The sequence below is a fragment of the Nocardioides bizhenqiangii genome (assembly GCF_034661235.1).
Classification (GTDB): Bacteria; Actinomycetota; Actinomycetes; order Propionibacteriales; family Nocardioidaceae; genus Nocardioides; species Nocardioides bizhenqiangii.
Map to the genome: position 1 here is coordinate 3,496,502 of NZ_CP141059.1, position 56,686 is coordinate 3,553,187.

The 56,686-nt window shown below is 70.6% G+C and carries 54 protein-coding genes and 1 riboswitch (2 of these 55 cut by a window edge); of the genes, 22 read left to right on the forward strand and 32 right to left on the reverse strand.

The window, feature by feature from the left end; translation table 11 throughout:
* The 7 genes from SHK19_RS16975 to SHK19_RS17005 form a co-directional block, all read right to left on the reverse strand.
* Positions 1-558, reverse strand: partial view of an ELWxxDGT repeat protein gene (locus SHK19_RS16975; RefSeq protein WP_322936943.1) — the beginning only. 1,302 nt of this gene lie to the left of the window's left edge; the window shows 558 of its 1,860 coding nt (coding positions 1-558); its start codon is at positions 556-558; its stop codon lies beyond the left edge, outside the window.
* 125 nt (positions 559-683) lie between these two features.
* Positions 684-1,766, reverse strand: coding sequence for a YihY/virulence factor BrkB family protein (locus tag SHK19_RS16980; RefSeq protein WP_322936944.1), 1,083 nt, complete (start codon positions 1,764-1,766; stop codon positions 684-686).
* A gap of 24 nt (positions 1,767-1,790) precedes the next feature.
* A complete protein-coding gene (locus SHK19_RS16985; RefSeq protein WP_322456389.1) occupies positions 1,791-2,303 on the reverse strand; it encodes a 2'-5' RNA ligase family protein in 513 nt (170 codons plus the stop codon).
* Positions 2,304-2,307: 4 nt separating this feature from the next.
* Positions 2,308-3,390 carry a tryptophan--tRNA ligase gene (gene trpS / locus SHK19_RS16990; RefSeq protein ID WP_322456388.1) on the reverse strand — a complete coding sequence of 361 codons (1,083 nt, stop codon included), beginning with the start codon at positions 3,388-3,390 and terminating at the stop codon, positions 2,308-2,310.
* A 48-nt stretch (positions 3,391-3,438) separates the two neighbouring features.
* Positions 3,439-4,668: an MFS transporter gene (locus tag SHK19_RS16995; RefSeq protein WP_322936945.1), complete on the reverse strand. Its 1,230-nt coding sequence runs from the start codon at positions 4,666-4,668 to the stop codon at positions 3,439-3,441.
* Between the two features lie 116 nt (positions 4,669-4,784).
* Complete coding sequence (locus SHK19_RS17000) at positions 4,785-5,636, reverse strand: hypothetical protein (RefSeq protein WP_322936946.1); 852 nt, start codon at positions 5,634-5,636, stop codon at positions 4,785-4,787.
* Between the two features lie 32 nt (positions 5,637-5,668).
* A complete protein-coding gene (locus SHK19_RS17005) occupies positions 5,669-6,487 on the reverse strand; it encodes a L,D-transpeptidase (RefSeq protein WP_322936947.1) in 819 nt (272 codons plus the stop codon).
* A 213-nt stretch (positions 6,488-6,700) separates the two neighbouring features.
* On the opposite strand from SHK19_RS17005, the gene SHK19_RS17010 reads away from it, so the two are divergent.
* Positions 6,701-7,498: an inositol monophosphatase family protein gene (locus SHK19_RS17010; protein WP_322456384.1), complete on the forward strand. Its 798-nt coding sequence runs from the start codon at positions 6,701-6,703 to the stop codon at positions 7,496-7,498.
* A 27-nt stretch (positions 7,499-7,525) separates the two neighbouring features.
* On the opposite strand, the gene SHK19_RS17015 is transcribed toward SHK19_RS17010, so the two are convergent.
* Entirely contained in the window at positions 7,526-8,311 is a 786-nt protein-coding gene (locus tag SHK19_RS17015; protein WP_322456383.1) for a class I SAM-dependent methyltransferase, read from the reverse strand.
* 129 nt (positions 8,312-8,440) lie between these two features.
* Positions 8,441-8,959, reverse strand: coding sequence for an AAA family ATPase (locus SHK19_RS17020; protein WP_322456382.1), 519 nt, complete (start codon positions 8,957-8,959; stop codon positions 8,441-8,443).
* Positions 8,960-9,278: 319 nt separating this feature from the next.
* Here SHK19_RS17020 and SHK19_RS17025 point away from each other — a divergent pair, with 319 nt between their 5' ends.
* Complete coding sequence (locus SHK19_RS17025; RefSeq protein WP_322936948.1) at positions 9,279-9,482, forward strand: hypothetical protein; 204 nt, start codon at positions 9,279-9,281, stop codon at positions 9,480-9,482.
* Between the two features lie 53 nt (positions 9,483-9,535).
* Here the strand turns inward: SHK19_RS17025 and SHK19_RS17030 are convergent, their stop codons facing one another.
* The 3 genes from SHK19_RS17030 to SHK19_RS17040 form a co-directional block, all read right to left on the reverse strand.
* On the reverse strand, positions 9,536-10,180 hold the full coding sequence (locus SHK19_RS17030; protein WP_322936949.1) for an HNH endonuclease signature motif containing protein: 645 nt from the start codon (positions 10,178-10,180) through the stop codon (positions 9,536-9,538).
* Positions 10,177-10,782, reverse strand: a complete 606-nt coding sequence (locus SHK19_RS17035) for a DUF222 domain-containing protein (protein ID WP_322936950.1) — start codon at positions 10,780-10,782, stop codon at positions 10,177-10,179. Before SHK19_RS17035 ends, SHK19_RS17030 begins: the two co-directional genes overlap by 4 nt.
* Positions 10,783-11,184: 402 nt before the next feature.
* Positions 11,185-11,784 (reverse strand): TetR/AcrR family transcriptional regulator, encoded by a 600-nt coding sequence (locus SHK19_RS17040; protein ID WP_322936951.1) that lies wholly within the window; start codon positions 11,782-11,784, stop codon positions 11,185-11,187.
* A 65-nt stretch (positions 11,785-11,849) separates the two neighbouring features.
* On the opposite strand from SHK19_RS17040, the gene SHK19_RS17045 reads away from it, so the two are divergent.
* On the forward strand, positions 11,850-12,701 hold the full coding sequence (locus SHK19_RS17045; RefSeq protein ID WP_322456379.1) for an alpha/beta fold hydrolase: 852 nt from the start codon (positions 11,850-11,852) through the stop codon (positions 12,699-12,701).
* A 14-nt stretch (positions 12,702-12,715) separates the two neighbouring features.
* Here SHK19_RS17045 and SHK19_RS17050 read toward each other — a convergent pair whose 3' ends face one another.
* A complete protein-coding gene (locus SHK19_RS17050) occupies positions 12,716-14,902 on the reverse strand; it encodes an NADP-dependent isocitrate dehydrogenase (RefSeq protein ID WP_322936952.1) in 2,187 nt (728 codons plus the stop codon).
* A 176-nt stretch (positions 14,903-15,078) separates the two neighbouring features.
* Here SHK19_RS17050 and SHK19_RS17055 point away from each other — a divergent pair, with 176 nt between their 5' ends.
* Positions 15,079-16,104, forward strand: coding sequence for an MIP/aquaporin family protein (locus SHK19_RS17055; protein WP_322936953.1), 1,026 nt, complete (start codon positions 15,079-15,081; stop codon positions 16,102-16,104).
* 6 nt (positions 16,105-16,110) lie between these two features.
* Here SHK19_RS17055 and SHK19_RS17060 read toward each other — a convergent pair whose 3' ends face one another.
* The gene (locus tag SHK19_RS17060) at positions 16,111-16,809 is read right to left on the reverse strand and encodes a hypothetical protein (protein WP_322936954.1); all 699 of its coding nucleotides are present in this window, start codon (positions 16,807-16,809) and stop codon (positions 16,111-16,113) included.
* 118 nt (positions 16,810-16,927) lie between these two features.
* Here SHK19_RS17060 and SHK19_RS17065 point away from each other — a divergent pair, with 118 nt between their 5' ends.
* Positions 16,928-17,914 (forward strand): malate dehydrogenase, encoded by a 987-nt coding sequence (locus tag SHK19_RS17065; RefSeq protein WP_322456375.1) that lies wholly within the window; start codon positions 16,928-16,930, stop codon positions 17,912-17,914.
* A 45-nt stretch (positions 17,915-17,959) separates the two neighbouring features.
* Here the strand turns inward: SHK19_RS17065 and SHK19_RS17070 are convergent, their stop codons facing one another.
* From SHK19_RS17070 to purN, 4 genes are all read right to left on the reverse strand, one after another.
* Entirely contained in the window at positions 17,960-18,295 is a 336-nt protein-coding gene (locus tag SHK19_RS17070) for a DUF3017 domain-containing protein (RefSeq protein WP_322456374.1), read from the reverse strand.
* Positions 18,296-18,306: 11 nt separating this feature from the next.
* Positions 18,307-19,161, reverse strand: coding sequence for a bifunctional methylenetetrahydrofolate dehydrogenase/methenyltetrahydrofolate cyclohydrolase (locus SHK19_RS17075; RefSeq protein WP_322456373.1), 855 nt, complete (start codon positions 19,159-19,161; stop codon positions 18,307-18,309).
* A gap of 143 nt (positions 19,162-19,304) precedes the next feature.
* Positions 19,305-20,885, reverse strand: a complete 1,581-nt coding sequence (gene purH, locus SHK19_RS17080; RefSeq protein ID WP_405030436.1) for a bifunctional phosphoribosylaminoimidazolecarboxamide formyltransferase/IMP cyclohydrolase — start codon at positions 20,883-20,885, stop codon at positions 19,305-19,307.
* A gap of 33 nt (positions 20,886-20,918) precedes the next feature.
* A riboswitch (ZMP/ZTP riboswitch) is annotated at positions 20,919-20,993 on the reverse strand.
* A 12-nt stretch (positions 20,994-21,005) separates the two neighbouring features.
* Entirely contained in the window at positions 21,006-21,644 is a 639-nt protein-coding gene (gene purN, locus SHK19_RS17085; protein WP_322936955.1) for a phosphoribosylglycinamide formyltransferase, read from the reverse strand.
* A 50-nt stretch (positions 21,645-21,694) separates the two neighbouring features.
* Between purN and SHK19_RS17090 the strand changes: the two genes are divergently transcribed.
* Positions 21,695-22,117, forward strand: a complete 423-nt coding sequence (locus tag SHK19_RS17090) for a hypothetical protein (protein WP_322936956.1) — start codon at positions 21,695-21,697, stop codon at positions 22,115-22,117.
* Positions 22,118-22,168: 51 nt separating this feature from the next.
* Here SHK19_RS17090 and SHK19_RS17095 read toward each other — a convergent pair whose 3' ends face one another.
* Positions 22,169-23,470: a cell division protein PerM gene (locus SHK19_RS17095; protein ID WP_322456370.1), complete on the reverse strand. Its 1,302-nt coding sequence runs from the start codon at positions 23,468-23,470 to the stop codon at positions 22,169-22,171.
* A gap of 107 nt (positions 23,471-23,577) precedes the next feature.
* Between SHK19_RS17095 and SHK19_RS17100 the strand changes: the two genes are divergently transcribed.
* The 3 genes from SHK19_RS17100 (at position 23,578) to SHK19_RS17110 (ending at position 28,159) form a co-directional block, all read left to right on the forward strand.
* On the forward strand, positions 23,578-25,476 hold the full coding sequence (locus SHK19_RS17100) for a SigE family RNA polymerase sigma factor (RefSeq protein ID WP_322456369.1): 1,899 nt from the start codon (positions 23,578-23,580) through the stop codon (positions 25,474-25,476).
* Positions 25,477-25,608: 132 nt separating this feature from the next.
* Positions 25,609-26,121: a SigE family RNA polymerase sigma factor gene (locus SHK19_RS17105; protein ID WP_322936957.1), complete on the forward strand. Its 513-nt coding sequence runs from the start codon at positions 25,609-25,611 to the stop codon at positions 26,119-26,121.
* Entirely contained in the window at positions 26,114-28,159 is a 2,046-nt protein-coding gene (locus SHK19_RS17110; RefSeq protein ID WP_322936958.1) for a hypothetical protein, read from the forward strand. Before SHK19_RS17105 ends, SHK19_RS17110 begins: the two co-directional genes overlap by 8 nt.
* 58 nt (positions 28,160-28,217) lie before the next feature.
* Here the strand turns inward: SHK19_RS17110 and sucD are convergent, their stop codons facing one another.
* Together sucD and sucC are read right to left on the reverse strand one after the other, a co-directional pair.
* Positions 28,218-29,114, reverse strand: a complete 897-nt coding sequence (gene sucD, locus SHK19_RS17115) for a succinate--CoA ligase subunit alpha (protein WP_322456366.1) — start codon at positions 29,112-29,114, stop codon at positions 28,218-28,220.
* A 12-nt stretch (positions 29,115-29,126) separates the two neighbouring features.
* Positions 29,127-30,302, reverse strand: coding sequence for an ADP-forming succinate--CoA ligase subunit beta (gene sucC, locus SHK19_RS17120; protein ID WP_322936959.1), 1,176 nt, complete (start codon positions 30,300-30,302; stop codon positions 29,127-29,129).
* Positions 30,303-30,615: 313 nt separating this feature from the next.
* On the opposite strand from sucC, the gene SHK19_RS17125 reads away from it, so the two are divergent.
* Positions 30,616-31,623, forward strand: a complete 1,008-nt coding sequence (locus SHK19_RS17125; RefSeq protein WP_322936960.1) for a peptidoglycan DD-metalloendopeptidase family protein — start codon at positions 30,616-30,618, stop codon at positions 31,621-31,623.
* On the opposite strand, the gene pcrA is transcribed toward SHK19_RS17125, so the two are convergent.
* The 6 genes from pcrA to SHK19_RS17155 all read right to left on the reverse strand — a co-directional run bounded on the left by pcrA (position 31,624) and on the right by SHK19_RS17155 (position 38,690).
* Positions 31,624-34,125, reverse strand: a complete 2,502-nt coding sequence (gene pcrA / locus SHK19_RS17130; protein WP_322936961.1) for a DNA helicase PcrA — start codon at positions 34,123-34,125, stop codon at positions 31,624-31,626.
* 62 nt (positions 34,126-34,187) lie between these two features.
* Positions 34,188-35,381, reverse strand: coding sequence for a hypothetical protein (locus tag SHK19_RS17135; RefSeq protein WP_322936962.1), 1,194 nt, complete (start codon positions 35,379-35,381; stop codon positions 34,188-34,190).
* Between the two features lie 78 nt (positions 35,382-35,459).
* Complete coding sequence (locus tag SHK19_RS17140) at positions 35,460-35,816, reverse strand: hypothetical protein (RefSeq protein ID WP_322936963.1); 357 nt, start codon at positions 35,814-35,816, stop codon at positions 35,460-35,462.
* A 30-nt stretch (positions 35,817-35,846) separates the two neighbouring features.
* Positions 35,847-36,743 carry a M15 family metallopeptidase gene (locus tag SHK19_RS17145; RefSeq protein WP_322936964.1) on the reverse strand — a complete coding sequence of 299 codons (897 nt, stop codon included), beginning with the start codon at positions 36,741-36,743 and terminating at the stop codon, positions 35,847-35,849.
* A gap of 2 nt (positions 36,744-36,745) precedes the next feature.
* Positions 36,746-37,402 carry a response regulator transcription factor gene (locus tag SHK19_RS17150; protein ID WP_322456359.1) on the reverse strand — a complete coding sequence of 219 codons (657 nt, stop codon included), beginning with the start codon at positions 37,400-37,402 and terminating at the stop codon, positions 36,746-36,748.
* Position 37,403: 1 nt separating this feature from the next.
* Positions 37,404-38,690 (reverse strand): ATP-binding protein, encoded by a 1,287-nt coding sequence (locus SHK19_RS17155; protein WP_322456358.1) that lies wholly within the window; start codon positions 38,688-38,690, stop codon positions 37,404-37,406.
* A gap of 144 nt (positions 38,691-38,834) precedes the next feature.
* On the opposite strand from SHK19_RS17155, the gene SHK19_RS17160 reads away from it, so the two are divergent.
* The 7 genes from SHK19_RS17160 to SHK19_RS17190 all read left to right on the forward strand — a co-directional run bounded on the left by SHK19_RS17160 (position 38,835) and on the right by SHK19_RS17190 (position 43,468).
* A complete protein-coding gene (locus SHK19_RS17160) occupies positions 38,835-40,046 on the forward strand; it encodes a PspC domain-containing protein (RefSeq protein ID WP_322936965.1) in 1,212 nt (403 codons plus the stop codon).
* Entirely contained in the window at positions 40,046-40,318 is a 273-nt protein-coding gene (locus SHK19_RS17165) for a hypothetical protein (protein ID WP_322456356.1), read from the forward strand. Before SHK19_RS17160 ends, SHK19_RS17165 begins: the two co-directional genes overlap by 1 nt.
* Positions 40,318-40,851, forward strand: a complete 534-nt coding sequence (locus SHK19_RS17170) for a YbaK/EbsC family protein (RefSeq protein ID WP_405030510.1) — start codon at positions 40,318-40,320, stop codon at positions 40,849-40,851. Before SHK19_RS17165 ends, SHK19_RS17170 begins: the two co-directional genes overlap by 1 nt.
* A complete protein-coding gene (locus tag SHK19_RS17175; RefSeq protein WP_322936966.1) occupies positions 40,851-41,756 on the forward strand; it encodes a lipoprotein in 906 nt (301 codons plus the stop codon). Before SHK19_RS17170 ends, SHK19_RS17175 begins: the two co-directional genes overlap by 1 nt.
* Before the next feature lie 41 nt (positions 41,757-41,797).
* Positions 41,798-42,190 carry a hypothetical protein gene (locus SHK19_RS17180; protein ID WP_322936967.1) on the forward strand — a complete coding sequence of 131 codons (393 nt, stop codon included), beginning with the start codon at positions 41,798-41,800 and terminating at the stop codon, positions 42,188-42,190.
* A gap of 82 nt (positions 42,191-42,272) precedes the next feature.
* Positions 42,273-42,818, forward strand: a complete 546-nt coding sequence (locus tag SHK19_RS17185; RefSeq protein ID WP_322936968.1) for a SigE family RNA polymerase sigma factor — start codon at positions 42,273-42,275, stop codon at positions 42,816-42,818.
* Entirely contained in the window at positions 42,815-43,468 is a 654-nt protein-coding gene (locus SHK19_RS17190; RefSeq protein ID WP_322936969.1) for a hypothetical protein, read from the forward strand. The genes SHK19_RS17185 and SHK19_RS17190 overlap by 4 nt, the downstream gene beginning before the upstream one ends.
* A gap of 38 nt (positions 43,469-43,506) precedes the next feature.
* Here the strand turns inward: SHK19_RS17190 and npdG are convergent, their stop codons facing one another.
* Positions 43,507-44,205: an NADPH-dependent F420 reductase gene (gene npdG, locus SHK19_RS17195; RefSeq protein ID WP_322936970.1), complete on the reverse strand. Its 699-nt coding sequence runs from the start codon at positions 44,203-44,205 to the stop codon at positions 43,507-43,509.
* 93 nt (positions 44,206-44,298) lie between these two features.
* Between npdG and SHK19_RS17200 the strand changes: the two genes are divergently transcribed.
* The 4 genes from SHK19_RS17200 (at position 44,299) to SHK19_RS17215 (ending at position 52,647) form a co-directional block, all read left to right on the forward strand.
* Positions 44,299-45,342 carry an LLM class F420-dependent oxidoreductase gene (locus SHK19_RS17200; protein WP_322936971.1) on the forward strand — a complete coding sequence of 348 codons (1,044 nt, stop codon included), beginning with the start codon at positions 44,299-44,301 and terminating at the stop codon, positions 45,340-45,342.
* Between the two features lie 160 nt (positions 45,343-45,502).
* The gene (locus SHK19_RS17205) at positions 45,503-47,650 is read left to right on the forward strand and encodes an MMPL family transporter (RefSeq protein ID WP_322936972.1); all 2,148 of its coding nucleotides are present in this window, start codon (positions 45,503-45,505) and stop codon (positions 47,648-47,650) included.
* A 215-nt stretch (positions 47,651-47,865) separates the two neighbouring features.
* Positions 47,866-50,013, forward strand: coding sequence for an MMPL family transporter (locus SHK19_RS17210; RefSeq protein ID WP_322456347.1), 2,148 nt, complete (start codon positions 47,866-47,868; stop codon positions 50,011-50,013).
* A gap of 72 nt (positions 50,014-50,085) precedes the next feature.
* Positions 50,086-52,647, forward strand: coding sequence for a bifunctional FO biosynthesis protein CofGH (locus SHK19_RS17215; protein ID WP_322936973.1), 2,562 nt, complete (start codon positions 50,086-50,088; stop codon positions 52,645-52,647).
* On the opposite strand, the gene SHK19_RS17220 is transcribed toward SHK19_RS17215, so the two are convergent.
* The 4 genes from SHK19_RS17220 to SHK19_RS17235 form a co-directional block, all read right to left on the reverse strand.
* The gene (locus tag SHK19_RS17220; RefSeq protein WP_322456345.1) at positions 52,644-53,219 is read right to left on the reverse strand and encodes a GNAT family N-acetyltransferase; all 576 of its coding nucleotides are present in this window, start codon (positions 53,217-53,219) and stop codon (positions 52,644-52,646) included. The two genes, SHK19_RS17215 and SHK19_RS17220, sit on opposite strands and share 4 nt — an antisense overlap.
* A gap of 109 nt (positions 53,220-53,328) precedes the next feature.
* Positions 53,329-54,597, reverse strand: coding sequence for a sugar ABC transporter permease (locus tag SHK19_RS17225; RefSeq protein WP_322456344.1), 1,269 nt, complete (start codon positions 54,595-54,597; stop codon positions 53,329-53,331).
* Entirely contained in the window at positions 54,594-55,415 is an 822-nt protein-coding gene (locus tag SHK19_RS17230; RefSeq protein ID WP_322936974.1) for an ATP-binding cassette domain-containing protein, read from the reverse strand. The genes SHK19_RS17225 and SHK19_RS17230 overlap by 4 nt, the downstream gene beginning before the upstream one ends.
* Positions 55,412-56,506: a substrate-binding domain-containing protein gene (locus SHK19_RS17235; protein ID WP_322456342.1), complete on the reverse strand. Its 1,095-nt coding sequence runs from the start codon at positions 56,504-56,506 to the stop codon at positions 55,412-55,414. Before SHK19_RS17235 ends, SHK19_RS17230 begins: the two co-directional genes overlap by 4 nt.
* A gap of 162 nt (positions 56,507-56,668) precedes the next feature.
* Here SHK19_RS17235 and SHK19_RS17240 point away from each other — a divergent pair, with 162 nt between their 5' ends.
* On the forward strand, positions 56,669-56,686 hold the 5' portion of the coding sequence (locus tag SHK19_RS17240; RefSeq protein ID WP_322456341.1) for an ROK family transcriptional regulator. 1,170 nt of this gene lie beyond the right edge of the window; only the first 18 of its 1,188 coding nucleotides appear in the window; the start codon lies at positions 56,669-56,671; the stop codon falls past the right edge of the window.

The window sequence follows — 56,686 nt, forward strand, 5'->3', positions numbered from 1 at the left end:
GGTGTCCCCAACCGCCGTCAGGTTCTCGGGACCGCCACCGCCGTACTCCCCGCCGCCCGCGGAGAACCGCTTGACCAGCACGGTGCCGGCCCTGGTCCCGTCGGATCGCCACAGCTCGGAGTTGTCGTCGTCGCCCCCGACGGTGAAGAACAAGGTCCCGTCGACGCCGACCATGTTGCTGCCGTAGTCGTAGTCGTAGCCGTCCGACTCGAGCCTCTTGAGCAGGACGGTGCCGCCCGCGCTCCCGTTGGAGCGCCAGAGCGCGGTGCCCCTGGCGTCGGAGGCGGTGAAGAACATCGTCCCGTCGACGTCGGTGAGATTTCCCGGCGAGCTGCCGGGGGTCGTTGCCCCGCTGCAGTCCAGCAGTGCGGCAGTCGCCGGAACGCCGGTCGAGGCCGCCGCAGGGCTCGCCGCGGCGGACCCGGCGCCGGCGAGTGTCACCGCGGCCGCGGCCGCGGTCGCCGCCCGTCGCGTGCGAGCACGACGCCGCAGCGTCTTCTCCCGCGCCACCCGTGCCCGCTTTGTCTGCTCCTGTGCGGAACGCTGACGTCGGCTCATCTCGCGACCTTCCTGGTCATCCCGGTGGAGCCTGGCGGGCTCGAGTATGCCCGTTCACCCCGGTCCGGTTGGCGATTGGCCGACGCGCGTGGCGCGGCCATCGACGTAATGACGCCCCGCGGACCTCATCGGTTGCGTTCTTGCGGATTCTTGTTGCCCGTCCGTCTGAGCAGTGCGACCAGGGCGAGCGTCGCTGCGCTGCCGGCGGCGAACGGGACCGCCCAGCGCGTCGCGACCGACTCGGTCTCACGGTCGGCGGCGAGCCGCTCCCGCCACGGGAGCGGTGGTGACGGCGGTCCCTCGACGGTGGCCACGCCCTCCGGCCGGAGGGCACGCGACGCGGGGTGCACGTAGGCCCATGACGCGGCGTACATCACGACCCGGGAGAAGTAGTAGATCCAGACCACGAGGATCAGCGCGATGCCGAAGGCCTGGAAGGCGGGCGAGCTCGCGGTCGACTGCAGCAGCAGCTGCGAGATCTGCTTGAGCACCTCGAACCCGACGGCACCGAGGATCGCGCCCGACCAGAGCGCCCGGGGAGGCAGGTCGGGATGGGCGAGGATCCGGAACAGGGCGAAGAAGAGCAGGGCGTTGGCGGCCAGGCCGATCACCACCGCGAGGAGGCCGAGCAGCCAGCCCAGGTCCGATCCCAGCCCCATCCAGTCGAGGATCTGCTCGGAGAGTCCGCGTACGACGCCGGAGATGCCGACGCTCACGATCAGCACGACTCCCAGCAGGGTGAGGGCGATCAGGTCGCGGACCTTGCCGATGAAGAAGTTGGGGTGCTCGCGCTGCGGGAGCTCGAACATCACGATCAACGCGTCGCGCATGCTCGACAGCCAGCCCAGGCCGGAGTACAGGACGACGACGATGCCGACCGACAGGATGCCGGGTGCCGAGTCGCGGATGTCGTGCAGCGAGATCTGTCCTTCGCCCTCGCCGACCAGCCCCGGGAGCACCGAGTTGACGGCGTCGATGAGATCGCTCTCGGCGCCGTCGTAGACCCGCGCGACGAAGCCGATGACCGCGAACGCCAGCGCCAGGATCGGGAAGAACGAGATGAACGCGAAGTAGGTGACCGCGCCGGCCTGGATGTTGCCCTTGACCCGGGTGTAGTGCTCGACCGTGCGCACCGCGTGGTCGAGCAGCGGCCGCCGTTCGCGCGTGGCAGCGATCCGCTGCTTGACCCTGTCGACGATCGAAGGCACCGAGGACTCCTCTGCCTGCGTAAGCTACCCGCGGCTCAGTGGGAACGACCGGCTCGACTGCCAGCCCAGCTCACCTTCATGAACGTACAGGTGGAAGTCCGCGACCTCGAACGAGCACTCGAAGTCGCTCAGGTCGTCGAAGGCCCGGTCCAGCTCGTCGTCGCCCAGGTGGTGAGCCACCGTCACGTGCGGGTGGTAGGGGAACTTGAGGGCCGTGTCGAGCGGGCCGGCCCGTACGTCGTCGGCGAGCAGCTCGCACTGGGAGATCCCCTCCACGAGCGTGATGAAGACGACCGGCGACACCGGGCGGAAGGTACCCGTCCCCCGTAGGTGCACGCGGAAGCCGGAGTGCCGTCCGGCGGCCCGCTCGAGGTGCTCCTCGATCTCAGCAAGACTCCCGTCCAGCTCGAGCGGCGGGATGAGGGTGATGTGGCTCGGGACGCCGGAAGCGGTGGGATCTCCGATCCGGAGCCGGTAGTTCTGGAGATCCGTCGCCCACGGCTCCGGGATGGCGATCGCGACGCCGATCGTCGGCACGCCGTCAGGCCCCGGCCGGTCCGCGACGTGGTGCCACGAAGCCGACCCGCTGGTAGACGTCGCGCAGGGTCGCCTCGGCGACGGCGCCGGCGGTGTCGGCCCCCTGCTGCAGGACGGCGGTCAGGTAGGCCTGGTCGTCCAACAGCTCGAGGGTGCGCTCGCGGAACGGCGTCACGAACGTGACGACGAGGTCGGCAAGGTCGCCCTTGAGCGCGCCGTACCCCTTGCCGGCGTACTGCTCCTCGAGCGTGGCGATGGACTCGCCGCTCAGCGCCGAGTAGATCGTCAGCAGGTTGCTGATGCCCGGCTTCTCCTCCGCGTCGTACCGGATCTCTGAGCCCGAGTCGGTCACCGCGGACCGGATCTTCTTCGCGCTGGCCGACGGCTCGTCGAGCAGCCACACGCAGCCGCTCCCGCCGATGCTCTTCGACATCTGCTTGTCGACCAGCTGCAGGTCGTAGATCTTGGCGGTCGACTTCAGGATGTAGGGCTCGGGCAGTCGGAACGTCTTCTTGTAGCGGCTGTTGAAGCGCTGTGCCAGGTCGCGGGTGAGCTCGAGGTGCTGCCGCTGGTCCTCGCCCACCGGCACGAAGTGCGGGCGGTAGAGCAGGATGTCGGCGGCCTGGAGGATCGGGTAGGTGAACAGCCCGACCGAGGCCGCGCCCTCCCCCTGCTTGGCCGACTTGTCCTTGAACTGCGTCATCCGGCGGGCCTCACCGAAGCCCGTGAGGCAGTTGAGGACCCACGCCAGCTGGGCGTGCTCGGGGATCTGGCTCTGCACGAAGATGGAGGCCCGGTTCGGGTCGATGCCCATCGCGAGCAGCTGCGCGGCCGCGCGCAGGGTGCGCTCGCGGAGCAGCTTGGGGTCGTGCTCGACCGTGATCGCGTGCAGGTCGGCGATGAAGAAGAACGGCTGGTGGTCGCGCTGCAGGTCGACCCACTGGCGGAGCGCGCCGAGGTAGTTGCCGAAGTGGAAGGAGTCCGCGGTCGGCTGGATGCCCGAGAGGACGCGGGGACGCGCCCCACCCTCGGGCACCGTCGGCTGCGCAGTCTCCGGCAGCGGCTGTTGCTCGGTCGTCGCGGACATGGCTGGGATTCTCTCAGGAGTCCCGGCCCGGGGTGCACCCGCCTCGCGTCAGGACGCTGGTAGCGCGCGCCCCCGGCGATGTGCGACCGCCGACCACAGCAGGATCACCACGCCCAGCGCACTGAGGCCGGCGCCGAGAACCGCCGGCGCCCGGTAGCCCCAGCCCGCGGCGATCACGAGACCACCGAGCCAAGCGCCCAGGGCGTTGGCGATGTTGAGCGCGGCGTGGTTCATTGCCGCGCCCAGTGTCACGGCGCCACCGGCGACGTCCATCAACCGCAGCTGCAGGTTGACGACCAGCACCGACCCGGAGGCGGTGACCAGGAACGCGACCGGCAGCAACGCCCAGCCCCCCGGCGCGGCGACGTAGTAGGCGAGCAGGATGAGGGAGCCGAACCCGGCGGAGAGCAGCAGGCTGCGGAAGACCGACCACGCCGCCAGCTCGCCCGCCACCCAGGTGCCGACCACCATGCCGAGCCCGAGCGCGAGCACGAAGAACGGGACCGTACCCCGCTCGAGACCGCCGACGACGGTGACCGTCTTGGCGATGTAGGAGTAGACGGCGAACATGCCGCCGAACCCGATGGCACCGGCGGCCATGGTCAGCCACACCTGCATGCTCCCGAAGAACTCCCGCGCCTCCTTGCGACCGCTCGTCCCCGCGTCGCCGGGCACCGAGGGCACCGCGGCCAGCACGCCGGCGGCAGTGATCAGGGCGAGCACGGCGGCCAGGAGGTACGTCGACCGCCACCCGGCCTGCTGCCCGAGCCAGGTCGCCAGCGGCACACCGACCACGTTGGCGACGGACAGGCCGAGCATCACGCTGGCCACCGCCCGGCCCCGCCGGGCCGGGACGACCAGGCTCGCGGCGACCAGGCTGGCCACTCCGAAGAAGGCCCCGTGCGGCAGCCCGTCGAGGAACCGCGCGGCCGTCAGCACGCGGTAGTCGGGTGCGATCGCGCTGATCAGGTTGAAGACGCCGTACGCCGCCATCAGGCCGACGAGCATCGCGCGCCGCGGCAGCGCTGCGCCGAAGAAGGCCAGCACCGGCACGCCGACGACGACCCCCAGGGCGTACGCCGAGATCACGTGACCCGCAGTCGGCACCGAGACGTCGACACCGTCGGCGATCTCGGGCAGCACGCCCATGGTCATGAACTCGGTGGTCCCGATCGTGAAACCGCCGACCGCGAGCGCCAGGATCGCCAGCGCAGGTCGGGCGGTAGCGACCACGGGCCCGTCGGCCTGATCAGCACCGGCGACCTCGGCCGCCGTCATCGGGCAGGAGTCATCGGCGTGGGAGTCACGTGGGGGCACAACCCCGGAAGGCCCCCGGGCATTCCGCTCGGCCAGGATCAGTGGGCCTCTCGGGGGCCCCGGCCGCCCGTCGTCGGTCAGCCGGTCACCGGGACGTTGCGGTCGACCGGGGTCGGGGTCGGCGCGGGCGGGAGCGGCTCGGGATTGCGATCGTGGGCGATCGGACCGCCGCAGGTGGTCGACGCCAGGACGGCGACTTCCTGGCCACCGAGCTCGAGCACGAGACCGTCGACGGTGAAGTCCTCACCCTCCGTGGTCTGCCGGTTGAGCGTGATCTTGATCAGCGGCTCGAGCTCCGCGGGCAGCACAGAGGTGTTCGCGGCCACGTTGTCGGTGTCGTTGATCGGTACTGTGCTTCCGAAGATGCGAACGTCCGAGACAGCCACACTGCCTGTCCTGTCGTCGCACTCCACGTGAAGCGTGTCGACGGACGCCAGTTCGGCGAACGTCCCACCGCCGATGACCAGGCAGAGGTCGCGAAGGTTGCCGGGCGTGGCGATGAGCTCCTGGAGGTTCCCGGGCAACTGGTCGAAGATCTGCTCGTCGACGTCGGGCGCGGGTTCCGGGGGGAGCTGGTCGCACGCACCCTTGATCTGCTGCAATGCGGTTCGCAGCTCCTCAGGGAGCTGGTCAAGGCCACTGCCAAGGGTGAGGTCGGTGACCTCTGCCGTGGCCCGGTCGTCCTCCGCGGTCACCGTCAAGACGCCGCCGGCAGCCAGTTGTTCGAGCTCGGCAGGCAGCTCACCGCCGGCGCTGCGAGGACCCTCTGGGAACTTGGCAGCCGGCTCCCCGGGCGACCCGCCCAGCGAGAAACCGTATGCCGACGAGCGCGACTGATGGTCGCCGCTGGCGCTTGGGACGCCCAGCATCATCGTGGCGGCAGTGGCCAGCGCGACGCAGGCGATACCAGCCTTGGCGTGGATCTTCATTTTCTTCCTCCGGTGCAGGTGCAGTTGCCCCGCTAGTTGTCATCGATGAGCACCAAGGTGCCGAGCGGCACTTGGGCGAGCTGTTCCAATGCGTCGTCAGGCACGCGGATGCAGCCGTGACTGACTGCGTTGCCGAAGACGGAGTCGTCGGGCCACCCGTGGATTGCGACCGTGCCCGGCCCCCCGCCGTAGCTGTCGAGCGTGTCGCTGTGCGACCCCAGCGGCAGGATCACCGGTGAGTACGACTGTTCGGCGTCCACGATGGAGCCGAGCAGGAAGGTGCGGCCCGTGGGCGTCGGTGTTTCCGCGGTGCCGACCGCGACCGGCCAATGACCCAGGAGTTCGCCATCCCTGAAGAGCTCCAGCTCGCGGGAGCCCACGTGGACGCGGATCAGGTACGGCGTGCGCGCCTGCTCCACGGAGCTGGTCTTGAGCCACCCCGTCGAGCCGTTGGGCCGCGAGGGTAGGAGTACCTGCACCCAGCCCGGTCGGCGGTCGATCACCGGCAGCCAGGTCTCGCCCATCTGGTTCGGTGTCACCTTGGCGAAGGGACGACCGTCCAGCTCGGCGTACACGGGAAGCGTGCGCTTCGGATGTACGACGTCACCCGCCGTGGTCGCCCGCGGCTCGGTGTCCCGCGGTGCACGGGGGAGCCTCGCCTTGGTCGTCGAGGCGACCAGCTTCGTGACGTCCACCTCGGCGGCACCCGATCGTGGAGAGCCGGGTCGATCGGAGTCGGGAGACAGCAGGAAAGCAGCGGCGATCGCGCCCACGGAGGCGACCGCGACGAGCGTGGCCAGGCGTGAGCCCCAGCCGCTCACGACGCTGCCAGGCGAACTGCCGGACTCCACTGCATTGCTTTTCGGCACGAGCTTCCCACTCCCTACCGATACAACGACCCAATGCCGAATGGGTCATGTTGTCGTTCCCGGATCGGAGACTCCGCCCGCTGGCGGCTCGGGGGATCCGACTCCGGAACCATTCGCCCGAAGCGGCCCCTGGCCCGGCACGTGGGGCTCGACCCCCGAAGACCGCCGGGCATTCCGCTCGGCGAGGATGGAACCGTGAGCGCTGCCGCATCCGACATCGACGTCGCCCTGACCGCCGCCGACGCCGGCGCGGCGGTCGTCAGAGCCGCGTACGGCACCCGGCCCGTCCGGCACGCCAAGTCCGATCGTGACTTCGCGACCGACGCCGACCTCGATGCCGAGCGCGCGATCCTCGACGTCCTGACGAAGGAGCGCCCCGGTGACCGCGTCCTGGGCGAGGAGACCGGCGAGTCGGGCGGCTCGGGAGCGCGCCGGTGGCTGGTCGACCCGTTGTGCGGCACCCTCAACTTTGCTGCGCAGACCCCCCTCTTCGCAGTCAACGTGGCGCTTGCCGACGACTCTGGTGTGATCGCGGCCGTCTCGGCCGACCCGATCACGGGCGAGCGGTTCTGGACCGACGGCGCTCGGGCCTTCGTCCGCCGCGGAAGCGTCGATGAGCCCATGACGCCGTCGGCCGATTCGCACCTGGTGAACGTCAACTGCGATGGTCCGGCGGACCTACCGTTCGTCGGACCACAGCTCGTCGGCGACCCGGTGTTCGTGGCCGCGTTCGGCCCCCGCGTCCTGTCGACGACCCTGGCGCTGGCGTGGGTCGCCGCCGGCCGCCAGGCGGGATACGTGACGGACGGGGCGCTCGTGGACAACGTGCACTTCGCGGCAGGGATCGCCCTCTGCCGGGGAGCAGGGTGCATCGTCACGGATCTCGCGGGCGAGTCGCTCGTCGAGGGTCGAGGGCTGATCGCCGCCGCCGACGCCGCGACTCATCAGCGCCTGGTCGAGATCGTCCGACCCCACCTCACGGCGGCCCAGTAGGGATCGGTGGCGGCCGGGTCGCCGCCATCAGGGCGCCGGTGTGGCCGTTGCGAGGAGGTGTGGGCTGAGACCGAGCAGCTCGGGAACCCGTTCGATCGCTCGTGCGGCATCGAGGAGCACGTTCCAGGCGGCCTGGTCGACGATCCGGGACTGCATGTCGGTTGCAGCTAGCGGCAGACCTTCCACACCGACGAGGTCATCGAGCTGCAAGTCGGCGTCGGACACCTCCTCAACCAGGTCACCGGGACGGTGGGTGTACCCGACGAATCCGTTCGGCACGACGGGTGGGAGCTGCCCAGTGCGTTCGACTTGGGGCAGAAGTTGCAGGAAGTCGGGGTTCTGCTCGTAGAGCCGTTCCTGGAGGACTCCGTCGAGGCGTGGCGCCCATCTCGAGATTGCTGCGATGAAGATCGGACCGCCGGCGCGGACGATCCGGCCGGCTTCCTTCAATGCTTCGATCCGATCCTCACGTTCGGGCAGGTGGTAGAGCGGGCCTAAGAGCAGCACCGCATCAACCGAGGAGTCGGGGAGGTCGACATGGCGAGCATCGCCGACTGCGGTCTGGATGGTGGGGCGACCCAATGCTTGGAGCTGCTCGACATGGAGCTGCATCAGGTCACGGTGATGGACGGCGTATCCCAGCTCGGCGAGCCAGAACGCGTAGCGTCCGGGTCCACCGCCGATGTCGGCGATGGCCGCTGGAGCCGGCGGCATGCGCCGTTGAAGAATCTCGATGGTCCGCTGGAACTCCAGGGCTCCCTTCGACCCTGCGAGACGGTCTCGCTCCTTGCCCTGCTCGTAGTAGGCCCTCATCTGGGCATCTTCACTAGCCACGAGACCGAGCATGCCCTGTCCGCCGGTGGAATCTGGAGTGGAGTCCCCTGCGCATACGAGGCTGCGGAGACGGAAGCACAAGGGCTCCCGCGAGCACGCAGGGCGGCATTAGCGGACTCCTGCGACTTGCGGCGGATCAGGGCGCATCGTGATCAACTCTGCGATGACGTCGGCGAGTTCCGAGGGAGATCGTTGCCCGTCGACCTCGAGGGTGGCGCGCCGTCGCAGAAGTGGTTCGACGGTCTCGACGTAGCGAGCGATCTCGACGCGGTGCTGGTGCGTGCTGCCGTAGGGATTGGTGGTCCGGCTCGTTACGCGCTCGATCAGCACGTGGAGTGGCGCGCTGATCAGGACAACGTGTTCGAAGCGGTCGTAGAAGAGGCTCTGGTTCTCCACCGTTCCTGACACGACCACGTCGGTGTAGCTGGCGATCAGGTCGTCCATTCGTCGTTCGTCCCACGTACCGTCGGGCAGGGTCCAGTCGTCGTAATCGGTGTCGACGGCGCGGTGCCCTCGGCGTCGCAGCTCCGTCAGCACTGTCGACTTGCCCGTGCCAGACATCCCTGTCACCAACACGCGGGCCACGACAGCAATGTAGTCGGCGTCATCCGCTTCGCTCGCGCGCACGCCGACGGCAGTAGCGGACGGTGCAACCAGTTAGCGCGAACCGGTCATCACCTGGAGGCGCGTACTGGCTGCGGCGATCGCCCTGGTCCACTGGTCGCGGTCATGGTCGTGGCCATCAACGTCTGGTGGTCCGTGTGGGCGCACGACGTCGCCCGCTCGTTCCCGGTCGCCGACTCGCCAGCCTGTCGCACCATGAATCGAACGCTATCCGACGCGACCGTGCACGGCATGGAATCGGCCCGCCCGCGCACGTCGGGCGGCAGTAGCGGGCGGTGAACTTCGGTGGCGCGCCGAGGATTCCTGAACGAGCATTGCACGAGTGAACGAGGAACCGGTGCACGATCTAACCGACTGGGTCGTCATCCTTGGCCCCGGCCCGCTCGCAGTCGTCAGGACGCAACTACAGGCGTGGCGTGCAGGTGAAGGTCGCAACGTCCCCGATGACGACATTCGGGTCGACACCATTCGCGCGGATGGCGGCGATGAGATGCGAGTGCGCCGCCGGGTAGTGAGCGACATGTGAGCGTGAGCGCTTCTCGGCAAATGCGGGCGCATCAGACCGAGTGAGACATTGATCTATGCCCGCCGGTGGTAGCGGATGTCGCCGTTGGGGAGTCGTTCGGCGGTGCAGTGGGGGTCGTGGGCGAGGTGGTGGTGGTAGCTGCAGTGGAGGATGCCGTCGTCGAGGTCGGTGTTCCCGCCGGTGGCCCAGGGTTTCAAATGGTGGGCTTCGGTCCAGGCGGCGGGGATCGTGCAGCCCTCGGCCCGGCAGCGTTGGTCGCGCAGCCGCATCGCTTTGCGCTGGGCCGGTGAGAACAACCGCCGGCTGCGGCCGAGGTCGAGGATCTCGCCCCGCCCGCCGAGGACCACCGGGATGATGTCCGCGTTACACGCGAGCCGCCGGACCGCGGTGGCGGAGAGGGGTTCGCCGCCGACAATGCTGCCGACGCCCAGCTCGGCCCGGAGCGACTCCAGTCCGATGGTGACCATCACCGTGGTCGCATCCCCACCATGCTGGGGCAGCTTGGTCGGGTCGAGGTGCTCCAGGAGTGCGCAGAAGGCTTGGCCGAGGCGGCGGGGGTAGGGGATCCGGTCCTCCTCCCCACTCAGAGCGTGATCGGCCTTGCGGGGTGAGGTGAAGGCTTCGAGGTAGGTCAGCAGCCGGTCGCGGTCCAGGACGGGGTGGACGATGGTGGTCCGGGCCAGGCCGTCACCGATCACACCCGGGACCGGAGGCTGGTCTTCTGCCGTGCTCGTTGTTCCTCGTCCTCGAGCCGTTTGGCGAGTTCGGCTTCGGCGATCTCGGGAGCGACGACCTCGAGCAGGTGGCGGCCGAGGCGGCGTAGCTCGCTGGGCCGGAACTCCTCGCAGTAGCCCACCATCCGTGCCTCGGCGTCCGACACCAGAGCCGGGTCGAGGTGGTCGGGCAAAGCATCGAGTGCATCAACCACCACCTGCGCCTGCGGCAATGACACCGTTCCGTCGGCCATCGCGGCCGCGACCCGCTGCCAGCGCCGGTCCAGGGCGTCGGCCAACCGGGCCTGGGCGCGGCTGACGGGGAAGTCGGCCTTGGTCACCGACGCCAGCCAGGCGCCGGTGTCGCGGGCCAGGGCCAGGCACGCGGCGTCCTCCGCCGTCGCGACGACCCGGAGCTTGAGCTCGGCGGTCATCGCCTCCAGTCGGGCCAGCGTCGTGACCGCCGCCTTCTTCTCCGCCGGACTCAGGTACACCGGCTGGGCGTCTCGAACCTCCTCGATCACGGCCGCCGCCTGCTCGGCGCAGGCCAGGATCGGGTGCGGCTGGGGCATCAGCTGCGCGACCACGATGGAGACCTCCCGAGAACCTCTCTTGTGCGTCCCAGTCAACCCCCGAGGTCCGACACAACGAAACGCTCAGAACCCGCCTGTGGACAGGGGAAACGCAATATCAGGGCTGTGGACGACAAGGGGTCCGCAAGGGTGGTTTCGAGGCTCCTCGCTGCGCTCGTCGCACCTCAACCACCGACCGCGTCGCACCTCAACCCCCAGCGCCGACCTACCACCGCGAGCCGGCCGCGGCGCGCACCCAACAGTCCTCCCGCTCTCGTCCAAAGCCCTTTCGGTCGCAACCACGCAGGGCCTGCAGCGAGCGCTCAGAGGCCCGGGGAGTCTCGAGACGGTCGCAGCGCGACCTCCTCGACCAACGAGCGAAACCGGCGCGAGTCCCACAGCCCGGAGGCTTTCAGCTCACGGTTCCGTCAGCGCCTCCAGCGTCCGCTCGATGACGAGGGTCATGTCGCGCCGGGCCGTGACACGATCCTCGGCGGAGGCGACGTACATCGCTGCCTCGTCGGCCACGGCGACCAGGGCATGCGCGAGCGGACGCGTCGGCAGGTCGGCGACGGTGCCGTCGGCGACCCCTTGGACCAGCGCCGTCTCGATGAGCGACAGCGCGTAGGGCTGGAGGATCTCGCGCCACCGCGCCCACCCGAGCACGGACGGGCCGTCGGTCAGCAGGATCCGCTGGACCTCCGGGGCCTCGCAGGCGTCGAGCCAGGTGTCGAAGGCGCGCTTCATCACAGCCGGGAACGACAGGTCCTCGCCGGCCAGCGCGGATTCGGCGATCCGGTGGGCCACCTCGGCCTCGACCGCCTCGAGCACACCGGCGAACAGCTCGGTCTTGTCCGCGAAGTGGTGGTAGAGCGCCCCACGGCTGACCGCCGCCTCCGCGACGATCGCCTCGGTGCCGACGCCGGCGAACCCGTGCTCGGCGAACAGCCGACGCCCCGCCGCGACCAGCGCGGAGCGGGTCGCGGCGGACCTGTCTGCTTGCGTTCGTCTCGCCATTTACCTACAGTCTGTCCGTAACTTACCTACAGTCTGTCGGTAAGTCTCGCACGAAGGCGGAGGCCATGCCCACCATCGAACTGCCCCACGCGACCTTGAACTACCACGTCGCCGGTCCGGCCGACTCCACCGAGCCGCCTGTCGTCTTCGTCCACCCGATCCTCACCGATGGCTCGCTCTGGCTGCCGGTGGCCGACCGGCTCGCGGCGCGGGGCATCCGCTCCTACGCCCCCGACTGGCCGCTCGGCTCGCACCGGATCCCGCTCCCGGACGACGCCGACCAGTCGCCGCGGGGCGTTGCCCGACTGGTGCTCGACTTCCTGGCCGAGCTCGACCTGACGAACGTGACGCTCGTCGGCAACGACACCGGCGGCGCGATCTGTCAGTTCCTCGTCGACCCCGGCTTCGACGCCGACACCTCCCGGGTCGGCCGGGTCGTGCTTGCGAACTGCGACGCGTTCGACCAGTTCCCGCCGGCCCCGTTCACCCTGCTCTTCCCGCTCCTGCGTAACGAGTGGCGGGCGAAGGTGCTCGCCGGCCAGATGCGGCTGCGGCCGCTGCGCCAGTCCTGGCTCGGCTTCGGGCTCCTCGCCAAGCACCTGCCCGCCGACCTGACCCGCGCCTGGATCGAGCCCGCGCGCACCAACGCCGGAGTACGCCGCGACGCCGTCCGGCTGCTGCGCAACATCCGGCCGGAGGAGCTGCTCGACGTGTCCACAAGGCTCGGGGACGTGAAGATCCCGGTCACGGTCATCTGGGGCATGGCCGACCGGGCGTTCCGGCCGGCGCTCGGTCGCCGGCTCCACGCGGCGTTCACCGACGCGGAGCTCATCCCGGTCGAGGGCGCGCGCACGCTGCTCGCCCTCGACGCCCCGGACGAGATCACCGACGCGATCGTCGCCATCGCCGACCGCTGAGGCCGACCGCAGCGTCAGAAGGCGGCGAGGGCCTCGTTGAAGGTCTTGCTCGGACGCATGACGGCGGACGTCTTCTCGTCATCCACCGCGTAGTAGCCGCCGATGTCGACCGGCTTGCCCTGCACCGCGATCAGCTCCTCGGCGATGACGGACTCGTTCTCGCGCAGCGTCTCGGCGAGCGGCGCGAACGCCTCGGCGAGCGCCGCGTCGTCGGTCTGCTTCGCCAGCTCCTCGGCCCAGTAGAGGGCGAGGTAGAAGTGCGAGCCGCGGTTGTCGATCGTGCCGAGCTTGCGGCCGGGCGAGCGGTTCTCGTTGAGGAAGGTCCCCGTCGCACGGTCGAGGGCGTCGGCCAGCACCGTCGCGGCGGGCGCGTCGGCCTGGTCGGCGTACTTCTCGAGCGACGGCACCAGGGCGAAGAACTCACCGAGGCTGTCCCAGCGCAGGTAGTTCTCCTCGACCAGCTGCTGCACGTGCTTCGGCGCCGATCCGCCGGCGCCGGTCTCGAAGAGGCCGCCGCCCGCGATCAGGGGCACCACCGACAGCATCTTGGCCGAGGTGCCGAGCTCGAGGATCGGGAACAGGTCGGTGTTGTAGTCACGCAGCACGTTCCCGGTCACCGAGATGGTGTCCTCGCCCTTGCGCATCCGCTCCACCGAGAACGCCGCCGCCTCGGCCGGCGCCATGATCCGGATGTCGAGGCCGTCGGTGTCGTGCTCGGGCAGGTAGGCGTTGACCTTCGCGATGATCTCGCGGTCGTGCGCGCGCTCCGCGTTCAGCCAGAAGATGGCCGGGGACCCGGTCGCCCGGGCGCGGCCCACGGCGAGCTTGACCCAGTCCTGCACCGGGACGTCCTTGGTCTGGCAGGCGCGCCAGATGTCACCAGCGCCGACCTCGTGCTCGATCAGGGTCTCCCCCGCGCTGTTGAGCACCTTGACGGTGCCGTCGGCGGGGATCTCGAACGTCTTGTCGTGCGAGCCGTACTCCTCGGCGGCCTGCGCCATCAGGCCGACGTTGGGGACGGTGCCGATGGTCGCCGGGTCCAGCGGGCCGTGCGCCTTCACGTCGTCGATGACGGCCTGGAAGACACCGGCGTACGACGAGTCCGGGATCACCGCGAGGGTGTCGTCCTCTCCGCCGTCGGCACCCCACAGCTTGCCGCCGTTGCGGATCATCGCCGGCATCGAGGCGTCGATGATGACGTCGGAGGGCACGTGCAGGTTGGTGATGCCCTTGTCGGAGTTCACGTAGGAGAGCCGCGGCCCGTTCGCCAGCGCCTCCTCGAACGCGGCCTTGATCTCCGCGCCGTTCGGCACGGCGTCGAGACCCGACAGGATCCCGCCGAGACCGTCGTTCGGGGAGAGCTCGGCGGCGGCGAGGTCGGCGCCGTACTTCTCGAAGACGTCGGCGAAGTAGACCTTCACCACGTGCCCGAAGATGATCGGGTCGGAGACCTTCATCATGGTGGCCTTGAGGTGCACCGAGTAGAGCACGTCGTCGGCCCGGGCCTGCTCGATCGTCTTCGCGAGGAAGGCGTTGAGGGCCGCGGCGTCCATGTGGGTGGCGTCGACGATCTCGCCGGCGAGGACCGCGAGGCCGTCCTTCAGGGTGGTCGTGCCGTCCGGGGTCTCGAGCACGATCGACAAGGTGTCGTCGGCGGGCATGGTGACCGACTTCTCGTTGCTCGCGAAGTCGTGGTCGCCCATGGTCGCGACGCTGGTCTTCGAGCCGTCGGCGAACGGCTTGTTGGTGTGCGGGTGCGTCTTGGCGTAGTTCTTCACCGACGCCGGCGCCCGCCGGTCGGAGTTGCCCTCGCGCAGCACCGGGTTGACGGCCGAGCCCTTGACCTTGTCGTACTTGGCCCGCGCCTCCCGCTCGGCGTCGTTGTCCGGCGACTCCGGGTAGCTCGGGATGTCGAAGCCCTTCTCCTGCAGCTCCTTGATCGCGGCCTTGAGCTGCGATACCGACGCGGAGACGTTGGGGAGCTTGACGATGTTCGCCTCCGGCGTCTTCGCCAGGGCGCCGAGCTCGGCGAGCGCGTCGTCGGCGAGGCCGAACTGCGCGAGGATCCGCGCGGCGACCGAGATGTCGCGGGTCTCGACGTCGACGCCGGCCTTGGCGGCGTACGCCTCGACGATGGGCAGGAAGGAGAACGTCGCCAGCAGCGGCGCCTCGTCGGTGTGGGTGTAGATGATGCTCGGCATGTTCGGGCGGCACTCCTGTGACGGGGAAGATTGCTTGACATCAAGATATCGGACGCGGGCCGGTACGGCACGGGCGGCCCGGGCCAGCCTCGCATCCCCCGCGTGACGCGGCAATGTCGCTACTCTTCTGGCGAACGTCGCGGGTTTCGGGAGCCGACTGAAGGAGAGTGCCCATCATGACCGAGCAGATAGCCAGCCCAGCGGAGACCGCTCCGCCCACCCAGGTCCAGAAGCTCGCTGCCGAGGCCCTCGGCACGATGGTCCTGGTCTTCATCGGCTGTGGCGCTGCCTACATGACCGGGGCGGACATCGTCGCCACCGGCTTCGCCTTCGGAATCGCGATCGTGATGATGGCCTACGCCTTCGGCCGGATCTCGGGCGGGCACTTCAACCCGGCGGTCTCGGTCGGGGCGGCCATCGCGGGCCGGCTCTCGTGGCGCGACACCGCGCTCTACTCCGCGGCGCAGGTCGTCGGGGCCCTGGTCGGTGGCCTGGTGCTCGCCATCACCCTGCTCGCCAGCGACATCGGCTTCGACTTCGGCGAGCCGATGGGCAGCAACGGCTTCGGCGACCACGGCGGGGTCGAGCTGCTCGGCGCGCTCCTCATCGAGATCGTGCTGACGTTCATCTTCCTGCTGGTCATCCTCAGCGTCACCGACGAGCGCAACGACACGGTGGCGTTCGCGCCTCTCGTGATCGGCCTCGCGCTGGCCGCGATCCACTTCGTCGCCATCCCCGCCACCGGCACGTCGGTCAACCCCGCCCGGTCGATCGGTGTCGCGTTCGAGTCGGGCGGCGACGCGATCGTCCAGCTCTGGGTGTTCATCATCGCGCCGCTCGTCGGCGGCGCGGTCGCCGGTCTGCTCTACCCGCTGATCTTCGGACGCGGCACCGCACCGGTCCCCGGCTCCGGGTTCGCTAGCGGTGGCGCGACCGGGACCGTGCCGGGCTTCGGCGCACCGGACGCCTTCCAGCAGCAGTGGGCCGAGCAGCAGGCCCCCGTGGTCGGCGGGTACGACGCACCGGTGGCAGCCCCCGCCGAGCAGCCGATCATCCAGGACGGCTGGCAGTGGGACCCCGCGTCCCAGCAGTGGATCCCTGCCCAGCAGCAGCAGCAGCCTCCTGCGCCGCAGGCCGGCCAGCAGGGTGGCTGGGCTCCTCCGTCCGGCGAGCACACGCAGGTCCGCCCGCCGGACGCCTGACCCGGATCAGCCTTCCCGGAAGGCGACGAGCTCGACGAGCTCGTCGCCTCCGGAGACGGTCTGCGCGCGCACGAGCCCGATGCCCCGCGCATAGAGCCTGCGCTCGACGACCCCGGGCTCGAGCGGGCTGCTGTCCTCGGTCTCCAGGAGGTCGATGAGGTCGCCGTACGGGACCGAGGCGGAGCCGTCGAGACCCACCACCTGCGCCCGGTCCTCGGCCACGCCCTCGGCGTGCTCCCTGCGGTAGCCATCGCCGACCCGCGGCTGCGCCGGCATCGCCAGCCCGGCCTCTGCGCCGTCGACTCCCGCTTCCCACACGCCGTCCTCACCGACGTGCCAGACGTTGCCGTCGGTGTCCTGGGCGAACCAGTCGGTGGTCTCCTCGACCGGCCGCCCGCGGGTGACGACGGCCTCGCGGACCGCCGTCGCCGTCACCCCCTGGACCTCGCGGGTGTCGTCGAGCACGGTGACGGTGATCGTGGCCACCTCGCCCGAGGACGTCGCTCGGTACTCCCACTCGCTCGCGGGCGTCAGCGGCAACCACGGGTTGTCGACGACCTCGACGAAGTCGGCGGGGTCGAGCGACGGCGTCGGGATCACCAGCTCGTCGACCCCCGTCGGCGGGCTCGGCTCCGACGCGCTGCCGCAGCCCACCAGCAAGAGGGAGGACGTCACGGCGATCGCGACCCGCGCGGAGAGTGACATGCGGGCATCGTCTCGTACGGAAACCCCCGTACTGCGACCGGCCCAGCCGCTGCTAGCGTCCATCGCACCGAGTCTCGGTTGTTGTCGGCCGAGCCGCACTCATTCCTAAGGAGTCCTCGTGAGCGACACGCCTCTGAAGGTCGCCGTCACCGGCGCCGCCGGCCAGATCGGCTACAGCCTGCTCTTCCGCATCGCCAGCGGCGCCATCGCCGGCGACCGCCCGATCGAGCTCCGGCTGCTCGAGATCGAGCCGGCGCTGAAGGCGCTCGAGGGCGTCGTGATGGAGCTCGACGACTGCGCGTTCCCGAACCTGGCCGGTGTCGAGATCGGCGCGGATCCGGAGAAGATCTTCGACGGCGTGAACCTCGCACTCCTCGTCGGCGCCCGCCCGCGGGGCCCGGGCATGGAGCGCGGCGACCTGCTCGAGGCGAACGGCGCGATCTTCACCGCCCAGGGCAAGGCGCTCAACAAGGTGGCGGCGTCCGACGTACGGATCGGCGTCACCGGCAACCCGGCCAACACCAACGCCCTGATCGCGCTGAAGAACGCTCCGGACATCGCGCCCGAGCGGTTCTCGGCGCTGACGCGACTCGACCACAACCGCGCGATCTCGCAGCTGGCCACCAAGACCGGCGCCGCCGTCACCGACATCAAGAAGATGACGATCTGGGGCAACCACTCGGCGACCCAGTACCCCGACATCTTCCACGCCGAGATCGGCGGCAAGAACGCCGCTGAGGTCGTCGACGACCAGGCGTGGGTCGAGGACTACTTCATCCCGACCGTCGCCAAGCGCGGAGCGGCGATCATCGACGCCCGCGGCGCGTCGTCGGCGGCGTCCGCCGCTTCGGCCACGTGCGACGCCGCCCGCGACTGGCTGAACGGCACCCCCGAGGGCGACTGGGTCTCCATGGCCGTCGTCTCCGACGGCTCCTACGGCGTGCCCGAGGGCCTGGTGTCGTCCTTCCCGGTCACCACCAGCGACGGCAACTGGTCGATCGTCCAGGGTCTCGAGATCGACGACTTCTCGCGCGCCCGCATCGACGCCTCGGCCGCGGAGCTCGCCGACGAGCGGGACGCGGTCACCGAGCTCGGCCTCATCTGATCAATTGCGCGAGCGTGTCGCATTCGGAGCGACACCGCCCGCAGGTTAGACGGGCTGGTCCGGGGTGATCTCGGCGAGGACGAACAGGGCGACGGCGAGCGAACCGACGACGACGACGTCGACCAGCCGCGGTCGTACGGCGAGCATGCCCGCGTCGCGCTGGGGCAGCACGAGGCGCAGCGCCGATGCCGCGGCGAGGGCGCCGGCGACGACCTGGATCCCGAGCCGCCAGTCGTGCGTCAGCCAGGTGATGCCGATCCCGACCGCCATCGCGATCAGGACCAGGATGTAGAGCACGCCGCCGATCGTCGACGGGAACCGCCGCCGCGAGGGGGGCGGCGGTTGCGGCTCCGGCTCCGGCTGCGGGTTCGCTGGCGGCACCGACTCGTCGTTCAGCGTGACACCTGCTTCTCAGCCATCGCGACGACGTTCGCGAGCAGCATCGCGCGGGTCATCGGCCCCACCCCGCCGGGGTTGGGCGAGACCCACCCCGCCACGTCCCAGACGTCGGCGGCGACGTCGCCGGCGAGCTTGCCGTCGACCCGGGAGACGCCCACGTCGAGGACAGCCGCTCCCGGCTTGACCATGTCACCGGTGACGATGCCGGGGACGCCGGCGGCCGCGACGACGATGTCGGCCTTCCGCACGTGCGCGGCGAGATCGACGGTGCCGGTGTGGCACAGCGTGACGGTGGCGTTCTCCGACCGGCGGGTCAGCAGCAGGCCGAGCGGCCTGCCGACGGTGATGCCGCGGCCGACGACGACCACCTCGGCGCCGGCGATCGTCACGTCGTGGCGCCGCAGCAGCTCGACGATGCCGTATGGCGTGCACGGCAGCGGCGCCTCGTTGCCGAGGACCAGCCACCCGAGGTTGGTCGGGTGCAGCCCGTCGGCGTCCTTGGCGGGATCGATGAGCCCGAGCACCCTGTTCTCGTCACGGCCGCGCGGCAGCGGCAGCTGGACGATGTAGCCGGTGCAGGCAGGGTCGGCGTTGAGCTCCGCCACCGCCGCCTCGATCTCCTCCTGGGTCGCGACCTCCGGCAGGTCGACGCGGAGGGAGGAGATGCCGACCTCGGCGCAGTCCTTGTGCTTGCCGTTGACGTACCAGCGTGAGCCGGGGTCGTCGCCCACGAGCACGGTGCCGAGACCGGGGGTGATCCCCTGCTCCCCCAGCTTGGCGATGCGCTCGCGGAGCTCACCCTTGATCGCCGCCGCGGTGGCGGTGCCGTCGAGCTTCTGTGCGGTCACGTCTTCATCCTGTCATTGGGAATGTGGTGGCGGCGGGCAGGCACGTCACCGGGTCTCGATACGCGCCATCGCGACTTCGCAAGCTCAGTCGCGGCGCTACTCGACCTGCCCACTGGACGCGTCCGCTCGTTCCTCGCGGCCGCTCAGTGGGCAAAGTGCCTGGTGCCGGTGAAGTACATGGTGACTCCCGCAGCCTGGCAGGCCGCGACGGTCTCCTCGTCCCGCATCGACCCTCCGGGCTGGACGATCGCGCGCACTCCAGCGTCCAGGAGCAGCTGGGGCCCGTCGGCGAACGGGAAGAACGCGTCGGACGCGGCGACCGAGCCGGCCGCCCGCTCCCCCGCCCGGGTCACCGCGAGCCGGCAGGAGTCCACCCGGTTGACCTGACCCATGCCGATGCCGACGGCCGCGCCGTCCGAGGCGAGCAGGATCGCGTTGGACTTGGCGGCGCGGACCGCGCGCCAGGCGAACGCGAGATCGGCGAGCGTGGCGTCGTCGGCCTTCTCGCCGGTGGCCAGGGTCCAGCTCGCCGGGTCGTCGCCCGCGGCCTGGAACGCGTCCGTGTGCTGCATCAGCAGGCCGCCGTCGATGGGGCGCGTCTCCACTCCGCCCGGGCGCAGCTCCTCGCAGACCAGGATCCGGATGTTCTTCTTGCCCTGGAGCACCTCGACCGCACCGTCGTCGTAGCCCGGCGCGACGATCACCTCGGTGAAGATCTCGGCGACCTGCTCGGCCATGGCGACCGACACCGGGCGGTTGACCGCGATCACCCCGCCGAACGCCGACACGGGGTCGCACTCGTGTGCGCGCCGGTGCGCCTCGGCGACGTCGGCACCGACGGCGATGCCGCACGGGTTGGCGTGCTTGATGATGGCGACGGCCGGCTCGTCGAAGTCGTACGCCGCCCGCCGGGCCGCGTCGGCGTCGACGTAGTTGTTGTAGGACATCTCCTTGCCGTGCAGCTGCTCGGCTGTCGCGAGGCCACCGGCCAGGAAGCCGTTGCGGTAGAGCGCGGCGGGCTGGTGCGGGTTCTCGCCGTACCGCAGCACCGCGCTCTTGTCCCAGGTGGCACCGACCCAGGCGGGGAAGCCGCTCCCCCCGGAGGTGTCGGTGAGCACGTTGCCCATCCACGACGCGACGTGCACGTCGTAGGTCGCGGTGTGGACGAACGCCTTCGCCGCGAGCGCCTGCCGCTCCGCCAGCGTGAAGCCGTCGCCCTGGGCCGCCGCAAGGGCGCTCACGTAGTCCCCGCCGTCGGTGACGATGGCGACGGAGGCGTGGTTCTTCGCTGCCGCGCGGACCATCGAAGGGCCGCCGATGTCGATCTTCTCGATGCAGCCCTGCGCTGAGGCGCCCGACATCACGGTGTCCGTGAACGGGTAGAGGTTGACCACGACCAGGTCGAACGGCGCCACGCCGAGCTCCTCGAGCTGCGCGACGTGCTCGGGCAGCCGGCGGTCGGCCAGGATCCCGGCGTGCACCCGCGGGTGCAGGGTCTTGACCCGGCCGTCGAGGCACTCGGGGAACCCGGTCAGCTCCTCGACCTTGGTGACGGGCAGGCCGAGCGACTCGATCAGCGCCGCGGAGCCACCCGTGGACACCAGCTCGACGCCGGCGGCCGCGAGGCCCCGGACCAGGTCGTCCAGGCCGGTCTTGTCGTAGACGGACACCAGCGCCCGCTTGATCGGGATCCGGTCGCCCATCGGCTCGTCGGGCTCAGACATCTGGCTTGCTCCTCATCGGGTCGGTGCTGTCGATGAGGGCACCCAGGCGGTCGATGCCGGCTCGCACTCCCTGGTGGTGTCCCACCTGCGCCAGTCGTGTGCCCCCATCCTACGAGGCGCCTAGCCTCCGAGCCGAACTCGGCGCCCGTCAACCGTCCAGCCGTCCCGCGCCATCCGGCCGACCGTGTCGACGAGCATCGCCCGCTCGGCGACCTTGATCCGCTCGTGCAGGCTCTCGACGGAGTCGTCGTCCTCGACCGGCACCGCGCTCTGGGCGACGATAGCGCCGCTGTCGACGCCGTCGTCGACGATGAAGAGGGTGCAGCCGGTGACCTTCACGCCGTACTCCAGCGCGTCCTGCGGTCCGCGCATGCCGGGGAACGACGGCGACAGCGCCGGGTGGGTGTTGACCGTCCGGCCGCCGAGGGCAGAGAGGTACGACGCACCGACCAGCTTCATGAAACCGGCCAGGACGACCAGGTCCGGCTCGTACGACGCGACGGTCGCGGTCAGCGCGGCGTCCCAGTCCTCCCGGGTCTCGTGGTCCTTGAGAGCGTGCACGAAGGTCGGGACCCCGGCCCGCTCCGCGCGCGCCAGCCCCTCGATGCCGGCGCGGTCGGCGCCGACGGCGACGACCGCGGCGCCGTACTCCGGGTCGCGGCAGGCGTCGAGCAGGGCCTGGAGGTTGGTGCCGGCACCGGAGACGAGCACGACGAGGCGTGCGGGGGCGGCGGGCACGGGCGGGAGTCTAGTGATCATGGGGCCTGATCCGTGCGTAGGCTCACGCGCGATCGAGCGGGAGGATGATCTTGGGCCAGCGGAACCACCGGAAGTGGATCGTCCTCGCTGTCATCGGCGCCGTCGTTGCGCTGTGCGCGGGCGTCGCCGCCCTGCTGGTCGTGCGCTCCGCCCTCGAGCGGGCCAACGACGATCCCTCCGCCGTGGAGCCCGGTGACGGGTTCCACCACGACTCGTTCGTCGCCGACGACGGCTGGCAGGTCGTCGAGGAGCGGGGCGACTTCGACATCGTCGACCTCACGATCACCAACACGACCCTGCGTCCGCGTCCGGCGTTCCTCGAGTTCAGCGTCTACCGCGCCGACGAGGTGGTCGGCGTCATCAGCTGCTCGGTAGGCCCGCTCGGGGCGAGGGAGAGCGACGTCATGGACTGCTTCTCCGCCGACGAGTTCGTGGACGACTACGACCGGGTCGAGGTCGCCGACACGTTCTGACCGGGCTGACCGGGCTGACCGCTGACCGGGCTGACCGGCTCTCCCGCGCGGTCAGCGGCTGGGGCGGATCCGGCGCAGCCCGCGCCGGGCGAGATCCCCACCACGCCGCTGCCACCAGGTCATCGCGAGCGCACCGAGCAGCCCGCCGATGCCGAAGCCGGTCATGGCGTGCAGGAGCACGTCGACCTGCAGGGGTCCGACGTCGGCCATCCGCCCGGGCCCTACCGCACCACCCGCCAGCGAGGTGAGGAGACCGAGGACCAGGCCGGCGACGAGGCCGCCGCCACAGCCCCGGATCGCTGCCTGGTCCCAGGCCACTGCGGGGCGCGAGCGGTGGGCCAGCGCCGAGGCGAGCCCGGCGACGAGCACCGGGCTGACCATCAGCCAGCCGGCCCAGCCCGGGGTCGGACCGCCGTCGGGCAGCGCGGCCAACAGGGGGAACAGGGGCAACGGGCCGAGGACGACGGCGCCCGGGGAGACGAGGGTGCCGGTGCCGACGGTGAAGCCGGGGCCGAACAGGTAGGCGCTGCTGAAGAGGGCGGCGTTCGGCAGCAGCGCGAGCGTGAGCACGCTGAGCATCGCGATGTCGCCGGCGTCGCTCTCGAGCTGCGACACGATGTTGGCCGCGGTCGAGAAGTCGAGGACCAGCGCGACCAGCAGTGCGGCCAGTGCGACCGCGAGCCAGGCGCGCAGGATCGCCCGGACGAGCACCGCGGTGTCGCGGACCGCGACCGGGGTCGCCGGCAGCCAGATCGCCGCCCGGCCGGAGCCGCGGGCGAGGGCCGGGAGGCCGGCCCCGGCGGCGATGAGCGTCGACCAGAGGACGACCCGACCGGTGCTGGGCATCGTCTCGATCGTCGAGGCGAGGGTGGTGGCGAGGACACCGACCAGGACGTAGCCGACGGTGAACAAGCCGCCCGCGAACGGGACCGTCCAGTCGCGTTCGCCGTCGGCGATCCGGTCGGCGTCGGGACCGTGCCCCGAGATCGACTCCCCGACCCGGTGACCGACCCGCCAGGCGGACCAGACGCAGAGCAGGGTGATGCCGAGGGGCATCGCGGTGATGCGGACGCCCTCGATGCTGACGCCGGAGCCGTGCGCGGCCAACCAGCTGAGAGCGCCGACCCGGAGCGCGCCACTCGGCGTGCCGTGACCACCGGCGTCGGTGAGGAACCAGCCGACCACCGCGACGGCCATGCACACCAGCAGCGGACCGGCCGCCGCCAGGGCCCCGCCGAGCGTGGCCGTCGGCACCAGGGGCCGCCGGGTCCCCAGCGCCTGCCGGAGCTCGGACTCCCGGCGTGGCTCCCTGCGAGTGGTCGTCCGCGCGGACGGCGATTGGAGCGACGTCATGACGCCCTCATCTTCACGCGGGACCATGCCCCGACGACGGTGCCACGCCGCGTCCGTCGATGGCCGGTTGCAGCCGATCGGGCGCGGCGTCGTACCTTGGTCCGGTCATGCCCGACACCGCCCACCCGCCGGACCCCACGGCCGCGTTCGACGCGTTCTACAAGTCTGCGCGGGACCAGCTGCTCCTCCAGACCTACGCGCTGACCGGCGACCTCGGCGCCGCCCGCAGCGCGGTGCGGGACGCGTACGTCGTCGCGTGGCACCACTGGCGGAAGCTCTCGCGGCTCGACGACCCCGGGTCGTCGGTGCGACCGCACGCGTGGCGGCACGCGCAGCGCCGGGCGACCGTCCGGCCCTGGCACAAGGAGAAGGGGCTCGACGACGACAACAAGGCGACCCTCGAGGCCCTCGCCGCGCTCACCGGTCCGCAACGCCGGGCGCTGCTCCTGACCCAGCTCGCGGCGGTCTCGATGGAGGACATGGCCCGCGAGATCGGGCTGCCGAGCGACGACGCACAGCGGGAGCTCCAGACCGCCGCCGCCCAGTTCGCGACCCAGAAGAACATCTCGGCATCGTCGATCCCGATGGCCTTCGCCGCGCTCGCGGCCGCGACGACCAACGTCAATTGGCCGCGGGTCACGATCATCCGCCGGGCCGGGGCCGCCCGCCGCCGGATGCACACCGTGGTCGGCGCTGCCGCCGTCGTGGCCGCCCTGGTCGCCAGCGGCGCCGCGGTGACCGACGCGACCGGGGTCCGGCCCACGCTCGCCCGCGAACAGCTCGCCGGTCCGGCCGGCGGCCAGGTCGCCGCGCCCGGGCCCGAGATCGTGCTGCCCGAGACCAGCCTGCTCACGGCCGACGCCGTACGCCGGGCGCTCGTCGGCGACTGGGAGCAGGGCGTCACCCACGACAACTCCGTCGGCAACGGCGTCGTGCTGCCCTGCCAGCCGGAGGATCCCGACTCCCGTTACGCCGACCCGCGCGGCACCGCCGCGTGGGTGCGGGTCTTCCGCAACGGCCCGGCCGGCGAGTCGACGCGCAAGCTCACCGAGGTCGTCGAGGCGTCGCGCAGCCCCGAGCGGGCGCGCAAGACCTACGACCGGCTCCGGGGATGGTTCGCCGACTGCGTCACTCCGGGAGTGCGGCTGATCAGCACGGCGACCAGCCCGGACCTGGCCGACGACTCGGCGGTGTTCGTCCTCAACTCGGAGCATCCCGAGCTCACGACGTACGTCGTCGGCGTCGCCCGCACCGGGCTCCTGTCCACCGCCGTCGCGCTCCGGACCGACGTCGGGCCCGAGGCTGCCGACCGCACCGGTGTCGCGGAGCTGCTCGGCGAGGCCGTCGACCGGCTCTGCACCCTGCCCGACGGCGGCAGGTGCGCCGACCGGGCGGGCGCCCTCGAGGAGGTGCCGCCGTACCCCGCCGGTCAGGTGCCGGCGATGCTGTCCCAGGTGGACCTGCCCTTCGTCGGCGACCCCGCCGCGCCGTGGATGGGCACCCCGCCCCGCGAGATCACCAACACGCGCACCGACATGGACGTGCTCGGCTGCGTCCACCCCGTGCTGGCCGGTGACTACGACGGTGACCGGTTCCGCACCGACCTGGCCCGCACCTTCGTCAAGGTCGACAGCGACCTCCCACCGGAGTTCGGCCTCACCCAGGCCGTTGCCTCGCTGCCGCAGCAGGCGGCCGGCGCGCTGCTCGAGGACTACCGGTCCGCGATCAACGGCTGTCCCGACCGGGACGCCAGCGCCGGCACCGAGGTCCGGGTCCTCGAGGCTCACGACGACGGCGACGAGTCGTTCACGGCCTGGCACCTGAGCACCCGGCTCCCCAACGAGCGGACGCTCGAGTACTCCGTCGCGTTCCTCCGCAGCGGCTCGGCGGTCTCCCAGCTCGTGTTCGTCTCCGCGCCGGGAGCGCGGATGACCGACGACCAGTTCGTCGCCATCACCCGGCGCGCGCTCGAACGGCTGCCGCAGCTGCCTGCCTACCCGCGCTGAGCGCCTCCTGAGGAACGGCCGGGCAGGAAACACGCCCGGCCGATGCAACCCCGCCCCGGGCTCAGGCGTACCACCATCGACATCAACACTCCGGAGCCTGCGCACCGGACTCGGGCTCGAGAGGGGGCGGCTGTGGAGGCACACGAGTTCGACGAGCTCTATGCCGCGTCGTTCCGTCGGATCACCAGCCAGGTCTACGCCATGATCGGCAACCTGGACGAGGCGACCGAGTGCGTCCAGGAGGCGTTCGCCCGCGCTTGGGCCAACCGCAGGAAGCTCGACAAGGCGGAGTACCCCGAGGCCTGGGTGCGTACGACGGCCTACCGGCTGGCCGTGAGCCGCTGGCGCCGTACCAAGCTCGCGAAGCGGCCCACCGACCGGGCCGTGGGCACGGCCACCCAGGTGCCGGCCGTCGACGAGTCGCACGTCGCCCTCGTCGACGCCCTCAGGAAGCTGCCCGAGGCCCAGCGCCAGGCCCTGGTGCTCCACCACATCGCCGACCTCCCGATCCACCAGATCGCGGCCGAGATCGGCGTTCCCGAAGGAACCATCAAGGCCCGGTTGAGTCGCGGACGCACCGCGCTCGCCGCGCTGCTGACCGACGAGACCAACGGCGGTCTGGCTGGAGGAATGAGCCATGTCTGACCCGATCGAGAAGCTCAACAGTCTCGGCGACGCGTTGGAGGGCGCACCGATGCCACGTCCCGCTTCCGAGATCCGAGCCCGGGGCGACCGGATCCGTCGCCGCAAGCACGCGACGATCGCCGGCGTCAGTGCCGTCGTCGTCGCAGCCGTTGCCGTTCCGATCGTCGCGCTCACGGGAGGCGGCTCCGACGACAGTCCGGACATCGCACCGTCGCCCACCATCTCCGACCCGGTGCCGGTGCCGTCCCTGGTGCTGGCCGAGCAGAACCTGCTCACGAGCGACGACGCCATCTACCCCAATGGCGGCGCCGACTGGCAGGAGATCGACACCTTCGAGGGCGACACGCAGGGTGGGCCTGCATCCCCCTGCCAGCGGAGCTCGCTCGCCGAGCTCGGCGCGGAACCGATCTTCCAGCGGCAGTTCGACTTCGTCGTGACCGACACGAGAGACGTGGAGCCCTCCCTCTACTTCAACCAGGTGGTCGCCGAGTTCCCGAGCGGTGCCGACGCACAGGCCGCGTACGACGAGGTCAAGGCCTGGCACGACGACTGCCTGCCCTCCCCCGCCGAGTTCTACAACGCTGGCGAGTTCACTCCGGTCGCGGTGGGCATCGACGGCTCGGCCGAGGTCCAGCTGTCGACGTTCGGCCCGGTGGACGAGGCGCTTGATCCATCCGGCGATGAGGGGTGGTTCCTCGAGACCGGACTGGTCCTCACCGGCGACCGGGTCGCGATGCTGACCCAGGTCGTCCACGGCCAGGACTACAACTGGCCCGAAGGCACACCGGTCGAGCAGATGCTGCCGGTCGCGGCCGAGCGCCTCGCCCTGGGCAACGATGAGACCGCTCCGGAGGACCCCTCGGACACCGGCGAGGGACCGACGACGATCCCGGAGGACTTCCCGCTGACCGCCGGTTGGCCCGAGGACGACGGCAGCAGCGAGTACCAGCTCGACCAGCCCAGCATCGACAACCAGGCGATGATCCCGGCCGGGGACCTGGACGGCTGCCAGTCGATCGACGCCGGCGACGCGAGCGACCGGTTGACCGCTCGGCTGAGCATCGGCTCGAGCGCCTACTCCCGGGAGGTCCAGCTCTTCGCGAGCCCGGACGACGCGGGGGCCTTCCTCGACTCGGCCCAGGACTCGTTCAGTGCCTGCGCCGCCGAGGGCCCGACCGACACGGTGCCGAGCTTCACCACCGAGGTGCTGTCGATCGGCGTGGGCCAGGAGTCGTGGCTGGTCACCCGGGCGTCCGACGGGATCGGTCGGGTCGTCATCTACCTGGTCCGGGTCGGCAACGCGGTCTTCATCCACCTCGCCAGCGACGAGGGCACCGGCGACACCGTGCACGCCCTGGTGAGCGAGAGCGGCACCAGCTTCGCCGATGTCATCCGTGCCATGTACGACCTCGAGGGCGGCGACCCCGCACCCGACCTGAACGCGCCGGCGGCGACCACCGAGATTCCCGACAACTTCCCGCTCGACGCCGTCGTCGACGGCGAGCCTCCGACGTCGGACGGCGAGACGACCGTCGACGGGCCGGGCGCCGATGTCGCAGGGGTTCGCGCGCAGACGGCGTGCGGAGCGACGCTGTCGATGCCGAACGCCGGCGACCCGGACCCCGAGCACGAGTTGGGCTACTCGGTCTCGGCGCTCGTCGGCTATGAGGGGCGCACCCTCCGCGCGTACCCGACCGTCCAGGACGCCCTCGACCAGTTGACGCAGCTGCGGGCCGACCTCCAGGGCTGCGACAGCGACAGCGAGGGCGACGGGCTGTCCGACCGACTGTGGCGCACCTTCGCGAACCACTCCGGGTACGACGCGGTGACGTTCGGCTACACCTACGAGATCGAGGACGGCGTCGGCGCCCCGGCCGGCCAGCTCTACACCGTGGTCCGGGTCGGCAACGCGGTCGTCGCGATCGAGTGGAGCGGCGAGTACAGCGCCGAGTACCAGACGACCGCCGCGCCGGACCAGGTCGAGCTGGCTCGGCTGATCGCGGCCGAGATGTGCATCTTCACCGTCGACGGCTGCTGACGGACCGGGGGACGACGAAGGGCCGCCACCCCTCGGGTGACGGCCCTTCGTCGACTGGTCACATGCTCTGCAGGAGCTCCCGAGCCAGCTGCGCGGTCTCGGACGGCGTCTTGCCGACCTTCACGCCGACGGCCTCGAGCGCCTCCTTCTTCGCGGCGGCGGTGCCGGACGAGCCCGACACGATCGCGCCCGCGTGACCCATGGTCTTGCCCTCGGGGGCGGTGAAGCCTGCGACGTAGCCGACCACCGGCTTGGTGATGTTGGCCTTGATGTAGTCGGCGGCCCGCTCCTCGGCGTCGCCGCCGATCTCGCCGATCATCACGATCACCTTGGTGTCCGGGTCCTCCTCGAAGGCCTGGAGCGCATCGATGTGCGTGGTGCCGACGATCGGGTCGCCACCGATGCCGATCGCGGTGGAGAAGCCGAAGTCCTTCAGCTCGTACATCATCTGGTAGGTCAGGGTGCCGGACTTCGACACGAGACCGACCGGGCCGGAGCCGGTGATGGTGTGCGGCGTGATGCCGGCGAGCGACTCACCCGGGGTGATGATGCCGGGGCAGTTCGGGCCGATCATCCGGGTGGACTTGCCCTGCAGGTAGGACCAGACCTCGGCCGTGTCCTGGACGGGCACGCCCTCGGTGATCACGACGATCAGCGGGATCTCGGCGTCGATCGCCTCGACGCAGGCGTCCTTGGTGAACGCCGGCGGCACGAAGAGGACCGACACGTCGGCGCCGGTCTCGGACATCGCCTCCTTGACGGTGCCGAAGACCGGGAGCTCGACGTCGTTGCCGTCGTGGTCCTTGTGGCTGACCTTGGTGCCGGCCTTGCGGGCGTTGACGCCGCCCACGATGTTCGCGCCCGAGTCGAGCATCAGGGCGGTGTGCTTGGCACCCATGCCGCCGGTGATGCCCTGGACGATGATCTTGGAGTCCTTGTTCAGGTAGATGCTCATGTCGTCGTCCTCTCAGGCAGCCTGGTCGTGGGCGAGCTCGGCGGCCTTGTCGGCCCCACCGTCCATCGTCTCGGCCAGGGTGACCAGTGGGTGGTTGGCGTCCGCGAGGATCTGGCGACCCTTCTCCACGTTGTTGCCGTCGAGCCGGACGACCAGCGGCTTGGTCGCCTCGTCGCCCAGGATCTTCAGCGCGCCGACGATGCCGTTGGCGACCTCGTCGCAGGCGGTGATGCCACCGAACACGTTGACGAAGACCGACTTGACCTGCGGGTCGTGCAGGATCACGTCGAGGCCGTTGGCCATGACCTCCGCGTTGGCGCCGCCACCGATGTCGAGGAAGTTGGCGGGCTTGACGCCGCCGTGGGCCTCACCGGCGTACGCGACGACGTCGAGGGTGCTCATGACGAGGCCAGCGCCGTTGCCGATGATGCCGACCTCGCCGTCGAGCTTGACGTAGTTGAGACCGAGGTCCTTGGCCTTCGACTCGAGGTGGTCGGCCTCCTCGCGGATCTCGAACTGAGCGTGGTCCGGGTGCCGGACCTCGGAGGCGTTGTCGTCGAGCGAGACCTTGCCGTCGAGCGCCTCCAGCTTGTCGCCGGCCAGACGGGCGAGCGGGTTGACCTCGACCAGGGTCGCGTCCTCCTCGACGAACACCTTGAACAGCTGCTCGATCATGGTGACGGCCTGCTCGAAGACCGGCTCGGGGAAGGCAGCCTCGGTCGCGATGGCCCGGGCCTTCTCGGCGTCGACGCCGGCGCCGGGGTCGATCGCGATCTTCTTGACCGCGTCGGGGTTGGTCTTCGCGACCTCCTCGATCTCGACACCACCCTCGACCGACGCGATGCAGAGGTACTGGCGGTTCGAGCGGTCCAGGAGGAAGGAGAAGTAGTACTCCTCCTTCGGTGGCGTCGCGGGGGTGATCAGGACGCGGTTGACCGGCAGGTCCTTGATCGTCAGGTTGAGGATGTTCGTGGCGTGCTCGAAGGCCTCGTCCGGCGTCTTGGCGATCTTGACGCCGCCCGCCTTGCCGCGGCCTCCGGCCTTGACCTGCGCCTTGACGACCACGACGCCACCCATCTTCTCGGCGGCGGCCCTGGCCTCCTCGGCGGTCTCGACGACCACACCGAGGGTGGTCTCCACACCGTGCTTGGCGAAGAGCTCCTTCGCCTGAAACTCCATCAGATCCACTGGTCTATTTCCTCAGCTGTTCGGGTGCGGGCCGCGCTGCAGTGCGGGTCCTCGGGCACCCTAGTCGGGTCGCCCCGGTCGCGACGAGGGTGCCCATCAGGGACGTGACCTGGGTTACACACCCGGGCGGGCCATTCCACAGTGACTGATCGGAGGATTTCGGGGTAAGGGGTCGATCCGTTAGGGTCGTCCGCGTTCGATTCATCCGGCCGTCACCTGACGGCCATCCGTCGACGAGGCGCCGTGGGGGCGTGGTCTCGCGCGGCTGGGATGGATCGAAGGACCAGCCGTCGACACGGGGACACGCGAACCTATGGGTAACCACCGAGGGGCACGACGCTCGACGTCGCGAAGCCGCTCGGAGCGCCCTGCTGAGGGGTACGTCGGACGCCGGGTCGCCGGACGCGCGGACACGCCGGAGACGCCGGACGTCGCTGCCCGCGAGGTCATCGCGCACCCGGTCGTTCCCGCGACCGTCGAGATCCCCGCTGTCTTCACGAACACCACGTCGGACTCGCTGCGGCCCGCCGTTCCCGGCAAGCGCCGCGCGGCCAAGTCGCCGCGGGTGCCCGTGCTCCGCGGCCTCCCGTCGATGCCGGTCGCTGTCGGCGTCGCCGTGCTGGCCGTCTCCGCCGGTGGCGTGCTCAGCACCAACGGCACCCAGCTGGCCGCCGGCGGCGATGGGCCGGCCCGGGTCGCGGCCCCCAATGCCGCTTCCGGCGAGATCGGCGCCGGCGTCTACGACGCGCTCGGCCGCAGCCCCGTCGTGAGCCGCGACTCCGACCGCGACGCCCTCGACGACGCGAGCGACGCGAGCCTCGTCCAGGAGGTCGAGGCGCAGGCCGAGCAGCGCAACGAAGCACTCGGCGACCTCGCGGTGCAGGCCGAGAAGGAAGCCAAGACCATCAACTCGAACCGGTGGTCGTTGCCGATCGACCCCGGCGTCTACCAACTCTCCGCCACCTTCGGCCAGGCCGGCAGCTACTGGTCCAGCGGCTACCACACCGGCCTCGACTTCGCCGCTCCCAGCGGCACCCCGATCATGGCGGTCGCCAACGGCGTCGTGACCTCGACCGGCTACGAAGGCGCCTACGGCAACCAGACCGTCGTCACCCTCGAGGACGGCACCGAGATCTGGTACAACCATCAGACGTCCTACGCCGTGTCCGTCGGTGACAACGTGGTGGCCGGCCAGGTGATCGGCACCGTCGGTTCGACCGGCAACTCGACCGGCCCGCACCTGCACCTCGAGGTCCGCCCCGGCGGGGGCGACCCCGTCGACCCGTTCGCCGCCCTCGTGGTGAACGGCGTCAACCCGTAGCTACAGCTTCTCTACCGGTGCGTAGCGCAGCAGCAGCCGCTTGACGCCGTCGGAGCCGAAGTCGATCGACGCGACGGACTTCTCCGCCTGGCCCTCGACGGACACCACGGTCCCGAGTCCGAAGCTGTCGTGGGTGACCCGGTCGCCCGGCTCGAGCACCGGGATCGGACGGGCGGGCTTGGCCTTCGCCGCGGCGTCGGCCCGGGCGGCGGCAGAGGTGAAGTTGCGGCGGCCGGCAGCGGTCGGCGAGCCGAGCCGGTTGCCGAAGCCCTGTCCCGAGCCGCTCGAGGCATACGTCGAGTCGCTGTCGCTCGCGAACGTCGGACGCGCCCAGCGGGTCTGGTCGGCCTCGGTGCGGCGCCAGTCGACGAGGTCGACCGGCAGCTCGCCGATGAACCGCGACGGCGGGTTGTGGGCGGGCGCTCCCCAGGCGGAGCGGACCACCGCGCGGGAGACGTAGAGCCGCTGACGAGCGCGGGTGATGCCGACGTAGGCCAGCCGCCGCTCCTCCTCCAGCTCCGGCCGGTCGCCCAGCGACCGGGAGTGCGGGAACACGCCGTCCTCGAGACCGGTGAGGAAGACGACCGGGAACTCCAGGCCCTTGGCGGTGTGGAGCGTCATCAGGGTCACCACCCCCTGGTCGGGGGGCGCGTCGGGGTCGTCCTCCGGTGCGTCGGGGATCTGGTCGGTGTCGGCGACCAGCGCCACCCGCTCCAGGAAGTCCGCGAGCCCCGGCTCGACCAGTCCGGCGTCGACGTCGGCCGGGTCGGCGCTGGGCGCGGCGACCGGGTCCTCGGCGAACTCCCGGGCGACGGCCACGAGCTCGCCGAGGTTCTCCACCCGGGTCTCGTCCTGCGGGTCGTCGGACGCCTCCAGCGACGCGAGGTATCCGGACCGGTCGAGCACCGTCTCGAGGATCACGTCCGGCCGCTCGCCCCCCTCGACCATCGACTGAAGCTCGGTCACCAGCAGGACGAAGCCCTCGATGTTGGACTGGCTGCGGGTCGCAAGGCCGGGCGCCTCGTCGGCGCGCTGGAGCGCCTCCCAGAACGTGATCTGCTCGCGGTTGGCCAGGTCGTTGACGCACTCGACCGCGCGGTCGCCGATGCCTCGCTTCGGGGTGTTGAGGATCCGGCGCAGCGACACCTGGTCGTCGGGATTGACGAGCATCCGCAGGTAGGCGAGCGCGTCGCGCACCTCGCGCCGCTCGTAGAACCTGACCCCGCCCACGACCTTGTAGGGCAGTCCGGTGCGGATGAAGATCTCCTCGAACACACGGGACTGCGCGTTGGTGCGGTAGAAGACCGCCACGTCGCCCGCGCGGTAGCCGCTGTCGGTCAGCTTGTCGATCTCGTCGGAGACGAACCTCGCCTCGTCGTGCTGGTCGTCGGCGACGTAGCCGACGATCCGCTCGCCGTCGCCGGCGTCGGACCACAACCGCTTGTCCTTGCGGCCCTGGTTGTGGCCGATGACCGCGTTGGCGGCACTGAGGATGGTCTGCGTCGAGCGGTAGTTCTGCTCCAGCAGGATGGTGCGCGCGTCGGGGAAGTCCTGCTCGAAGTCGAGGATGTTGCGGATGTTGGCGCCGCGGAACGCGTAGATCGACTGGTCGGCGTCGCCGACCACCATCAGCTCCGCGGGCGGCACCCGGTCGTCGGCGTCCGTGTCGTACGCAGTCTCGATCGGCTCCTCGAGGCTCTGTCCGCAGAGCTGGTGGATGAGGGCGTACTGGGCGTGGTTGGTGTCCTGGTACTCGTCGACCAGCACGTGCCGGAACCGCCGCCGGTAGGTCTCGCGGATCTCCGGGTGGGCCTGGAACAGCCGGACCGTCTCCATGATCAGGTCGTCGAAGTCGAGGGCGTTGGCCTCGCGGAGCCGGCGCTGGTAGAGGGAGTACGCCGCCGAGTAGCTCTCCTCGATGCTGTTGCGGGCGTCGGCCCTGACCTCGTCGGGGTCACGCAGCTCGTTCTTGTGGTTGCTGATCCAGTGCAGCACCGGGCCGGGCTGGTAGCGGCGCGGGTCGAGGTCGAGGTCGTTGCAGACCAGGGTGATCAGCCGCTTCTGGTCCTGGGCGTCGTAGATCGAGAAGTTCGACTTCAGCCGCTCGTAGCCGAGGTGCTCCGCCTCCTTGCGCAGGATCCGGACGCAGGCGGAGTGGAAGGTGCTGACCCACATGATCTTGGCGCGGCCGCCGACCAGGTCGGCCACCCGTTCCTTCATCTCCGCGGCGGCCTTGTTGGTGAAGGTGATCGCCAGGATCGAGCCCGGATGGGCCTTGCGCTCGGAGATCAGCCACGCGATCCGCCGGGTCAGCACCCGGGTCTTGCCCGACCCGGCGCCGGCCACCACCAGCAACGGCGGCCCGGCGTGCTTGACCGCCTCCTGCTGCGGCCCGTTGAGGCCCTCCAGGAGCTCTTCCGCGGTCGGCCCGCGCCGCGTCGTACGCGGCTCTTCAGCGGGATTGACGCCCTCGAGGCCGGGCAGCGGCTGCAACTGGCTCATGCTGCTGCCAGCCTACGGCGCGGCGCCCCCTGTCGACGAAGCAGACCCGACGCCGGGAGGGATCACCAGCCTCGCAACCGGAGCACCACACCGCCGTGGTCGGACGGCCACAGCCCGGTGGCCGGGTCGCGGTCGCCGACCGACGTCCCGGTGACCCAGCCGCGGTCGACGCCGACCTCGTGCCCGTCCGCCGTACGGACGAAGATCATGTCGATCCGGTGGTCGAAGCCGTCGCCGTCCGGGTCTTCGACGGTCTCGGAGAGGCCCGACGTCCAGCCTTCCTCCGCGGGCGCCCAGCGCAGCCACTGGTCGACGTACGTCTCGGTGATCAGCTCGTACGGCGCGCTGTGCGGGAGCGTGTCGCCGATGTTCGCCTTCACCGTGTGGTTGAGCGGGTCGGAGTTGCAGTCGCACGCCAGCACCGTCGTCCGGTCCGGCGCCGTCGACGCGCTCAGCAGCTCGGCGGCCTGCGCGTAGGCGAGGTCGGAGCTGAACGCCTCGAGGTGGGTGTTGACGAACCGGACCGACCGGTTGCCGACACGCACGTCGGCCCACTGGTAGCCCCGGTCGAAGTTCATCGTCACTCCGGCGACGCTGACTGCCAGGTTGTGCGTGAAGATCGCGTCGTGGGTCGCCGTCACCCGGAGCCCGGAGTCGGCGCGCACGAGGATGACGTCGCGCATCGTCAGCCGGATGTCGCGGGCGTCCGGCGAGCCGGCGCCGGTGAAGCTCGGCGACTCGACGTCGGCACGCTCGCCGACGACCACCGGGAGGTACTCCTGACCCTGCTCCTCCAGCGCGTCCAGGAGCACCTGGAGGAAGTCGTGGTCGGTTACCGTCGCGTTCGGGACCCCGACCTGGTCGAGCTGCAGCGGGCCGTGCCGCCACCACGCGACCTCCTGGAGGCCGACCAGCGCCGGCTGGGTCCGGGCGAGCTCGCGGGCGAGCAGTCGCGCGCGCACCGGGAAGTTGGTCCGGTCGACGATCGCCCGGGTCTGGTGGGTGGCGTTCGCGAGCGCCCCCACGATCTGTGCGGGCGGCAGCCCGGCCTGTTGCGCCGCGAGCGCGGCGCGCACCGGCCGGTTGATGTCGGCACCCAGGTAGATGTTGCGCGTCATCACCGTGAGCGGCTTGCCCGGAGGTGCCTCCGGCCGGGCGGCCTGCGAGTCAGGGGTGACGGCGAGCCCGGCCGCCAGGGTGAGCGGCGCGAGCAACGAGATGAGTGCGGTGCGGACGAACGACGTCGAGATCAGCATGGGTCTCCCTCCCGGGACGCATGCTCATCTGCGGAGGCTGGATTGTCCAGCGATGCCGGTGTGTCGGCCGGTTTCCGATCAGGTGTGCGCCGGCGACCAGAGCACGGCGACGCAGACGTTGGCGATGGCCAGCACGAGGAGCCCGGCCCAGAGTCCCTTGGGGATCGACTCCTTGCGGGTGTTGGCCATGATCAGCACGAGCAGCACCAGACCGATGCCGAACTTCACGGCGATCTTGGCGTGGTTGACGTCGCCGTCGTCGGCCTCGAGCACGCCGACCAGCGCGAGGCCGGCGAGGAACGCCGTACCGACGCCGTCGCGCATGGCGCCGTTGACCTTCTTCTCCTGCTCCCCCGCCTGCGCGAGCAGGCCGCCGATCAACGCAGCGAAGCCGACGATGTGGATCACCAGCAGGACCAGGCGGAGCGTCTCCATGCGTGCACTCTAGAAGGTGCCGGGCGGGACCTAGCGGCCGGTCGCGGTGAAGTGCTGGTAGTCCTTCAACGACGACCACGACCCGCCCCACGACCAGCCGATCCGCGCGAACTCCCGCACCGCCAGCGAGCCCGGCTGGATCATGCCGGGGCGGTGCCAGGAGCGGTCGAGGTACGCCGACGCCAGCTCGGGCAGGACCACATCGCCCTTCTGGTAGGGGTTGTGGAACGGGTTGACGTCGATGGCCAGCCCGTAGGCGTGCGCCGACCAGCCGCTGCCCCCGGTCGTGGCCCGGCAGACCAGGGCGGCGGTGTTGTTGCCGTCGCCGGTCGGGTGCGCGTCGAGGTCGGCGGTCGACGGCAGCCGCATCTCCTCGATCGGGAAATCGGCGTCGAAGAGCGCCGCGAACACCGAGACGACGTCCTCGGCCTCGCCGGCCGCGACGACCAGCTCTCCGGTGTGGGCGAGCCCGTCGAACCCCCGGAACGACAGGGTCAGGTAGCGAAGGTCGTCGAGCCCGGCCGGGCAAGCGGGTGACCAGGTCCTCCCCATCCGCTGCCGGATCGCGGTTGTCACGGGCCCGATCGTCGAGTGGAACCGGCCGTCCTCCGGCGGTGCCAGCAGGTCCCGCGTCGGGAGGCGCCGCTCGATGAGCTCCGGCGGGGTCGGACCCATCTCGCCGAGACCGTCGGGCCGGAGCGGGAGGGGGTGGGCGCCGAGGTCCCAGTCGGAGTACGACGCCGCTGGGCCGACCGGCCGGCGGGTGGGGTCGCTCTGCGGTTGCTTGTCCGGTCGGTGCTCCAGCTGCGCGTCGACAGAGGGCGGCGGGAGTCCGCGGTCGTCGGGATCGTCGCCGGCACCGCACGCGGTCATCGTCAGGGCGAGGGCCAGCGCGACGGCGCCCGCCCCCACCCTCCGGGCGGCCACGCTCAGAGCAGCCTCCGGTCCGAGGCCCACTTGGTCAGCTCGTGGCGCGACGACAGCTGCAGCTTCCGCAGCACCGCCGACATGTGGGTCTCGACGGTCTTGATCGAGATGAAGAGCTCCTTGGCGACCTCCTTGTAGGAGTAGCCGCGGGCGATCAGCCGCATCACCTCGCGCTCGCGCTCGGTGAGCCGGTCGAGGTCCTCGTCGATGTCGGCGACCTCGATCGAGCCGGCGAACGCGTCGAGGACGAAGCCGGCGAGTCGCGGTGAGAACACCGCGTCGCCGTCGGCGACCCGCTGGATCGCGCTGACCAGCTCGGGGCCGGTGATGGTCTTGGTGACGTAGCCGCGCGCACCGCCGCGGATGGTGCCGATGACGTCCTCGGCCGCGTCGCTGACGGACAGGGCGAGGAAGCGCGGCGCGGTGTCGACCGGCTGGGTGGCGAGCTTGCGGATCACCTCGACCCCGCCGCCCCCGGGCAGGTGCACGTCGAGGAGCACCACGTCGGGACGGGTCGCCAGGATGGTGGCGACCGCCGTGTCGACGTCCTCGCCCTCGCCGACGATCTCGACGACGCCGGCGCCGGTGGCCTCGAGCTCGGCGGTCACGCCGCGCCGGAACATGGCGTGGTCGTCGACCACCACGACCTTGACCGTCATGTCATTCCCCCTCGTGTTCGCGTCCGAGGTGCAGCCGCACCTCGGTGCCCTCGCCCGGCGCCGACCGGATCTCCGCGGTGCCGCCGTGGCGGTGCATGCGATCGATGATGCTGCGTCGTACGCCGAGCCGGTCCTCCGGGGTCGCGTCCGGGTCGAACCCGGCGCCGCGGTCTCGCACGAAGACGTCGACCGCTGCCGGAGTGATCTCGGCGTAGATGTCGACCCGCGGCACGCCCGCGTGCTTGGCCGCGTTGGTCGTCGCCTCGCGCGCCGCCGCCACGATCGGCCGCATCGACTCGTCGAGGTCGCAGTCACCCACGGCGACGACGTCGACCGTGAGGTTCCAGGCGTCCTCGACCTCACCAGCCATCGCCCGCAGCCCGCTCGCGACGGTGCGCTCGTCGATGGACTCCGTCGAAAACAGCCAGGCCCGTAGGTCGCGCTCCTGAGCGCGGGCGAGCCGCGCGGCGTCCGGTGGGTTCTTCTGGATCAGGGCGAGGGTCTGGAGGACCGAGTCGTGCAGGTGGGCCGCGACGTCCGCCCGCTCCTGGGTGCGGACCCGCTCCTCCCGCTCGTCGCTGAGCTCGGCGGCGAGGCGGTAGATCCAGGGCCCGACCACGATCGCGAGGCCGACGAGCACCAGCAGCACCGCCAGGGTCACGTCGCGGGCGAGCGACAGCGAGCCACCGCGCAGGCTGAACAGCAGGATCGCGACGATGATGAGCCCGACACCGGCAGCGAGCCGGGCGTACGACGCCCAGCCTCCGTCGCCGAGCACGATCCGCACCGGGTCGATCCGGCCCCGCGCATCCACCCAGCGCTCGCGCTGCGCCTCGTCGGCCTGTCGCCAGAGCAGGGCCACGCCGACGATCGCGATGGCCAGCGGCCAGATCCAGCCACCGGCACCGAGCACGCCCTGGAGCACGAAGACCGCGCCGATCGCCAGGGCACCGAGCACGATCACCGGGCCGACGTCGAACAGGCGGCGGGCGGGACCGGGACGGCGGCCGCCGCGCGTTGCGCTCGCGAGGCCCGGCGCGAGCGCTCCGGTCGGCGGGCCGGCGGGCAGCATCGCCCAGAGGATCGCGTACCCCGCGATGCCGACGCCGCCGAGGACCGCGGCCACCACGAAGCCGACCCGCACGATCAGCGGGCTGAGGCCGAGGTGCTGGGCGAGCCCCGCCGCGACACCGCCGAGCACCGGCTCGCGCAGGTCGCGGTAGGCGCGCCGGACGTCCCGCCGGGACTCAGTCCCCGCGGCGTCCAACGCGCCCACCGATCCCGTCATGATGCATCAATGGTCACACAGCGGAGTCGTCTGGAGCAGCGGGAACAACCCTGACCTCACCCCGAGAACTCCGAGCCTGCGGTACGACAAGATCAGGGCACTCCCCGATGGTGCGCGAGCGCCTCACAGCCCAGTCTGGATGACATGACGAGCACACCTCCCGAGGCGCCGACCGGCTCGACCGAGCCGCCGCAGCCCGGGCCGACCGAGCCCTCCGGCCCCCGCGTGACCCGCGAGGAGGCCAAGGACCTCGGACGCATCCGCCGCAGCCTCACCGACCGCAAGATCGCCGGCGTCGCCGGCGGCGTCGCCCGCCACTTCGACATCGACCCGCTGCTGGTGCGGGTCGGCTTCGTGCTGCTGGCGTTCTTCGGCGGCGGCGGCATCCTGGCGTACGCCGCCGGCTGGCTGCTGATCCCCGAGGAGGGCAGCGACGAGGGTGTGATCAAGACCGACCACCGCACCCGCACCGTCCTCCTCGCCGTCGTCGGGGCCATCGCCGCGCTCTCGCTGCTCGGCGACTCGTTCGGCGGGTGGGAGTTCCCCTGGCCGCTGGCGATCATCGGCCTGGTCGTCGCGGCGATCGCGGCCGCGACCCGGCCGAAGCCCCACCCCGGCCCGCTTCCCAGCCACGGCTGGATCCCCCCGGGCACGCCCGGCGCGGTGCCGGGCGCGCAGACGGGCTACGGCCCGTCGTACACCGGCTACCAGCCGGGTCCCAAGCCGCAACCCGTCGAGCCGCGGCGCCGCGGGCCGCTGTTGTTCGGTTTCGCGATGGCTCTGGCTCTGGTCGCCCTTATCGGCGTCGCCACCGCCGACCTGGCCGGCTGGGACGCACCGGTCTCGGCGTATCCGGCCGCCGTCCTCGGCACGTGCGGCGTGATGCTGCTCGTCGGCGCGTTCTACGGCCGCGCCGGAGGCATCACCTTCGTCGGGTTGATCGCCGCGCTGGCAACGCTGGTCGCGACCGTCGTCGGCGACGTGTCCGGCCAGTTCGCCGGCCAGATCGACGCGAAGCCAACGTCCGCCGCGGCCGTGGACGACCGCTACGAGCTGACCATCGGCGAGGTCACCCTCGACCTCACCGAGGTCGAAGACCTCGAGGCGCTCGACGGACGCACGATCGAGGCGGACGCACGGATCGGACACATCGTGGTCGTGGTGCCCGCTGACGGCCTCGACGTCGTCGTCGAGAGCGATATCCGGGGCGCAGGCGAGAGCGTGATCTTCGGCGACCGTACCGACGGCTCCGCCGAGGGCGACCTCGATGGAGGCACCGACGACGAGCCCCAGGTCACCCTCGACCTGGACGTGCTGCTCGGGCAGATCGAGGTCGAGACGAAGGAGGTGGCGTGATGACCGAGCAGGAGATCCCCGTGGAGGAGCGCTCCACAACTGCCGAGCCGGCCACCGGGTGGCACCCGGTCAACGTCGGTCACCTGGTGATGGGCACCGCGTTCGTCGGGCTGTTCGTGGTGTGGGCGCTGGTCGACATGGATGCGGTCGACCTTGCCGACACCGGCTGGCTGCTGCCGCTCCCCTGGCTGGTGGCCGGCGTGGTCGGCCTGGTCGCCACCGTGCTCCGCAACGTCGGCCGGCGACCCGGCAAGATGTCCGGGTGGATCTGATCTCGCTCCCCGGCCTGAACTCCCTCCCCGCCACCGACCATCCCGAGCTGCTCGCCCCACGGGTCGCCACCGCGCTGGCCGACTGGGCCGCAGCGGCCGGGGTGGCGGTCGTCGAGATCGATCCGGACCTCGCCGACACGGCGGCCATGAGCGCGGCGTACGACCTGCCGCTGAGCGCCGGCGTCAATTGCGTGCTGGTGGCCGGCAAGCGGGAGGGTGAGGAGCGGATCGCCGCCTGCCTGGTCCGCGCCGACACCCGCGCCGACGTCAACCACACCGTCAAGCGGCTGATCGACGTGCGCAAGCCGTCGTTCCTGCCGATGGAGCGGGCGGTCGCCGAGTCCCAGATGGAGTACGGCGGCATCACGCCCGTCGGACTTCCGGACAGCTGGCGGCTGCTGCTCGACACCCGGGTCCTCGACGTCGACGTGGCCGTGATCGGCTCGGGCGTCCGCCGCTCGAAGCTGCTGCTCCCGGGGCGACTGCTCGGCGAGCTGCCGGGCGCCGAGGTGGTCGAGGGACTGGCCGGCTGATGCGCCGCCTGCTCGCGACGGCTGTCGCCGTGCTCCTCCTGGCAGGGTGCAGCGAGTCGGGCAACGAGCCGGAGGCAGGGGCGGGCTCGCCCACGACGCCGAGCACGACCACGACGTCGAGCGAGCCCGCTGAGACCGGCCCGGTCGTGAGGTGCCCGCGCGGCACCCAGGAGATCGACCCGGCGCTGCCGGACCAGGTGCCGGAGGGCGCGACGTCGGTCCGGCTGTGCGACGGCGGCGCCGACAAGGTGACGCCACCGGTGGACGCGCTGACGAGTGATGTGGAGTCGGTGGTCACCGCGGTCAACGAGCAGCCCTTGGAGAGGAGGGGTTGCGTCGAGCTGCGGATCCCCGAGTACCAGCTGGCCTTCGGCTATCCGGAAGGCACGCGGTTCGTCGTCGCCGGGAGGTTCACTGCGTGCGCCGAGCTCCTCGTCGGCAGCGCGCGGCGCGCCAAGGCGGGTCCGCCGCTGCGGACGTTCGTCGCGAGTCTCGGTGCACAACGGGCGACGGCCACCCCGCCAGAGCCGATGGACCCCGCAGCGCTCGACTGTGCCCAGCCTCGCGAGCTGTGGACGTGGCCGCTCGCAGACCCGAGGGAGCTGGCGGTCGCCGCGCTCTGCGTCGGTGATCCGCAGCACCCGGGGCGGGCCCGCATGGTGCCGATCCCGCCCGACGACCTGGAGACCCTGACCGCCAGCATGGCCACGGACACGGTCGAGACCAGCGGCATGTTCTGCTCGGCCGCTCGGCCACGCTACTGGATCGTCGGCGCCAACGCCTGGGGCGACCCGGTGACGATGGACTACGGCTGCATCGGGCTGACCCTCTCAGGGGAGCTCGACTGGACACCCCGCGGGCCGGCGCGGGAGATCCTCCGAGATCGGCTTGAAACTGGCCGCTGACCTGGGCTTTTACCTGCGTCACGGCGACCTACAATGGAGATGTGACGAGTCATGCAGCGTCACCTGAGCCCGAGGGGCTCGATGCGCTGTTCGAGAGCTCTCCCGACCTCGACGTCCACACGTCGGCCGCCGCGGAGACCGGGTTCCTGCTCGGGCTCGTCGCGATCACCGCGGCGCCCTTCTCGGTGATGCACTCCGTCGCGCTGGGGTCCGGTCTGCTCGGCACCGTTCTCGCGTTCCGCGGAGTCGTGGCGACGAGCAGCGCGAACGTCGCCGGCCGAGCGTTGGCGCCCTTCGGCCTGGCCCTGGCCGGCGTCGCGCTGCTCCTGGTCTCCGTCCGCTACCTCGGCATCGACACCGCCTTCGGCGACGAGCTGCTGCCGACTCTTCGGGGATGGCTCGAGGATCTCAACTCGCGTGTCAACCGGCCCTGAACGACCGCGGGCCAGGCGCGGCCGCCCGGAGCATGACAACCTTCTGGGCACCCTCGCCGCTTCTGGTGGTGAGAGGAGCGGCATGGACGGGAGCATGGTGAGCGAACAGGCAGCAGCGCCGACCGAGACGGACGGCGCCTCGTTCGAGGCGTTCGTGGCCGCCCGCGGCGACGCGCTGTGGCGGTCCGCGTGGTTGCTGACCAGCGACCGCCAGCTCGCCGAGGACCTCGTGCAGACCGCGCTCGCCAAGAGCTGGCGCGCCTGGTCCCGGGTGGGCCCGGACAGCTTCGAGGCCTACGTGCGGCGGGTGCTGTTCACGACGTACGTCTCCTGGTGGCGCCGCAAGTGGCGCGGAGAACGCCCCACCGCCGACCTTCCGGAGACGTCCACCCCCACGGTCGACACGGACGCCCGCAACGACCTGGTGGCGGCGCTCGCCACGCTGCCGCGTGGGCAGAAGGCGGTCGTGGTGCTGCGCTACTTCGAGGACCTCACCGAGCAGCAGACCGCCGACGTGCTCGGCATCAGCACGGGCACCGTCAAGAGCCAGTGCTCACGCGCGCTCACGTCCCTGCGCTCCTCTCCCCACCTGCAGCAAGAGGACGGCACCGATGGAGGGCAACCATGACTGACGAGCAGTGGCTGCGCGAGGGGCTCGCGGACGCCGTACCCCCGCCGCCCACCAACCCCGATCGCGCCCGGGCCGCCGAGCGGCTCGCGCGCCGGCGACGCCGTACGACGGCGCTGGCGGTCGTGGGTACCGCCGGCGCGGTGGCCGCCGCTGCCGTGCTCACCGCGATGCTGGCGTCCGGAGGCGACGACCCCCAGCGTGACGACGACGTGGCCGACGACCCGGCTGCCGTCGTCGAGTGCCCGCCGATCAAGGTCCGCGACGGAGTCGCGGAAGGGTCGGCCGTCGACCAACCCGACCCGGACGCCCCGGATGCCGTGCCCGAGGGCGCGACGTCGGCGAGGCTCTGCCAGGGACCCGGCACCACCTTCCGCGCCCCTGACGAGCCGCTCGTCGACCAAGCCGACGTCGCCGATCTCGTGCAGACGATCAACGCACTCGAAGAGGCTCCCGAGCCCCAGATGTGCACGATGGACCTCGGCCCCGGCTTCCGGATCGCGTTCGGCTACGACGACGGGTCCACGTTCGTGGTGACCGGCCAGCTGTACGGCTGCCGGACGCTCGTCGTCGGCAGCGGCTACCGCGCGGACCCCGAGGCCGCGCAGCGGGCGTACCTCGACCTGCTCGCGGCCAGCGGCTCGAGCTGATCCGCCGGGCGGGACTCGCGTAACGCGCGACCGTCTCGTCAGTGCGGCTCGCCCAGTCCGGTGATCCGCAGTCCGGAGTGCACCTTGTACTTCCGGTTGATCGAGATGAGGACGGCGGTGAACGGCTCGAGCTGACGCGCCAGCCGCAGCTTGCCGCCGTCGATCCCGACCCGGCCGGTCACCGACGCGGCGAGCGCCATCGCGACCTGCTTGGCCCCGACCACGTCGCCGACCACGATCACGTCCTCGTCGAGGAAGCCCGGCTCCTCCCAGAGGCCGACGGCGGAGACGTTGTGGAACGCGCCGACCACGGTGGCCTCGGGGGCCAGCTCCTGGGCGGACTCGGCCGCCGACCCCTCGCCGCCGTTGATGACCCGGCCGTGCGCGCCGCGCTTGTCGAACGCGAGCGGGTTGACGCAGGAGATCACGGTCTTGCCGGCCAGCGGAAGCGAAGCGACCAGCTCGTCGTGCCCGTCGTACGGCACCGCCAGGAGTACGACGTCGCACTGCGCCACGGCGTCCGCGTTGCTCGCGCCACTGACGGAGCCGACCGGGCCGGCGCCCGTCGTACCGCCGAGGTGGTCGCGGACCTCGGCCGCGATGCCCTCGGCCTTCTCCGCGGCGCGCGACCCGAGCACGACGTCGTGGCCGCCCCGGGCGAAGCGGTAGCCGAGCCCCTTGCCCTGCGGTCCCGTGCCGCCGATCACTGCCACGCGGTACTTCTCTTCTGACGTCACCTGTACTCCTCGACCTCGTCACAGAAACTCGACACCGTGACAGTAATGCTGTCACAGTTGCCACCGACCGCCACCCGCACCCGAAGGAACCCGATGAAGCTCTCCAGCTCGTTGATGTACGCCGGCAACCCGCGTGAGGCCGCCGACCAGGTGACCGCTCTCGAGCAGGCCGGTCTCGACACCATCTGGGTCGCTGAAGCCTACGGCTTCGACTCCCCGACGCTGATGGGCTACCTGGCTGCGAGGACCGAGACCATCGAGATCGGGTCCGCGATCCTGAACATCTACTCGCGGACACCGGGCGCGCTGCTGCAGACGGCTGCCGGCCTCGACAACGTCAGCGGCGGGCGCGCGATCCTCGGCCTCGGCGCCTCCGGGCCGCAGGTGATCGAGGGGTTCCACGGCGTCCCCTACGCCAGCCCGCTGGGTCGCACCCGCGAGATCGTCGACCTGATCCGGCGCGGCCTGCGCCGCGAGAAGCTCACCAACGACGGCATCTTCAAGCTGCCGCTGAGCAAGGAGGACGGTGCCGTCACCGGCCTCGGCAAGCCGCTCAAGCTGCTCACCTACCCGGAGCGCGACAGCGTACCGATCTACATCGCCGCGCTCGGGCAGAAGTCGGTCCGTGGCGCCGCCGAGTACGCCGACGGCTGGCTGCCGTTCCTCTACTACCCCGAGCGCGCCAAGGCCGTCTGGGGCGAGGCGGTGGCCGACGGCACCGCGAAGCGACCCGACGACCTGGCGCCGCTCGAGGTGGTCGCGGGCGGCATGTGCGCGATCGGCGAGGGGCCCGAGACGAAGGCGCTGCTCGACTTCGCCCGGCCGCTGATCGCCCTCTACGTCGGCGGCATGGGTGCGCGCGGCAAGAACTTCTACAACGACCTGTTCTGCGACTACGGCTTCGAGAAGGAGGCCAAGGAGATCCAGGACCTCTACCTCGACGGCAAGAAGCAGGAGGCGGAGGCGCTGGTCCCGATGGAGTTCCTCGAGGCGATGAACCTCGTCGGCCCCGAGTCCTACGTCAAGGAGCGGATCGCGGCCTACCGGGAGTCGGGCGTCACGAACCTCCAGATCACCCCGGCGACCGAGGACGCCCCTGCCCTGGTGCGCAGGATGAAAGAGCTCATCGCGGAATAGATCCCTGGGCGCGAGTTGTCACAAAGCAGGCCGGCGGGGTGTCCTGATGGTGTCCCGCCGGGGCGATTTCGCCGTACCTCCGATGAATCCCTGACCTTCTCGGGGTCGGATCCGGCGAAACCCTGATGCCGATGTCCGTGGCTCCTGGAAGGCTCTCCCCATGCACCGTCAGATAGCCGGCAAGCTCACCGGCCCCGTCACCAAGTGGATCGTGCTTGTCGTTGCGCTCGTGGCCGCGGTGGGCATGAGCACCCTCAACGCCAAGCTGATCGACGTCCAGGACAACGAGGCGTCCTCCTGGCTCCCCGCCGACGCCGAGTCGACGAAAGTGCTCGACGAGCTCTCCGGGACCGTCGACCCCAACGACATCCCCACTCTCGTCGTCTACCACCGCGACGGCGGCCTCAACGAGGACGACCTCGCCGCGATGGACGAGCAGGCCGCCGAGATCGCCGAGACCGAGGGCGTCACCGACCGGGGCGTGCTCTCGCCCACCGCCGCGGAGCAGGCGGGCTCACCGCAGCCCCTGCTCTCCGAGGACGGCGAGGTCGGCTACCTCTACTTCACCTGGAACTTCGGGGACGAGGGCTGGAACGCCGTCCCCGACGCTGCTGACGAGGTCCGCGACATTGCGTCGATCGACGGCGTGACCGTGCACCTGGCCGGCTACGGCGGCCAGGCCGCCGACGCTTCCGAGGCGTTCGAAGGCATCGACAGCAACCTGATCATGATCACGTTCCTCGTCATCATCGTGATCCTGCTGTTCACCTACCGCAGTCCCATCCTCTGGCTGCTGCCCATCATCAGCGCCGCTGTCGCCTACATGATCTCTGGCGGCGTGGTCTATCTCCTCGCGAAGTACGCCGACCTGACTGTCAACGGACAGAGCCAGGCCATCCTCGGCATCCTGGTGATCGCCGCCGGCACCGACTACGCCCTGCTCCTCGTGGCCCGCTACCGCGAAGAGCTGCGCAGGCACGAGGACCGGCACGAGGCGATGGCGTTCGCGCTGCACCGGGCGGCACCCGCGATCGTCGCCAGCGCGGCGACGGTCGTCGTCGGCATGCTCTGCCTTGCCTTCGCCGACCTCAACTCGACGGCCGGCATGGGTCCCGTCCTCGCGGTCGGTATCGCCGTCACGCTGCTGACCATGATCACCCTGCTCCCGGCGTTGCTGGTGATCGTCGGCCGCTGGGTGTTCTGGCCGAAGCGTCCGACCTTCGGCACCGACGAGCCCACCCGCTCCGGACTGTGGGCGAAGGTCGGCAACGCGATCCGCCCGCGCCCCCGGCTGGTCTGGACGGTCACCGCCGGCCTGCTGCTGGTCGCCTGCCTCGGCCTGTTCAAGCTCGACACGGCCGGGCTGTCGACCGAGGACACCTACACCAAGGAGTTCGACTCGATCAAGGGTCAGAAGCTGCTCGAGGAGCACGACCTCGCCGACAACTCCAACACCGTGCAGGTGGTGGCCAACGACGAGCAGATCGACGCGGTGCGCGAAGCCGTGGGCGGTGTCGACGGACTCGGCGATCCCGGGCAGCCGGCGCCGGTCGGCGACGGTCGTTCGTACTTCGAGGCGACGATCGACGCGGACATCTCGTCGACGGCCGCGTTCGACATCGTCGAGGCGACCCGGGACGCGGCACACGACATCGACGGCGCGGACGCGCTCGTCGGCGGCGGCTCAGCGTTCTACCTCGACACCAAGATCGCGGCCGAGCGCGACAACAAGGTGATCATCCCGATCGTCCTGATCGCGGTCTTCCTCATCCTGATGGTGCTGCTGCGGGCCGTGCTCGCGCCGGTGCTGCTGATCGCAACCGTGGTGCTGTCGTTCGGCGCGGCGCTCGGCATCTCCGCGCTGCTGTTCGAGTACGTCTTCGGCTTCGCAGGGTCCGATCCAGGGTTCCCGTTGTTCGCGTTCGTGTTCCTGGTGGCACTCGGCATCGACTACAACATCTTCCTGATGACCCGGGTCCGCGAGGAGACGGTCGAGAGCGGCACCCGGCAGGGTTCACTGATCGCGCTGTCCTCGACCGGAGGCGTGATCACGTCGGCCGGCCTCGTGCTCGCGGCCACGTTCCTGGTCCTCGGATCGATCCCGCTGGTGTTCCTCGCCGAGCTCGGGGTGGCGGTCGCGCTCGGGGTGCTGCTCGACACGATGATCGTCCGCTCGGTCCTGGTGACGGCGCTCAACCTCGACCTCGGCGGCAAGATCTGGTGGCCGAGCAAGCTCGACGCGGAAGACCGGCCGCTGCCCGAGCCCGGGACAGAGCCGGAGCGGGAGAAGGTCCCCGCACTCGATTAACTGCGCGAGCGCGTCTCCGGCGCGTCGTGGAGGCAGCAAGCTGCCGGGCAGCGCGCCTCCCGCCGCGCTGCCGCGCTGGATCGGTCCGGCGGGGTGCCTGGATGGCGCCCCGCCGGGCCGTCGTGGTCGTACCCCGATGAATCCCTGACGTTCTCGGGGTCAGACCCGGCGAAACCCTGATGACGATGTCCGTGCCCCCTGGAAGGCTGTCCCCCATGCACCGTCAGATCGCCGGCAAGCTCACCGGCCCCATCACCAAGTGGATAGTTCTCGTCGCGGTCCTCGTGATCGCGGGCGGCCTCGGCTCCCTCGCCGGAAAGCTCATAGACGTCCAGAACAACGAGACCCAGTCCTGGCTACCCGAGAGCGCCGAATCGACAAAGGCGTTCGACAAGCTGGACGCGTTCCAGGACGAGTACGACGTCGGCACCACCGTCGTCTACTACCGCGACGGCGGCCTGACCGAGGCCGACCTGTCCGCGATCGAGGAGCAGGCTGCCGAGATCGAGGCGATCGACTCCGACGCGATCACCAAGGTCCTCACCCCCGAACGCGCCGCGACCGCCGACGTACCCGCACCGTTCGTGTCCGAGGACGGCGAGGTCGCCAAGATCGAGTTCACGGTCAACTACGGCGACAAGCTCTGGGAGGAGCTGCCCAACCTCAAGGAAGACGTCGACGACATCACCGGGCTCGACGACGGCGGCGAGGTCTATCTCGCCGGCGCCGGCGGCCAGAACGCCGATGCGGCCACGATCTTCACGTCCTTCGACAGCAAGCTGCTCTTGGTCACGCTGCTCGCGGTCATCCTGATCCTGCTCGTCAGCTACCGCAGCCCGCTGCTCTGGCTGCTGCCGATCATCAGTGCGGTGGTGTCGCTCGGCGCGTCGATGGGCCTGCTCTACCTCCTCGCCAAGAACACCGACCTGACCGTCAACGGGCAGACCCAATTCATCATGACCGTGCTGGTGATCGGCGCCGGCACCGACTACGCGTTGCTGCTGATCGCCCGTTACCGCGAGGAGCTACGGCGCCATGAAGACCGGCACGAGGCGATGGCGTTCGCCCTGCATCGCGCGGCGCCCGCGATCCTGGCCAGCGCGGCCACGGTCGCCGTCGGCCTGCTATGCCTGATGTTCGCCGACCTCAACTCGACCGCCGGCCTGGGTCCGGCCAACGCCGTTGCCATCGTGGTGACCGTGCTGGTCATGGTCACGCTGCTGCCGGCGCTGCTGGTGATCTTCGGCCGCTGGATGTTCTGGCCGTTCGTCCCGCACTTCGGCTCCGCGGAGCCGACGGCGTCCGGGTTCTGGGCCAAGGTCGGCAACTCGATCAGTGGCCGGCCGCGGATGGTGTGGATCGGCACGGCCATCGCGCTCGCCGTGATGAGCCTGGGCTTCCTCCGGCTCGACACCGGTGGCATCCCGATCGACGAGCAGTACACGACCGACCAAGACTCCGTCACCGGCCAGGCGATCCTGGTCGACCACGGGATGGAGGACGCCAGCACTCCGATCCAGGTCGTCGCCAACACCGACCGAGCCGAGGACGTCGCCGCCGCCATGAGGGGCATCGACGGCATCGCCGAACCGGTCATCGTCGGGAGCAAGGACGGCACGACCCTCATCGCCGCCAACGTTCTCAGCGACCCCTACTCCGAGGACGCGTTCGACGCGGTCGAGGATGTGCGGGACGCGGTGCACGGCGTCGCCGGTGCGGACGCCCTGACGACCGGCCTCAGCGCCGTGACGGTCGACATCATGGAAGCGTCCGACCGTGACAACAAGGTGATCATCCCGATCGTCCTGGTGGCCGTGCTGCTCATCTTGTTCGTGCTGCTCCGAGCGGTGGCGTCCCCACTGCTGCTCATCGGCACGGTGATCCTGTCGTTCGCCGCCGCGCTGGGTCTCTCCGGACTCGTGTTCGACTTCATCTACGGTCACGAGAACACCGATCCGGGCTTCCCACTCTGGGCGTTCGTGTTCCTCGTCGCCCTGGGCATCGACTACAACATCTTCCTGATGACCCGGGTCCGCGAGGAGACGATCAACCACGGCACGCGCAGGGGCTCCCTGATCGCCCTGTCGTCGACTGGCGGCGTGATCACCTCGGCCGGCCTCGTGCTGGCGGCGACGTTCGCGATGCTCGCGACGATGCCGCTGACCTTCACGCTGCAGCTCGGGACGACCATCGCGCTCGGAGTGCTCCTCGACACGATGATCGTCCGCTCGGTCCTGGTGACGGCGCTCAACCTCGACCTCGGCGGCAAGATCTGGTGGCCGAGCAAGCTCGACACCGAGGACCTGCCGCTGCCCGAGCCCGGGGCAGAGCCGGAGCGCCAGAAGGAACCGGCGCTGGACTGAGCCCAACAACGGACCACCGTCAGGCTAGAACATGTTCTAGTTCTGACGGTGGTCCGTTAGGCTCTCATCACGATGTCGGACGTCCCCACCCCCCAGCAGATCCGCCGTGCACTTGCGCGCGCCGAGCGCGGCGCGGCGCTCGATCTGGACGAGGCGACCGCCCTCCTGGCCGCCACCGGAGCGGACCTCGAGCGGCTCACCGCCGCGGCCGCCAAGGTGCGCGACGCCGGGCTGGTCGCGGCTGGCCGGCCCGGCGTCCTGACCTACTCCCCGAAGGTCTTCATCCCGGTCACCCGGCTGTGTCGCGACAAGTGCCACTACTGCACCTTCGTGGAGACGCCGAAGCAGGCCGCGCGCGCGGGCCGCGCCCCGTACCTCTCTCCCGACGAGATCCTCGACATCGCCCGCGAGGGCGCAGCGCTCGGCTGCCTGGAAGCGCTGTTCACCCTCGGCGACCGGCCGGAGGACAGGTGGCCCGAGGCTCGCGAGTGGCTCGACGAGCAGGGCTACGACTCGACGCTCGCCTACATCCGCGCGATGGCCGTCCGGGTGCTCGAGGAGACCGGCCTGCTGCCGCACCTCAACCCCGGCGTCATGTCGTGGGAGGAGCTCAACCGGCTCAAGCCGGTCTCGCCCTCGATGGGGATGATGCTCGAGACCACGTCCCGACGTTTGTTCGAGACGAAGGGCGAGGCGCACCACGGATCCCCCGACAAGGACCCCGACGTCCGGCTGCGGGTGCTCGACGACGCCGGCCGGCTGTCGGTGCCGTTCACGACCGGCCTGCTCGTCGGCATCGGCGAGACGTTGGCCGAACGGGCGGAGACGATCTTCGCGCTGCGGCGTACGGCGCGCGCCTTCGGCGCGATCCAAGAGGTGATCGTCCAGAACTTCCGTGCCAAGCCCGACACCGCGATGCGCCACGTCGACGACCTCGGCCTCGACGACTACCGCGCCGCGATCGCCGTCACCCGCCTGGTCCTCGGCCCCAAGGCGAGGGTGCAGGCCCCGCCCAACCTGGTCGACCTCACCGAGTGCCGACTCCTGCTGGCGGCGGGCATCGACGACTGGGGCGGCGTCTCGCCGCTGACCCCCGACCACGTCAACCCCGAGCGCCCGTGGCCCTCCCTCGACCGGCTCCGCGAGCTCACCAGCGAGTGCGGGTTCGAGCTCAAGGCTCGGCTCACCGTGCATCCGGAGTACGTCGTCGGCTCGCTCCGGCGCGGTGAGCCCTGGCTCGACCCCCGGGTCGCCGGCCACGTCGCCGCCCTCGCCGGGCCGGATGGTCTCGCCATCCCCGGTGTGAAGCCCACCGGTCTCCCGTGGCAGGAGCCCGACGGCGGCCTGGAGTCCGCCGGTAGGACCGACCTCTTCGAAGCGGTCGACACCGAGGGCCGCACGGACGACCGCCGCGGCGACTTCTCCACCGTCTACGGCGACTGGGACGAGGTCAGAGCCGCAGCCGTCGCCACGTCCGCCGAGCCTGTCGAGGCGCCTCGACAGGCTCGGCGGACGGCGACCGGCGTGGGCAGCGCGGCGCTGCGCGCGGCCGAGAAGGACCCCGGCAACCTGTCCGACGAGCACGCGCTGACCCTGATGACCGCGGAGGGTGAGCTGCTCCGCGAAGTGGTCAGGCTGGCCGACGACCTGCGGCGGGAGACGGTCGGCGACGAGGTCACCTACGTCGTCAACCGCAACATCAACTTCACCAACGTCTGCTACGTCGGGTGCCGGTTCTGCGCGTTCGCCCAGCGCCGCACAGACGCAGACGCCTACTCACTGTCGTACGACGAGGTGGCCGACCGGGCCCAGGAGGCGTGGGACCTCGGTGCGACCGAAGTGTGCATGCAGGGCGGCATCGACCCGGAGCTGCCCGCGACGGCGTACTTCGACCTGGTCCATGCGGTCAAGCAGCGCGTGCCCGAGATGCACGTCCACGCCTTCTCCCCGATGGAGGTCGTCAACGGCACCGCCCGCACCGGACTGTCCGTCGAGGACTTCCTGATCAAGGCCCGCGAGGCCGGCCTCGGCTCGCTGCCCGGCACGGCCGCCGAGATCCTCGACGACGAGGTGCGGTGGGTGCTCACCAAGGGCAAGCTCCCGACCCGCACCTGGATCGAGATCGTCAGCACCGCGCACCGGCTCGGCATCCCCACGACGTCGACGATGATGTACGGCCACGTCGACAACCCCCGCCACTGGGTCGCCCACCTCCGCGTCCTCTCCCGCGTGCAAGACCTGGCTCACGAGAACGGCACAGGCGGGTTCACCGAGTTCGTCCCGCTGCCGTTCGTCCACACGTCCTCGCCGATCTACCTCGCCGGTGTCGCCCGGCCCGGACCGACGCTGCGCGACAACCTCGCGGCGCACGCCATGGCCCGGATCCTCCTGCACGGCCGGATCTCCAACATCCAGACCAGCTGGGTCAAGCTCGGCGTCGAGGGCACCCGCGCGATGCTCCGGGCCGGCGCCAACGACCTCGGGGGCACCCTGATGGAGGAGACCATCTCGCGGATGGCCGGCTCGGAGCACGGCTCCGCCAAGACGGTCGCCGAGCTCACGGAGATCGGCGCCGGCATCGGCCGGCCGGTCCGCGAACGGACGACGACGTACGGCGTCCCGCTGCCGCGTTAGCCCCGTTGTCCCAGAGCCTGCTCGAGCTCCCCGAGCAGCGGATCGCGCAGCCCGGCGCAGTCGTGCGCCCACCAGACGTCGCGGTAGATCAGCCGGCCGGTCATCCACGGCTCGTGCGCGTCGAGGAGCGCGACCTGGAACGCCGGCTCGGGGGTACGGCGCGTCGGCGCCTCGAAGCCGTGCCCGCTGGCCCGGGCGAAGCCGCGCGGGCCGTAGTAGCGCGGGTCGCCCTCGAGGAAGACCGCAGGTGCGCCGAGCGAGCGCGCCTCGTCGAGGGCCGCGGCGAGCAGCGTCGTACCGATGCCGCTGCCCTGACGGTCCGGCGACACGCTGAGCGGGCTCAGGACCAGCACGTCGACCAGGCGCCGGCGGGCGTCGAGCCAGCCGTGGCTGAGACCGACGTGCCCGACCAGAGCAGCACCGTCGACAGCCACCAGGCTGGCCCGGTCCAGGCCGTCCCCGACGACGTCGCGCCAGACTGCCGCGACCTTGGTGCCTTCCTCGTCGAAGGCGGCGGTGATGACGTCGTCGACGGCAGCGGAGTCGTCGGTGGTTGCGGCTCGGATCAGCACGGATCCAACCTGCCAGGGATCAGCCAGTGCCGGCCACGGGGTTTCCGTGACCGGCACCGGCTTCTCCCCCTAGGGCACGTCTCCTTATCCGGCGGCGTCGCGAGCGGCCCTAGCCTCTGCCGCTGCTGGAGCGAGCCCGACGCGCGACGGAGTCGATGGCCACAGCGAGCAGGAGCACCCCTCCGGTCACGATGAAGCGAATGTCCGAGTCGACGTTCATCAGGTTGAGCCCGGACTCGATCGCCTGCAGCACCAGGATGCCGAGCAATGCGGCGTAAGCGGACCCACGACCTCCGAAGAGGCTGGTGCCACCGATCACCGCGGCCGCGATGGCGGTCAGGTTGGTGTCGCCGGTGCCGCTGGTCTGCGAGACCGAGGTCAGCTGCGCAGCGGCGAGGATGCCGCCCAGAGCGGCGAACGTCGAGCAGAGCACGAACGCCGAGCAGTAGACCAGACCGACCTTGATGCCCGAGCGCCGAGCGGCCTCCTCGTTGCCGCCCACCGCGAACAGGTGCCGGCCCCACCGCGTGCGGCGGAGCAGGAAGTCCATGAGCACCACGAGGCCCGCGAACAGCACGAACAGGTAGCCCCAGCCGCGCGCGATGCCGAGGTAGTAGGTCAGCCAGCCGAGGCCGCCCCCGAGTGCGACCGTCTTCAGCAGCACGCCGAGGAGGTTCGGTGGGGTCAGGCCCGCCGCCCGGCGCTGCCGGATCGCCCACAGCCGCGACCCGAGGTAGCCGAGGGTCAGCAGGGCGACCAAGGTGTAGGCCTGACCGTCGGAGAGGAACTTCCCACGGGTGAACTCGGCGAGGCCGGAGTCGCGCGGCACGTTGATGCTGCCGTCGGAGAGGACCCAGAGCAGAGCACCCTCGAACGCCAGCAGGCCGGCGAGCGAGAACACGAAGCTCGGCACGCCGACCCAGACGAAGAGGGCGGCGTAGAACGCGCCGATCACGGCGCCCAGCAGGATCGCCGCACCCATCGCCAGCCAGATCGAACGACCCTGGTCGACGAACAGCACGGCCATGGTGGCGGCGGCGAACCCCGACACGGATCCCACGCTGAGGTCGATCTCGCCGAGCAGGAGCACGATCACGATGCCCAGCGCGATGATGCCGACCGGCGCCGCGTAGAGCATGGTCGAGACCAGGCTGCGGGAGGACAGGAAGGACGGCTCGTAGGCGTAGAAGACCGTGCAGATGATGATCAGGCCGAGGACGACCGGCATCATGCCGAGCTCGCCTCCCCGGATCCGCGACCACAGCTGGTGGACGTAGTCGGCGGGCGAGACCACCCGGATCAGACGCTCGTCGGCCGCGTCGACGGCGACGTTCGCTTCCGCGGCTGCGGTCGGATCGCTCTCGCGTACGTCGGTCACTCGGTTTCCTCCCCCGTGGGTGAACGCCGAGCAGCGCGCTGCGCGACGACGTTGTCGGACGCGCCGGTGATGGCGGCGACCAGCTGATCGGCAGTGACGTCCTCGGTGTGGAACTCCGCGGCGTTGCGGCCGAGCCGCAGCACCACGATCCGGTCCGAGACCGCCTGCACGTCGGCCATGTTGTGGCTGACCAGGATCACGGCCAGACCGTTCTCCCGGAGCCGCTCGACGAGGTTGAGGACCTCTGCCGTCTGCGCGACGCCGAGGGCGGCGGTCGGCTCGTCGAGCATGACGACCCGCGGCGCCCCGACCAGCGACCGGGCGATGGCGACGGTCTGCCGCTGGCCCCCGGAGAGCGACGCCACCGGGATCCGGACCGACGGGATCTTCGCCGACAGGGTGCGCAGCAGCCGCCACGCCTCCTTCTCCATCGTGACCTCGTTCATGAGCGTCCCGCGGTGGTGCTCCTTGCCCAGGAACAGGTTGGCGACGACGTCGAGGTTGTCGCACAGCGCGAGGTCCTGGAAGACCGTGGCGATGCCGAGGTGCTGCGCCGCGGACGGCGTCGTGATGGCTACCTGTTGGCCCCCGAGCTGGATGCTGCCGGAGTCGGGCTGGTAGACGCCGGCGATCGTCTTGACGAGCGTCGACTTCCCGGCGCCGTTGTCACCGACCAGCGCGACGACCTCACCGGCGTGCACGTCGAGCGATACGTCGGTGAGCGCCTGCACGGCGCCGAAGCGTTTGTTGATCCCGCCCAGGGACAGCACCAGCTCGGCGCTGTCCCTGGCCGCGATCTCGTACTGGGTCGCTGTCATTCGGAGATGCCGGCCGCCTCGCAGGCGTCCGCGTAGTCGTCGGTGCAGATGTCCGCCGACTCGTAGAACCCGTCCGCGATGACCGTGTCGTTGACGTTGTCGGCGGTCACGACCACCGGGTCGAAGATGTACGACGGAACGCCCTCGAAGTCGCTCTGCTCCACCCCGGTGTCGGTGGTGGTCGGGGCGTCCTCGCCGTCGGCGAGTGCGACCGCGACCTCGGCCGCGGTCTCGGCCTCGATCTTGATCGACTTGTAGATCGTCATCGCCTGCTCTCCGGCGAGGATCCGCTGGATGGCGGCGATCTCCGCGTCCTGGCCGGTGACCGGCGGGAGCGCGCCGGGGTCGACGCCGGCGCCCGTGAGCGCGGCGATGACACCGCCGGCCTGGCCGTCGTTGGCGGCGTAGACGCCCTGGATCTCCGACGGCTCGTACTTGTTGAGCTGGTCGGTGGTCCACTGCTGGGCGTTCTCGGGGCTCCAGTCGGGGTTGTCGTACTCCTCGAGGATGGTCACCCCGCTGCCGTCCAGGACGCTGTGCGCGCCGGCCTTGAACTGCGCGGCGTTGGGGTCGCTGGGCGCGCCGTTGAGCATGAGGATGTCGCCCTGGCCTCCCATCGCCTCGACCAGCGCCTCGGCCTGGAGCTGGCCGACGGTCTCGTTGTCGAAGGACATGTAGTAGTCGGCGTTCTCGATGAACCGGTCATAGGCGATCACCGGCACGTCCTGGTCGCGAGCCTCGTCGACCATGCCGGCGGCGGTCTCGAAGTTGACCGGGTCGAGCACGACCACGTCGGCGCCCTGGCCGAGCACGCTCGTGAGCTGCTCCGCCTGCTTGGACTCGTCCTGGTCGGCGTTCTGGTAGAGCACCTCGCAGTCGGGGCAGAGGTCCTCGACCTTGGCCTCGAACAGCGGCCGGTCGTGCTCCTCGTAGCGGGTGGTCGCCGTCTCGGGGAGCAGCAGGGCGATGGTGGCGCCGTCGCCGTCGCCGCCCTCGTCGGCTTCGTTGGCACCGCAGGCGGACAGGGCAAAGGCGCCGAGCATCACGGCAGCGCCGATCGCTGTGGCACGGTGGAACGTGGGTGTGGACATGAGACTCCTCGACGCAGGTTTGCGGAACGCGAACTAGGGTCGAGTGTCGACCGTCACGTTCTTGCCGTCAAGAGTTGAACACAAAAAGTGTCTTTACCGAACAATTGCCGTGCTAGTGATCTTCTCTTGACCACAACGGCCTTCAGCGTGCACAGTTCGGCCATGCCTTCCGCGCCCGGT

Excerpts from the sequence above, each read along its gene's own strand:
- SHK19_RS17045 (WP_322456379.1), top strand. The coding sequence starts at position 11,850 with ATGCCCACCATCGAACTGCCCCACGCGACCTTGAACTACCACGTCGCC.
- purN (WP_322936955.1), bottom strand. The coding sequence starts at position 21,644 with ATGATCACTAGACTCCCGCCCGTGCCCGCCGCCCCCGCACGCCTCGTC.
- SHK19_RS17060 (WP_322936954.1), bottom strand. The coding sequence starts at position 16,809 with ATGTCACTCTCCGCGCGGGTCGCGATCGCCGTGACGTCCTCCCTCTTG.
- SHK19_RS17185 (WP_322936968.1), top strand. The coding sequence starts at position 42,273 with ATGGACGGGAGCATGGTGAGCGAACAGGCAGCAGCGCCGACCGAGACG.
- SHK19_RS16995 (WP_322936945.1), bottom strand. The coding sequence starts at position 4,668 with ATGACGGCGGCCGAGGTCGCCGGTGCTGATCAGGCCGACGGGCCCGTG.
- SHK19_RS17230 (WP_322936974.1), bottom strand. The coding sequence starts at position 55,415 with ATGACAGCGACCCAGTACGAGATCGCGGCCAGGGACAGCGCCGAGCTG.
- SHK19_RS17000 (WP_322936946.1), bottom strand. The coding sequence starts at position 5,636 with ATGAAGATCCACGCCAAGGCTGGTATCGCCTGCGTCGCGCTGGCCACT.
- SHK19_RS17235 (WP_322456342.1), bottom strand. The coding sequence starts at position 56,506 with ATGTCCACACCCACGTTCCACCGTGCCACAGCGATCGGCGCTGCCGTG.
- SHK19_RS17095 (WP_322456370.1), bottom strand. The coding sequence starts at position 23,470 with ATGACGTCGCTCCAATCGCCGTCCGCGCGGACGACCACTCGCAGGGAG.
- SHK19_RS17155 (WP_322456358.1), bottom strand. The coding sequence starts at position 38,690 with ATGACGGGATCGGTGGGCGCGTTGGACGCCGCGGGGACTGAGTCCCGG.
- pcrA (WP_322936961.1), bottom strand. The coding sequence starts at position 34,125 with ATGAGCCAGTTGCAGCCGCTGCCCGGCCTCGAGGGCGTCAATCCCGCT.
- sucD (WP_322456366.1), bottom strand. The coding sequence starts at position 29,114 with ATGAGCATCTACCTGAACAAGGACTCCAAGATCATCGTCCAGGGCATC.
- SHK19_RS17140 (WP_322936963.1), bottom strand. The coding sequence starts at position 35,816 with ATGGAGACGCTCCGCCTGGTCCTGCTGGTGATCCACATCGTCGGCTTC.
- SHK19_RS17050 (WP_322936952.1), bottom strand. The coding sequence starts at position 14,902 with ATGCCGAGCATCATCTACACCCACACCGACGAGGCGCCGCTGCTGGCG.
- SHK19_RS17125 (WP_322936960.1), top strand. The coding sequence starts at position 30,616 with ATGGGTAACCACCGAGGGGCACGACGCTCGACGTCGCGAAGCCGCTCG.
- trpS (WP_322456388.1), bottom strand. The coding sequence starts at position 3,390 with ATGTCCGCGACGACCGAGCAACAGCCGCTGCCGGAGACTGCGCAGCCG.
- SHK19_RS17205 (WP_322936972.1), top strand. The coding sequence starts at position 45,503 with ATGCACCGTCAGATAGCCGGCAAGCTCACCGGCCCCGTCACCAAGTGG.
- SHK19_RS17135 (WP_322936962.1), bottom strand. The coding sequence starts at position 35,381 with ATGCTGATCTCGACGTCGTTCGTCCGCACCGCACTCATCTCGTTGCTC.
- SHK19_RS17150 (WP_322456359.1), bottom strand. The coding sequence starts at position 37,402 with ATGACGGTCAAGGTCGTGGTGGTCGACGACCACGCCATGTTCCGGCGC.
- SHK19_RS17200 (WP_322936971.1), top strand. The coding sequence starts at position 44,299 with ATGAAGCTCTCCAGCTCGTTGATGTACGCCGGCAACCCGCGTGAGGCC.
- SHK19_RS17040 (WP_322936951.1), bottom strand. The coding sequence starts at position 11,784 with ATGGCGAGACGAACGCAAGCAGACAGGTCCGCCGCGACCCGCTCCGCG.
- SHK19_RS17160 (WP_322936965.1), top strand. The coding sequence starts at position 38,835 with ATGACGAGCACACCTCCCGAGGCGCCGACCGGCTCGACCGAGCCGCCG.
- SHK19_RS17110 (WP_322936958.1), top strand. The coding sequence starts at position 26,114 with ATGTCTGACCCGATCGAGAAGCTCAACAGTCTCGGCGACGCGTTGGAG.
- SHK19_RS17165 (WP_322456356.1), top strand. The coding sequence starts at position 40,046 with ATGACCGAGCAGGAGATCCCCGTGGAGGAGCGCTCCACAACTGCCGAG.
- SHK19_RS17015 (WP_322456383.1), bottom strand. The coding sequence starts at position 8,311 with ATGAGGGCCTACTACGAGCAGGGCAAGGAGCGAGACCGTCTCGCAGGG.
- SHK19_RS17190 (WP_322936969.1), top strand. The coding sequence starts at position 42,815 with ATGACTGACGAGCAGTGGCTGCGCGAGGGGCTCGCGGACGCCGTACCC.
- SHK19_RS17215 (WP_322936973.1), top strand. The coding sequence starts at position 50,086 with ATGTCGGACGTCCCCACCCCCCAGCAGATCCGCCGTGCACTTGCGCGC.
- SHK19_RS17175 (WP_322936966.1), top strand. The coding sequence starts at position 40,851 with ATGCGCCGCCTGCTCGCGACGGCTGTCGCCGTGCTCCTCCTGGCAGGG.
- SHK19_RS17210 (WP_322456347.1), top strand. The coding sequence starts at position 47,866 with ATGCACCGTCAGATCGCCGGCAAGCTCACCGGCCCCATCACCAAGTGG.
- SHK19_RS17100 (WP_322456369.1), top strand. The coding sequence starts at position 23,578 with ATGCCCGACACCGCCCACCCGCCGGACCCCACGGCCGCGTTCGACGCG.
- SHK19_RS17055 (WP_322936953.1), top strand. The coding sequence starts at position 15,079 with ATGACCGAGCAGATAGCCAGCCCAGCGGAGACCGCTCCGCCCACCCAG.
- purH (WP_405030436.1), bottom strand. The coding sequence starts at position 20,885 with ATGTCTGAGCCCGACGAGCCGATGGGCGACCGGATCCCGATCAAGCGG.